Annotated in this window: 40 protein-coding genes and 1 tRNA gene (1 of these 41 only partly in view); 16 read left to right on the top strand and 25 right to left on the bottom strand. The window is 67.8% G+C overall.

The genetic code is table 11. The annotated features are described in order from the left end of the window. The 6 genes from G1H10_RS18595 to G1H10_RS18620 form a co-directional block, all read left to right on the top strand. Positions 1-931: the 3' portion of an ABC transporter substrate-binding protein gene (locus G1H10_RS18595; protein WP_163740524.1), read on the top strand. 428 nt of this gene lie to the left of the window's left edge; only the last 931 of its 1,359 coding nucleotides appear in the window; the start codon falls outside the window, past its left edge; its stop codon occupies positions 929-931. 479 nt (positions 932-1,410) lie between these two features. Further along, entirely contained in the window at positions 1,411-2,337 is a 927-nt protein-coding gene (locus G1H10_RS18600; RefSeq protein ID WP_216853410.1) for a carbohydrate ABC transporter permease, read from the top strand. Positions 2,338-2,348: 11 nt separating this feature from the next. Then, complete coding sequence (locus G1H10_RS18605) at positions 2,349-3,254, top strand: carbohydrate ABC transporter permease (RefSeq protein WP_163740527.1); 906 nt, start codon at positions 2,349-2,351, stop codon at positions 3,252-3,254. Continuing rightward, a complete protein-coding gene (locus tag G1H10_RS18610; protein WP_163740529.1) occupies positions 3,251-4,738 on the top strand; it encodes a glycoside hydrolase family 1 protein in 1,488 nt (495 codons plus the stop codon). Before G1H10_RS18605 ends, G1H10_RS18610 begins: the two co-directional genes overlap by 4 nt. A 14-nt stretch (positions 4,739-4,752) precedes the next feature. Continuing rightward, positions 4,753-5,817, top strand: coding sequence for a LacI family DNA-binding transcriptional regulator (locus G1H10_RS18615; protein ID WP_163740531.1), 1,065 nt, complete (start codon positions 4,753-4,755; stop codon positions 5,815-5,817). Positions 5,818-6,199: 382 nt separating this feature from the next. Beyond that, positions 6,200-6,844 carry a mechanosensitive ion channel family protein gene (locus G1H10_RS18620; protein WP_163740533.1) on the top strand — a complete coding sequence of 215 codons (645 nt, stop codon included), beginning with the start codon at positions 6,200-6,202 and terminating at the stop codon, positions 6,842-6,844. A gap of 128 nt (positions 6,845-6,972) precedes the next feature. Here G1H10_RS18620 and uvrA read toward each other — a convergent pair whose 3' ends face one another. Then, positions 6,973-9,840, bottom strand: a complete 2,868-nt coding sequence (gene uvrA, locus G1H10_RS18625) for an excinuclease ABC subunit UvrA (RefSeq protein WP_163740535.1) — start codon at positions 9,838-9,840, stop codon at positions 6,973-6,975. A gap of 204 nt (positions 9,841-10,044) precedes the next feature. On the opposite strand from uvrA, the gene G1H10_RS18630 reads away from it, so the two are divergent. Together G1H10_RS18630 and G1H10_RS18635 are read left to right on the top strand one after the other, a co-directional pair. Further along, positions 10,045-10,758: a maleylpyruvate isomerase family mycothiol-dependent enzyme gene (locus G1H10_RS18630; protein ID WP_216853412.1), complete on the top strand. Its 714-nt coding sequence runs from the start codon at positions 10,045-10,047 to the stop codon at positions 10,756-10,758. Then, positions 10,759-11,415, top strand: a complete 657-nt coding sequence (locus tag G1H10_RS18635) for an MBL fold metallo-hydrolase (RefSeq protein WP_163740539.1) — start codon at positions 10,759-10,761, stop codon at positions 11,413-11,415. 135 nt (positions 11,416-11,550) lie between these two features. Here the strand turns inward: G1H10_RS18635 and G1H10_RS18640 are convergent, their stop codons facing one another. The 10 genes from G1H10_RS18640 to pdxR all read right to left on the bottom strand — a co-directional run bounded on the left by G1H10_RS18640 (position 11,551) and on the right by pdxR (position 29,420). After that, on the bottom strand, positions 11,551-13,425 hold the full coding sequence (locus G1H10_RS18640) for an HNH endonuclease signature motif containing protein (protein ID WP_163740541.1): 1,875 nt from the start codon (positions 13,423-13,425) through the stop codon (positions 11,551-11,553). 1,056 nt (positions 13,426-14,481) lie between these two features. Further along, a complete protein-coding gene (locus G1H10_RS18645; protein ID WP_163740543.1) occupies positions 14,482-17,622 on the bottom strand; it encodes an alpha-mannosidase in 3,141 nt (1,046 codons plus the stop codon). Between the two features lie 89 nt (positions 17,623-17,711). Beyond that, complete coding sequence (locus G1H10_RS18650) at positions 17,712-18,581, bottom strand: carbohydrate ABC transporter permease (protein ID WP_163740544.1); 870 nt, start codon at positions 18,579-18,581, stop codon at positions 17,712-17,714. Between the two features lies 1 nt (position 18,582). Further along, positions 18,583-19,521 (bottom strand): carbohydrate ABC transporter permease, encoded by a 939-nt coding sequence (locus G1H10_RS18655; RefSeq protein ID WP_163740546.1) that lies wholly within the window; start codon positions 19,519-19,521, stop codon positions 18,583-18,585. A 13-nt stretch (positions 19,522-19,534) separates the two neighbouring features. Continuing rightward, positions 19,535-20,896 (bottom strand): ABC transporter substrate-binding protein, encoded by a 1,362-nt coding sequence (locus tag G1H10_RS18660; RefSeq protein ID WP_163740547.1) that lies wholly within the window; start codon positions 20,894-20,896, stop codon positions 19,535-19,537. A 355-nt stretch (positions 20,897-21,251) separates the two neighbouring features. Next, on the bottom strand, positions 21,252-22,505 hold the full coding sequence (locus G1H10_RS18665) for an ROK family transcriptional regulator (RefSeq protein WP_163740550.1): 1,254 nt from the start codon (positions 22,503-22,505) through the stop codon (positions 21,252-21,254). A 136-nt stretch (positions 22,506-22,641) separates the two neighbouring features. Next, entirely contained in the window at positions 22,642-23,682 is a 1,041-nt protein-coding gene (locus G1H10_RS18670; protein WP_163740552.1) for a TerC family protein, read from the bottom strand. Positions 23,683-23,985: 303 nt separating this feature from the next. Further along, positions 23,986-26,094, bottom strand: a complete 2,109-nt coding sequence (gene uvrB, locus G1H10_RS18675) for an excinuclease ABC subunit UvrB (RefSeq protein ID WP_163740554.1) — start codon at positions 26,092-26,094, stop codon at positions 23,986-23,988. A 166-nt stretch (positions 26,095-26,260) separates the two neighbouring features. Next, the gene (locus tag G1H10_RS18680) at positions 26,261-27,802 is read right to left on the bottom strand and encodes a golvesin C-terminal-like domain-containing protein (RefSeq protein ID WP_163740556.1); all 1,542 of its coding nucleotides are present in this window, start codon (positions 27,800-27,802) and stop codon (positions 26,261-26,263) included. 76 nt (positions 27,803-27,878) lie between these two features. Then, the gene (gene pdxR, locus G1H10_RS18685; protein ID WP_163740558.1) at positions 27,879-29,420 is read right to left on the bottom strand and encodes a MocR-like pyridoxine biosynthesis transcription factor PdxR; all 1,542 of its coding nucleotides are present in this window, start codon (positions 29,418-29,420) and stop codon (positions 27,879-27,881) included. A gap of 71 nt (positions 29,421-29,491) precedes the next feature. On the opposite strand from pdxR, the gene G1H10_RS18690 reads away from it, so the two are divergent. After that, complete coding sequence (locus G1H10_RS18690) at positions 29,492-30,187, top strand: pyridoxamine 5'-phosphate oxidase family protein (RefSeq protein WP_216853414.1); 696 nt, start codon at positions 29,492-29,494, stop codon at positions 30,185-30,187. A 314-nt stretch (positions 30,188-30,501) separates the two neighbouring features. Here G1H10_RS18690 and coaE read toward each other — a convergent pair whose 3' ends face one another. The 5 genes from coaE to polA all read right to left on the bottom strand — a co-directional run bounded on the left by coaE (position 30,502) and on the right by polA (position 39,196). Beyond that, positions 30,502-31,716: a dephospho-CoA kinase gene (coaE, locus tag G1H10_RS18695; RefSeq protein WP_163740560.1), complete on the bottom strand. Its 1,215-nt coding sequence runs from the start codon at positions 31,714-31,716 to the stop codon at positions 30,502-30,504. 71 nt (positions 31,717-31,787) lie between these two features. Next, on the bottom strand, positions 31,788-32,471 hold the full coding sequence (locus tag G1H10_RS18700; RefSeq protein ID WP_163740561.1) for a hypothetical protein: 684 nt from the start codon (positions 32,469-32,471) through the stop codon (positions 31,788-31,790). A gap of 206 nt (positions 32,472-32,677) precedes the next feature. Continuing rightward, the gene (gene rpsA, locus G1H10_RS18705) at positions 32,678-34,189 is read right to left on the bottom strand and encodes a 30S ribosomal protein S1 (protein WP_163740563.1); all 1,512 of its coding nucleotides are present in this window, start codon (positions 34,187-34,189) and stop codon (positions 32,678-32,680) included. A gap of 397 nt (positions 34,190-34,586) precedes the next feature. Continuing rightward, on the bottom strand, positions 34,587-36,095 hold the full coding sequence (locus G1H10_RS18710) for a lytic murein transglycosylase (protein WP_163740565.1): 1,509 nt from the start codon (positions 36,093-36,095) through the stop codon (positions 34,587-34,589). A gap of 410 nt (positions 36,096-36,505) precedes the next feature. Then, complete coding sequence (gene polA / locus G1H10_RS18715; RefSeq protein WP_216853415.1) at positions 36,506-39,196, bottom strand: DNA polymerase I; 2,691 nt, start codon at positions 39,194-39,196, stop codon at positions 36,506-36,508. A gap of 141 nt (positions 39,197-39,337) precedes the next feature. On the opposite strand from polA, the gene G1H10_RS18720 reads away from it, so the two are divergent. The 4 genes from G1H10_RS18720 (at position 39,338) to G1H10_RS18735 (ending at position 43,271) form a co-directional block, all read left to right on the top strand. After that, the gene (locus G1H10_RS18720; protein WP_376778637.1) at positions 39,338-39,718 is read left to right on the top strand and encodes a PaaI family thioesterase; all 381 of its coding nucleotides are present in this window, start codon (positions 39,338-39,340) and stop codon (positions 39,716-39,718) included. A 180-nt stretch (positions 39,719-39,898) separates the two neighbouring features. After that, a complete protein-coding gene (locus G1H10_RS18725; RefSeq protein ID WP_163740569.1) occupies positions 39,899-41,017 on the top strand; it encodes an ABC transporter ATP-binding protein in 1,119 nt (372 codons plus the stop codon). Next, positions 41,014-41,790, top strand: coding sequence for an ABC transporter ATP-binding protein (locus tag G1H10_RS18730; protein ID WP_163740570.1), 777 nt, complete (start codon positions 41,014-41,016; stop codon positions 41,788-41,790). Before G1H10_RS18725 ends, G1H10_RS18730 begins: the two co-directional genes overlap by 4 nt. 131 nt (positions 41,791-41,921) lie before the next feature. Next, a complete protein-coding gene (locus G1H10_RS18735; RefSeq protein WP_163740572.1) occupies positions 41,922-43,271 on the top strand; it encodes an ABC transporter substrate-binding protein in 1,350 nt (449 codons plus the stop codon). A 690-nt stretch (positions 43,272-43,961) separates the two neighbouring features. Here the strand turns inward: G1H10_RS18735 and G1H10_RS18740 are convergent. The 5 genes from G1H10_RS18740 to G1H10_RS18760 form a co-directional block, all read right to left on the bottom strand. Further along, positions 43,962-44,954 (bottom strand): branched-chain amino acid ABC transporter permease, encoded by a 993-nt coding sequence (locus G1H10_RS18740; protein WP_163740574.1) that lies wholly within the window; start codon positions 44,952-44,954, stop codon positions 43,962-43,964. Positions 44,955-44,963: 9 nt separating this feature from the next. Next, positions 44,964-46,319: a branched-chain amino acid ABC transporter permease gene (locus tag G1H10_RS18745; RefSeq protein WP_216853416.1), complete on the bottom strand. Its 1,356-nt coding sequence runs from the start codon at positions 46,317-46,319 to the stop codon at positions 44,964-44,966. A gap of 166 nt (positions 46,320-46,485) precedes the next feature. Further along, positions 46,486-47,778: a type 1 periplasmic-binding domain-containing protein gene (locus G1H10_RS18750; RefSeq protein WP_163740578.1), complete on the bottom strand. Its 1,293-nt coding sequence runs from the start codon at positions 47,776-47,778 to the stop codon at positions 46,486-46,488. 3 nt (positions 47,779-47,781) lie between these two features. Beyond that, complete coding sequence (locus tag G1H10_RS18755; RefSeq protein WP_312856609.1) at positions 47,782-48,426, bottom strand: ANTAR domain-containing response regulator; 645 nt, start codon at positions 48,424-48,426, stop codon at positions 47,782-47,784. Positions 48,427-48,489: 63 nt separating this feature from the next. Then, positions 48,490-49,260 (bottom strand): transcriptional regulator, encoded by a 771-nt coding sequence (locus G1H10_RS18760; RefSeq protein ID WP_163740580.1) that lies wholly within the window; start codon positions 49,258-49,260, stop codon positions 48,490-48,492. A 77-nt stretch (positions 49,261-49,337) separates the two neighbouring features. Here G1H10_RS18760 and G1H10_RS18765 point away from each other — a divergent pair. Both G1H10_RS18765 and G1H10_RS18770 read left to right on the top strand, forming a co-directional pair. Then, positions 49,338-49,412, top strand: a tRNA-Leu gene (locus G1H10_RS18765). A gap of 723 nt (positions 49,413-50,135) precedes the next feature. Continuing rightward, positions 50,136-50,996: a sugar phosphate isomerase/epimerase family protein gene (locus G1H10_RS18770; protein ID WP_163740582.1), complete on the top strand. Its 861-nt coding sequence runs from the start codon at positions 50,136-50,138 to the stop codon at positions 50,994-50,996. Between the two features lie 132 nt (positions 50,997-51,128). Here the strand turns inward: G1H10_RS18770 and G1H10_RS18775 are convergent, their stop codons facing one another. Together G1H10_RS18775 and G1H10_RS34030 are read right to left on the bottom strand one after the other, a co-directional pair. Continuing rightward, positions 51,129-52,166 (bottom strand): alpha/beta hydrolase family protein, encoded by a 1,038-nt coding sequence (locus G1H10_RS18775; protein WP_163740583.1) that lies wholly within the window; start codon positions 52,164-52,166, stop codon positions 51,129-51,131. Between the two features lie 75 nt (positions 52,167-52,241). Beyond that, entirely contained in the window at positions 52,242-54,095 is a 1,854-nt protein-coding gene (locus G1H10_RS34030) for an acyltransferase (protein WP_163740585.1), read from the bottom strand. A 324-nt stretch (positions 54,096-54,419) separates the two neighbouring features. Between G1H10_RS34030 and G1H10_RS18785 the strand changes: the two genes are divergently transcribed. Beyond that, positions 54,420-55,430 (top strand): hydroxyacid dehydrogenase, encoded by a 1,011-nt coding sequence (locus G1H10_RS18785; RefSeq protein ID WP_216853417.1) that lies wholly within the window; start codon positions 54,420-54,422, stop codon positions 55,428-55,430. A 12-nt stretch (positions 55,431-55,442) separates the two neighbouring features. Here the strand turns inward: G1H10_RS18785 and G1H10_RS18790 are convergent, their stop codons facing one another. Together G1H10_RS18790 and G1H10_RS18795 are read right to left on the bottom strand one after the other, a co-directional pair. Next, the gene (locus tag G1H10_RS18790; protein ID WP_163740587.1) at positions 55,443-56,477 is read right to left on the bottom strand and encodes an SGNH/GDSL hydrolase family protein; all 1,035 of its coding nucleotides are present in this window, start codon (positions 56,475-56,477) and stop codon (positions 55,443-55,445) included. A gap of 169 nt (positions 56,478-56,646) precedes the next feature. Further along, the gene (locus G1H10_RS18795; RefSeq protein WP_163740589.1) at positions 56,647-57,639 is read right to left on the bottom strand and encodes a Gfo/Idh/MocA family protein; all 993 of its coding nucleotides are present in this window, start codon (positions 57,637-57,639) and stop codon (positions 56,647-56,649) included. Between the last annotated feature and the right edge of the window lie 32 nt (positions 57,640-57,671).

The raw sequence follows: 57,671 nt of genomic DNA on the forward strand, positions 1-57,671 counted from the left end.
ACTCGAAGGCAACTACCTGCCCTGGAAGTGGGAGCAGGGCACTCAGGACGGCTTCATCCTCGGGCTCGGCACCGACGTGGGCTCGATGGCCATGTGCTACCGCCGCGACCTGTTCGACGAGGCCGGCCTGCCCACCGACCGGGACGAGGTATCCGCGCTCTGGCCCACCTGGGAGGAGTTCACCGCTGTGGGGCAGGACTTCGTCGCAGCCGGCACCGATGCCTACTTCCTGGACGGCGCCACCAACGTCTACAACAGCATCCTCATGCAGGAAGCCGGCAACAACACCGGTTACACGTACTACAACACGAGCAATGAGCTCGACCTCGACAACCCCGACATCCGGACGGCGTGGGACCTCACCGTCGACATGATCAATGCCGACCTCTCCGCCGGATACCAGTCGTTCTCCGAGGAGTGGAACGCCGGGTTCGCCTCCGCGAGCTTCGCCACGATCGCCTGTCCGGCGTGGATGACCGGCGTGATCGCAGGTGCGGCCGGTGAGGAAGCCTCCGGTCAGTGGGACATCGCTGACGCGCCCGGAGACGGTGGCAACTGGGGCGGTTCCTTCCTCGCCGTGCCCGCCGAGAGCGAGCACCCGGAGGAGGCGGCTCGCCTCGCCCAGTACCTGACCTCACCTGACGCGCACATCGAGGCGTTCGAGCAGCTCGGCAACCTCCCGTCCTCGCCGCAGGCACTCGAGGACGAAGGGGTGCTGGCCGCCACCAACGAGTACTTCAACGACGCACCCATCGGCCAGATCTTCGCCCAGGGTGCCCAAGATCTGCGACCCGTCCATCTCGGCCCGCAGAACAACGCGATCCGCACGGAGTACGAGAACTCGCTCCGCGCGATCGACCAGGGCGAGCTGACACCCGACGAGGCGTGGGAGCAGGCCCGTAACAACGCCTCCGGCATCGGCGGAGGCTGAGCCGACCGCCCTCGGCCACAAGCGCCGGTCAGGTATTCGCATCGGCTCCTACCCACGGCCGGCCGGATGCGGGTCCTGACCGGCCCGGGCCGCGGGCTCGGCATTCGCCCATCCGAGCGCGTGTCGAGCCCGCAGCCGACGGCGACGGCGCCCGCCCAAGAACCCTCGTTGCGACTGTCACTACCGTCCCACGCGGAGGATCCACACCGATGAGCCAAGAGCCCGTTCCCGAGTCGCTGCCGGAGCACCGAGCACCACGGCCGCGTCCTCCAGGTGGACCACCGCCTCCTCCTGACACGCCGTACTCCCCCGGCGGGGTGGGGAGTCACGGCCCGGATCCATCCGCTGACGACACCAGAACGGATACCGACACCCATACCGTTACCAAGACCGAGACCGACACGGGCGCGGGCGCACCGGGTGGGCGGCACGGGAACGCAGCCGTGCGCACGCGCCCAGGTCCTCGGTCGAAACGCGCCATGCAGGGAGCCGGACGGCGCCGCCGCGCCCGCCTGGCGCGGCTGGACCTTAAGGTCTCGCCGTACGCCTACGTGGCGCCATTCTTCATCCTCTTCGCGATCTTCGGCCTGTACCCGTTCCTCTATACGATCTGGATCTCGCTCACGAACGAGTCACCGATCAATCCGGAGACCGACTTCGTCGGGGTGGACAACTACACCCGGCTGTTCGGAGACGACCGGTTCTGGGCCGCGGTGGTCAACACCTTCGGCATGTTCGTGCTCGCCACCGTCCCGCAGCTGTTGATGGCTCTGGTGCTGGCCAGCTGGCTGAATCGGAGGCTGCGAGGCCTCACGTTCTTCCGGATGTCCATCGCGATGCCGATCGTGACCTCCACTGCGGTCGTCGCGCTCGTCTTCGGCATGTTCTTCGCCCGCGACTACGGGCTGATCAACGGGATCCTGGGGAATTTCGGCGTAGACCCGATCAACTGGCGGGCGAGTCAGTGGACATCCTGGCTGGCGATCTCGGCCATGGTGGACTGGCGCTGGACCGGCTACAACGCACTGATCTATCTCGCCGCGATGCAGGCGATCCCGCGCGACATCTATGAAGCCGCCGAGATCGACGGCGCGTCCAGGGTGCGGCAGTTCTGGCGGATCACGATCCCACTTCTCACCCCGACGATCATCTTCACCGTCATCATCTCCACTATCGGCGGGCTGCAGCTGTTCACCGAGCCGCTGATGTTCACCAGCGGGTCCGGAGCGCTCAGCGGCGGCACCACCGGCCAGTACCAGACCATCACCATGTACCTGGTTCAGACCATGCGCACGTTCAACCAGTGGGGTTACGCCGGTGCGATCTCGCTGGTCCTGTTCCTGATGATCGTGCTCGTCTCCGCCATCAACTTCCTCCTCGTCCGCAGGCTCGGATCGGACAGGTAAGGGGATCTGACATGACTGTGACCATGTCCACTCGACCGTCGCAAACCTCCCGCAGGCGACGGCCAAAAGGCGGGCACGAGGCGGGGGCTACGGTCCGACGGGCCAGCCCATTGACCATCGGCGGCCTGATCATCGCGGCAGCGCTGTCGATCGCACCGCTGTACTGGATGCTGGTGGTGGCCTCCCGGACGAGCAACTCGGCGTACCAATGGCCTCCGGCGTTGCTGCCCGGTGGGAACCTCGGAGAGAACATCCAGCGGGTGCTGGACAACCCGGACGCCGCGATTTTCCGCGGCATCGTGAACTCGTTCATCGTCTCCGGCACGATCACCGTCTCGACCGTGTTCTTCGGCGCCCTGGCCGGCTTCGCCTTCGCCAAGCTTCGCTTCCGCGGGAAGAACGCCCTGCTGCTCGCGGTCCTGGTGACGATGATGGTGCCGATCCAGCTGAGCATCGTTCCGCTGTACCAGATGATGGGTGAATTCGGCTGGCTCAACGACATCCGGGCCGTCATCGCTCCATTCCTGATCAGCGGGTTCGGGATCTTCCTCATGCGCCAGTACAGCATCCAGGCGATTCCGGACGAGCTGATCGAGGCGGCTCGCATCGATGGCTGCTCGGTCTGGGGCACGTTCCGGCACGTCGCGGTGCCGGCATTGCGCCCGGCCGCAGGGGTCCTCGGCTTGCTGACGTTCATGCAGCAGTGGAACGAGTTCTTCTGGCCCTTCATCGTGCTGGCCGACCCAGGTAACCCGACCGTGCAGATATCGCTGCGGACGCTGAACTCGGCCTACCACCAGGACCTCTCCCAGATCTTCGCCGGCATGGTCATCGCGACCGTGCCGCTGCTGCTGATCTTCGTGTTCTTCTTCCGGCAAATCATCAGCGGAATCATGGAAGGTGCTACCAAGGGATGACCGCCGAACAGCAGGCCAACGTTTCGACGACGAGCGCCGACGCCGAGCCGCTGACGTTCCCGGCCGGATTCCGGTGGGGCACCGCCACGGCCGCATACCAGGTCGAAGGGGCAGTCGCCGAGGACGGGCGCCGGCCGTCGATCTGGGACACGTTCGCCCACACGCCCGGCAAGATCACCGGGGCGGATACCGGCGACGTCGCGTGTGATCACTATCGCCGGTTCTCCGACGACGTCCGGCTGATGGCCGAACTCGGGCTCAACTCGTATCGGTTCTCCGTTTCGTGGCCACGCGTCCAACCGGACGGTGCCGGCGCGGCTAACCAGGCCGGCCTCGATTTCTACCGGCGCCTGGTGGACGAGCTCTTGGAGAACGAGATCGAGCCCTGGCCGACTCTGTACCACTGGGACCTTCCGCAGCCGCTGGAGGACGCGGGCGGATGGCCGGACCGGGAGACCGCGGAACGGTTCGCCGACTATGCCGCGCTGGTGCAGCAGGCGCTGGGCGACCGCGTTCCACGGTGGACCACGCTGAACGAACCGTGGTGCTCGGCCTTTCTCGGTTACGGATCGGGGGAACACGCGCCTGGACGGCGTGACGGCAGGTCCGCCGTCCAGGCAGCACATCACCTGATGCTCGGGCACGGCATGGCCGCGCAGGCACTGCGGGCCGCGGACCCGGCGGCCGATGTGGGGATCACCTTGAACCTGTACGCGATCGCAGCGGCCGGTCCCCACCCCGAGGACGCCGACGCCGCTCGCCGGATCGACGGCCTGGCCAACCGGATCTTCCTCGATCCGATTCTGCGCGGCGAATACCCGGCCGATGTGGTGGAGGACCTGCGAGACCTGACCGGTTTCGAGCACGTGCACGACGGCGACCTGGCGGCCACCGCTACGCCGCTGACGTACATGGGCGTGAACTACTACAGCCGGTATGTCGTCGCGGCACCGCGGCCCGCCTCCACCGCCGTCTCGCCGGACGGGGATGGCCGACGGCTCGACGGGGAGCACGCTGCCGCATCGTCGTTCCAGCTGGCGTGGCCAGGCAGCGAGCATGTCCGATTCGTCGACGCGGAGGGCCCAGTCACCGCGATGGGCTGGGAGGTGCATCCGGAAGGGCTGGCCGAGACCCTGCTTCGAGTGCATCGCGAGTACACGCCGCTCCCGTTGTACGTGATGGAGAACGGGGCCGCGTTTCCGGACGTCGTCGACGGCGACGGATCGATCGACGACACCGATCGCATCGGCTATCTCGACGGACACCTGGCGGCCTGTCGCAGCGCGATCCAGGCGGGCGTTCCACTGCGCGGATACTTCGCATGGTCGCTGCTGGACAACTTCGAGTGGGCCCACGGCTACTCGAAGCGGTTCGGCCTCGTCCACGTGGATTTCGCCACCCAGCGCCGCACACCGAAGGCCAGCGCTCGCTGGTACGCCGATGTCATCCGTCGGAACGGACTGCCGGGCGAACGCCGACCGTGACGCATAATGACCCGGTGACCAGCAACCGACGAGACCGCGACGGCCAACGACCGACGTTGGACAAGGTGGCAGCGCACGCCGGAGTCGGGCGCGGCACCGTGTCCCGCGTCATCAACGGGTCGGCGCATGTTAGCCCGAAGGCTCGCGAAGCCGTTGAACGGGCCATCGCCGAACTCGGCTACGTGCCGAATCTCGCCGCCCGTTCGCTGGTCACCAGACGCACGGACGCGGTGGCTCTGGTCGTCTCCGAATCGGAGGCGCGGGTGTTCGGCGAGCCGTTCTTCGCCGGCATCGTCCGCGGGATCAGCTCCACTCTCGTCGACACCCAGCTTCAACTGTGGCTGGCCATGGCGCAATCAGCAGCGGAGCGGGAGCGCGTGGAACACCACCTCACCCCGCAGCACGTGGACGGTGTCATGTTGCTGTCCTTGCACGACGACGATCCGCTTCCCGCGCTCGTCGGGCGTCGTGGGCTGCCGTTGGTGCTGGGTGGCCGGCCGACCCACCTGTTACGACAGCACACGGCCTCCGACGCGGACGCCCGAGACTGGTTCGTGGACGTCGACAACGCCGGCGGCGCGCAGCAGGCGGTCCAGCACCTGCTCGCGTCCGGACGACGCACAATCGCGACGATCACCGGCCCACAGGACATGGGTGCCGGTGCCGCCCGGCTTGCCGGCTACCGGGAGGCACATCGTGCGCAAGGGCTGCCCGTTGACGAGGCGCTGATCGAGCACGGCGACTTCAGCTACGACAGCGGGGTGGCCGCCATGCGTCAGCTGTTGTCCCGCCGGCCGGATCTGGACGCGGTGTTCGCCGCAGCCGACCTGATGGCGGCGGGTGCGTTGCGCACGTTGCGGGAAAGCGGCCGACGCGTGCCCGACGACGTCGCCGTGGTGGGATTCGACGACTCCGGGGTCGCCCGGCAGACTGACCCTACTCTGACCACCGTCCGGCAGCCGATCGAAGAGATGGGCCGTGAGATGGCGCACCTCCTGGTCACCCGCATCTCTGGCGCGCCGGCGGAGCGGACCGCGCTTGTCCTGGATACGAGCCTGGTGATCCGAGAGTCCGCCTGAACCGGCGATCCATTTCCACTCCGCAGCCGGCTGGGGCCGGATGCACGGCGGCATGCTCGATGCGCAACCGCCGCACCGGACCGATACATGAGTTCGGCGGGTGCCATATCCAGTTGCGGGGAACATCGCCATTCGCCCAGATACGGATGTATGGGATCCGCCGAAATGGGCGTATGCAATCCAACGACCATGGCCGACACGCCTCGACGATTTTTCTTGTTCAGCGTGCCATGACCTCAAATGATCGGTACCTTAACTGGAGGTGATCACAAAGTCACGACACATGGAGGACGAAACGATGCTACCGGTGGCGAACGCGAACTTCATCGATGAGCTTGGTGACTCGTTCACAGAGCTCGGCCGCGACGTGGGCGATGGTGCCGTGCGACTGGTCGCCGCACTGGTCATACTCATCATCGGACATTGGATCGCAAAACTCATTCAACGACTTGTCACGACTGTTCTGGACAAAGTCGGCGCCGGTCGGCTCACCGAAGCCGCAGGGTTGGAGTCAGCGCTTCAACAAGCCGGCACTTCCGGCGTTCGACTCATCGGTCAAGTCATCTATTTCCTCGTATTCCTGATATTTGTTCAGCTTGCCGCGGAAGCACTCGGTATCGACCAACTGACGGTGCTTCTCAGCGATCTGATCGCCTACCTGCCGCTCGTTGTCATCGCACTGCTCGTGCTGTTCGTCGCAGCCGCCATCGCCGAATGGGCGGCCAACTTCGTCCGGCCGTTCGCGGAAAGCCGGAACGTCGGCTGGGTTGCCACGGTGGTGCGTGTCGGCATTCTGATCATCGGGATCCTGGCGGCCATGGACACGTTGAACTTCGCGCCGTCGGTCACCTCGAAGGTCGAGAACACGCTGCTGCAGTACCTGCCGCTGTCCATCCTGGTGGCCGGCGCGATCGCGTTCGGCGTGGGTGGCATCAAGACCGCGCAGCAGTGGTGGGCCAAGTTGGCGCCGCGGCCCAACGGAGGCGACGAGACCACGTCGACCACCCCAGGCTCGTACACCGAGTGAGCCTGCGACCGGCATGATGCCGGCGGAGAGTTGCCACCATCACCATTCAAGATCACCGATCTCACGTGGCTGCGGCCGTCCACACGGGTGGGCGGCCGCAGCCGCGTCCGTAGGTCGTAGGAGCCCCTTCAGTCGAGGCCGAGGATCGGACGGAGGAACCGGCCGGTGTGCGACTCGTCGTTCTTCGCCACCTGCTCCGGTGTCCCGGTCGCGACGACCGTGCCGCCGCCGGTGCCGCCTTCCGGACCCATGTCGATGAGCCAGTCCGCCGTCTTGATCACGTCCAGGTTGTGCTCGATGACCACCACGGTGTTGCCCTTCTCGACCAACCCCTGCAGGACGCCGATCAGCTTGCGGATGTCCTCGAAGTGCAGTCCGGTGGTCGGCTCGTCGAGCACGTAAATGGTCCGCCCGGTGGAACGTTTCTGCAGCTCGGCAGCGAGCTTCACCCGCTGTGCCTCTCCACCGGACAACGTCGGCGCCGGCTGCCCGAGCCGGACATAGCCGAGCCCCACGTCCACCAGTGTGCGCAGGTGCCGCGCGATCCGCTGCACCGGCTCGAAGAACTCGACCGCCTCCTCGATCGGCATCTCCAGCACTTCGGAGATGGTCTTGCCCTTGTAGTGCACCTCGAGCGTCTCCCGGTTGTACCGGGCGCCGTGGCAGACCTCGCACGGCACATAGACGTCGGGCAGGAAGTTCATCTCGATCTTGATCGTGCCGTCCCCGGAACACGCCTCACACCGGCCGCCCTTGACGTTGAACGAGAAGCGGCCCGGCTGGTATCCGCGGATCTTCGCTTCCTGAGTCTCGGCGAACAGCTTGCGGATCACGTCGAATACGCCGGTGTAGGTGGCCGGATTGCTCCGAGGGGTACGGCCGATCGGCGACTGGTCGACGTGCACCACCTTGTCCACCAGGGCCATCCCGTCGATGCGACGGTGCCGGCCCGGGACCGCCTTCGCGCTGTAGAGCTCCTTGGCCAGCGACGTGTACAGGATGTCGTTGACGAGCGTCGACTTGCCGGAGCCGCTGACGCCGGTGACCGTGACGAAGCAACCGAGCGGGAACGACACGTCCACGCCCTTCAGGTTGTGCTCGCGCGCGCCGACGACGGTGAGCGCGCGGTCATTGGTGGGTGGACGCCGCACGGCGGGGATGGGGATGCTCCGCTTACCGGCGAGATACTCCCCGGTGATCGAGTCCTCGCTCTTCTCCAGTTCCTCCACCGGTCCGCTGACGACGATCTGTCCGCCGTGTTCGCCGGCGCCCGGACCGATATCCACTACCCAGTCCGCGGTGCGGATGGTGTCCTCATCGTGCTCGACGACGATCAGCGTGTTGCCCAGGTCGCGCAGCCGCACCAGGGTGTCGATCAGGCGGTGATTGTCCCGCTGGTGCAGCCCGATCGACGGCTCGTCCAACACGTACAGCACGCCGACCAGGCCGGAACCGATCTGCGTGGCCAACCGGATCCGTTGCGCCTCACCACCGGCCAGCGTCGCGGCCGGCCGGTCCAGGCTCAGGTAGTGCAGGCCGACGTCCACCAGGAACTGCAGCCGTTCGTTGACCTCCTTCAGCACCCGGGAAGCGATCTGCTGCTCCCGCTCGGTGAGGGTCAGATCTCGCAGGAAGTCCGCGCACTCGCCGATCGGCATCGCGGCGACCTCGGCGATGCTCTTACCGTTGAGCGTCACCGCGAGCACGACCGGCTTCAGCCGCGCACCGTTACACGCGTGGCACGGCACCTCGCGCATGAAACCCTCGAACCGCTCCCGGCTGGTGTCGGACTCAGCCTCCGCGTAGCGGCGGCGGACCCACGGAATCACGCCTTCGTAGGAGGTGTAGTACGAGCGCTCCCGGCCGTAGCGGTTGCGGTACCGGACGTGGATCTGGTCGCCGTACCCGTTCAGGACGGCGTTCCGGGCCTTTTTCGGCAGCGACTCGAACGGCGCGTCGGTACGGAATCCGATGGTCTCCGCCAGGGCTGTCACCAGTCGCTTGAAGTAGTCCGAGGTCTGTGCGGGTGCCCACGGTGCCAGCGCCCCGTCGTCCAGGCTGGCGGACGGATCCGGAACCACGAGCTCCTCGTCCACCTCCATCCGCGTGCCCAGCCCGGAACACTCCGGGCAGGCGCCGAACGGCGAGTTGAACGAGAAGGTCCTCGGCTCCAGCTCCTCGAAGGACAGGTCATCGTACGGGCAGTACAGGTGCTCGGAGTAGACCCGTTCGCGGTTCTCGTCGTCCTCCGGAAGGTCGACGAAGTCGAGGTTGACCAGGCCGCCGGACAGCCGGAGCGCGGTCTCGACCGAGTCGGTCAGCCGACGCACCGCCGACGGCTTGACGGTGAGCCGGTCCACCACCACCTCGATGGTGTGCTTCTCCTGCTTTTTCAGCTTGGGGACATCGGTGAGCTGATAGACGGTCCCGTCGACGCGAGCCCGGCTGTAGCCCTGCGATTGCAAGGTGCGGAACAGGTCGACGTACTCGCCCTTGCGCTCCCGGACCACCGGCGCGAGCACCTGGAAGCGGGTTCCCTCCTCCAGCTCCACTACCCGGTCGACGATCGATTGCGGCGTCTGCCGCCCGATCGGCCGCCGACACTGGGGACAGTGCGGCCGACCGGCCCGGGCATAGAGCAGGCGCAGGTAGTCATAGACCTCGGTGATGGTGCCGACCGTGGAGCGCGGGTTGCGCGACGTCGATTTCTGGTCGATGGAGACCGCAGGCGACAGTCCTTCGATGAAGTCGACGTCCGGCTTGTCCATCTGCCCCAGGAACTGCCGGGCATATGCGGACAGCGACTCGACGTACCTGCGCTGCCCCTCGGCGAAGATGGTGTCGAAGGCCAGGCTCGATTTCCCAGAACCGGACAGACCGGTGAACACGATCAGGGAGTCCCGTGGCAGGTCCAGCGAGACGTCCTTCAGGTTGTGCTCACGCGCCCCCCGTACGACGAGGCGGTCACCCGTGTAAGTGGTGGTCCGTTCGGTCATCAGCCGGCTCTCTCCGATATCGTCATATTCTCCTCATGCACATCAGTGTGCATGTCGGCACGCAGGTCAGGCGTACCCATCGCATGGTATGTGCCCTCACCGACAAAGTTGGCGCTCGTGCGCCGTCTCGTTGGCCGACGCGACGTCGGTCACGGTAGGTTAGCGAACGTGGCTGCCACGTCTTCCAGGTCTTTTCCGAACACCGTGAGCGATAGCGACGAATCGGCCGGCCCTATCACGGCCGCGACCGACCGGCTGATCATCACCGCGGGCACGCTCAACGCTGAAACGCTGACCGGTCCTAGCTTATGCCCCGGGTGGAGCCGCGCCCACGTGCTGACGCATGTCGCTCGCAGTGCGGATGCGTTGACCAATCTCCTGACGTGGGCCCGAACCGGCAAGGAGACACCCGCGTATCCGAGCCGGGAAGCCCGCCAGGCCGACATCGAAGCCGGCGCCGACCGGTCCCTCGACGACCTGATCGAGGACGTCAAGATCGCCTCGGACAGGTTCGCGTCCGCCGTGACCGAACTGCCGGCGGACGCCTGGCAGCATGAAGTCCGGATCGGCACCGGCACCGGCGGCAAGACCATTCCGGCTCGTCGCACGTTGTGGCTCCGGTTGCAGGAGCTTGAGGTACACCACGTCGATCTCGACGCGGGATACACCTGGAACGACTGGCCGGAGATGTTCGTCAAGCGGGCACTGGCGGAAGCGGTCCGCAACCTCGGCCAGCGCGATGACGCGCCGCAGCTCACCCTGGTGATCGATGGCGGCGCCGCACGCATCGGGCCGAGCGGCGGAACCACCGTCTCCGGCTCGGCGCGTCCCATGCTGGCCTGGTTGCTCGGCCGCTCGTCGGGTCAGGAGCTGACCACGCCCGACGGTCCGCTACCCGCACTACCGGCGCTGCTGTAGATGTACTCCGGCCACGTCTCCCCCGGCGGACCACCCGCGGTCCGAGAGCTGGCAGAGCTCATCGTCAACAAGGTCTCGGTCGGCGGAAGCGGCTGGGACAACAACGCCTACGTGCTGCGTTGCCGGGACACCGGCGAGGAGTTGCTGATCGACGCGGCCGACGAACCGGAGCGGATCCTCACCACTTGCGGCGAAGGACCTCTCGTTCGGATCGTCACCACGCACCGACACCGCGACCACTGGCGCGCGTTGGCCGAAGTGGTCGAGCGGACGGAAGCGATCACGGTGGCGCACGCAGATGACGCGCCGGCAATCTCGGTACCGACCGCCGAAGAGGTCCGCGACGGCGACCGGGTCCGGTTCGGTCGGATTGAGCTAGAGGTCATCCATCTGGTCGGGCATACTCCAGGGAGCATCGCGCTGCTCTACGACGACCCGACCGGCTCACCGCACCTATGGACCGGAGACTCGCTCTTTCCGGGCGGTGTCGGAAAGACGACGTCGCCGGAGAACTTCGCGTCCTTGATCGGCGACGTGGAGCGCAAGCTCTTCGGCCGGCTGCCCGATGAGACCTGGGTCTACCCCGGCCACGGCGACGACACGACACTCGGCCACGAGCGCCCGCATCTCGCAGAGTGGCGAAGCCGCGGCTGGTGACGCACCCCGCCTTGAGGCGGGACGTACCCCGTCTTGAAGTGTGTGGGCAGCACGAGGCCCCGGCGCAGGCGTTTCTGTGCCGGGGACCGTGGCTCGTGCAGGGGCGAGCTTCTGCTTGCTGACATACGGGCGTTGTCAGGTTTCGGGTGGGGGTTGGTGGTCGTGTCGGGGTCGGGTGTTGCGTCTGGGTGTGCGGTCCGGGTCCACCCACGGGGGCGGGAGGAATTCGGGGTGCCCGTCGGTGCCGAGGCGGACTTCCCAGCCGCCGTGGTGGATGACGCGGTGGTGGTGCGTGCAGACCAGGACGAGGTTCTCCAGGTCGGTGGGGCCACCGTCGGCCCAATGGACGATGTGGTGTGCTTGGGTCCAGGCCGGGGGTCGGGTGCAGCCGGGGAAGGCGCAGCCGCGGTCGCGGGCGATGAGGGCGGTGTAGATGCCGGGAGTGACCAGTCGTTCGGTGCGTCCGACGCGCAGGGGGACGCCGTGCTGGTCGACCAGGACGGTGGTGATGTCGGCGTCGCAGGCCAGGCGGCGTAGTGATTCCGAGGAGATGGGTCCGCCGTGGGTGAGTTCGGCCGGGGCGACACCGAAGCGTCGGGCCCAGGTGTCCTGGAGCCACCGCGGGGGTGTGTCGGGGTGCGTACAGCCACCCGCGGTGAACACCCCACCCTCCCTACCAACGCCAGCGCCACCAGCGCCACCAGCGCCGTCGTCACGGCCGTCGCCGGCGTCACTGTGGGCGCTGCCCACATGGGCGTCCGCGCCGGAGCCGTCCGCGTCAGCGTTGTCGACGTGGGCGCTGTCACTGCCGTCGCCGTCGCTGCCGTGGTTGTTCTGGCTCGTGGTGTGGTCGAGCAGGGTGTTCAGGTTGGCGAGCAGGAGGAGTTGGGTGGGGTGGCCGTGGCGGGTGGGTAGGGTGTCGGTGGCCAGGGCACGGCGGGCGAGTTCGGTCAACGCATCGGCCAGGCGCTGGTCCGCGGCGCGCTGGTCTTTCTCGCCGTCCTTGCCCGGTTCGGGCGCGGCCAGCGGGTCCAGTGCGCTGCGCACGATCGCCGCGGCCTCGGTGCCCAGCAGCCCGGTGATGCGCACGGTGCCGTCCCCCCGATCACAGATACGCAGCGACCGTTTACGCTGGGCGCGCTCGTCGCGGTCTTCCAGACTGTCACTGGTGAGCACATGCAGCAGGTGATCGGCCAGGCGCTGCAGCGTGGCCGGGTCGTACTCGCGGGCGAACGCGGCCAGGTCGTCCTCCGCGCGGGCGGCGTCGTCGGCGGGGATGTCGGTGGGGATCTTCGCCATGGTCTTGGCGATCACCACGGCATGCTCATACGAGATCGCTCCCTCGACCATGCCGGCCAGGGTGGCCGGCATACCGCGTGCGTTTTTCACCGCGGTCACGCTGGCGCCCCAGTCCTGCACCGGCGCCGGGGGTGTGAGCCGATGCCCGAGATCCACACACGCCTTCGCCACACCGGGGCGCAGATTCAACACCTCACGCAGCCACGCCGTACACGAGGACGCACCCATCCGCCGCCCAAGATCCCGCGTGTCGGACTCGGCGACCAGCCGGGTGAACAACTCCGCCTGCCGAGCCGCCACCGCATGCACCCGCCGGATCGCCACCGCCAGATCGTCGTCGTTCAACCCCGCCGCATCCACCTCACGACCCTGGGCGAACCCGGCATCCAAGGCGTCGAGCACATCGAACACCAGATGCCCACCACCACCGCCACCGCGCTCGCCGGCCAGGTCCGCATCCTCGGCGACGCCGTGATCGCCCTGGCCGGAACCGCCGTGGTCGGCGCCGTGCTCATCCCGGGCGTCGCCGCCGTCACCCTGGCCGCGGCCGCCCCGGCGGCCCCGGTCGCCCCGGCCACGGTCGCTCTGGCCGGAGGTTTCCGCGGCCGTGCCCGCGAACCCGTCGGCGCTGCCGGATGCGCGCGAGGCGGACCCGGCTCCGGCGGCCTCGCCGGAGCCATCGGGGCTGCTGTAGTGACTGGAGTCGAACATGTGTCTCATTGTAGGCGATCTTACCGCCTACATCCACAGGTGTTCGTACGCTAACCGCGTAATAAGGGAATCAAACCGTGCCACACAGAGGATGTCGCTGTAATGCGTACCGAACCGAGCGCACCTGCCGCGACTATGACGATGAGTTCAGTGGTAAGGCACCTGGTTGGGAGGCTCGACTAGAAGGCCGCCACTCCTGACTTCCCACCGGCGCCAGCGGCCGCCGCCACTGGCACAGGAACCGATAACGGCCCATTGATCGACATCATCCCTACGATGCGCGGGTGAAACGCACCAAACGCGACCGCTGCAACTCGCCGCCAGACGCCTCATCCCGGTGCCGTCTCAGTCGCTCGGGTGCCAGGCCGACGTGCTCCGCCAGGATCCCCGCCGCCTATCGGCGGTGACCCGGGAACAAGGCCACGGAGCCGCGTAGCCCTCCGCGTAGCCTGCTCACCGACACTACGCCGGACAGCTTGCCGAGGCGCTGGACCTTCAGACTGGCAAGGCGGTCATTGTCCACGCATCTGCCCTTGCCGATGCACGCAAGGCCATGAGGGCACTGCTCTTGAGCAACCAACGACGGCTCCACTTCAATGACGAGGGCACCGCGCCGCCGAAGATCATCAGTACCGTCCGGGATCTGAGACCTGCCGGCCGCATCTATGCGAGCAGCGGCGGACGAGACGCACGCGACGAGTGCCTCCGAGCCATGGTCCCAGGGCTGGCCGCGTCCGTTGTCGACTGCGTCCGGTGTCGACCGCGTTGCCATCGAGTGTGACGAGTCAATAGCCAAGCTCGATCGACAAGTCCTGTACCAGGCGACAAAAGCCCTATGCACCTCTCGGCCACCCGAGTATGTGCACCTGAGAGCTCACGAAGAGTTTCTTCTCTGTCTCCCGGACGCGATCGCATGGTGCTGGGCCAAAGGTGGCGTATGGCGCCGCGGTCGTCCGGTCCGCCACATGCCCACGTCACTCCGACCGTCGTCGTGTGATGTGCCGTGTTGCCTCGGCCCGCCCCACAGGACAACCCATGCCGACCCCGCAGGCACGGTCAAGAACGTGCGAATCGGACAGTCACGATCTGGAACGGTCGCATCTCCAGATCGATGCTGCCATCGTCGCGCGTTGAACGGGCCTCGTCGCTACCTGACCGGCCCAGCGGGCGCTCGAGGAGGTCGGTGCGGTACGCCCGCCACGCATCGAAGGACGGGGTGACGCGTGCTGTCGCGCGTCCGCCGAGTGACTCGTACAGCCGCACGACGACGTCGCCGGACCGGTCCTCGGCCAGCTTGACCGCCTCCACCACCACCGCCGGATTGTCCACAGTGATCAGCGGCTCGACCGCACCGCTCCCCCGGACCTCGCGCACCGGCAGGTTCAGCCGGTAGCCCTCGCGCACGGCGTCGCCGATCGAGGCACCCACCCGCAGCGAGCATCGCAGGACGTGCTCCCCCTGGTCCGCGTCCGGGTCTGGGAACAGCGGCGCACGCAGCAGCGACAGCCGCACCGTCGTCGTCGTGCCACCGTCGCCGCCGTCGTCGTCGCGCCGTGTCGTCCGGGCGACGTCGTGCCCGTACGTCGAGTCGTTCGCCACCGCCACGCCGTAGCCGGACTCGCCGACGTGCACCCACCGGTGTGCGCAGATCTCGAACTTGGCCGCATCCCAGGAGGTGTTCGCGTGCGTCGGCCGGAAGACGTGACCGAACTGGGTCTCCGACGCCGAGCGGTCCGCATGCACATCCAGCGGGAACGCCAGCTTCAGCAACTTCTGCCGCTCGTGCCAGTCGATCGTCGTCTCGATGTCCACGGTCGGTTCGTCGCCGTCGAGGGTGATCACCTGCGTCACCGACGACGAGGCGAAGGTCCGCCGCACGCGCACGCCACGCCTGCCGCCGTCCAGCTCCACCACATCCACCTCGTCGGCATCGACCAGCGCGGTCGCGGCGTGCCGGTCCAGCTGGTCGACGTCCCACGCGTCCCACTGCGTCGGCGTGTCGCGGAAGAGCTGCAGCATATTCGCCGGCGTGCCCGATGGGATCACCTCGCGCCCGGCGGCAAGGTCACGCACCGACGTGATCAGCCCACGCTCGTCGACGACGACCCGCACCGCGGCGTTCTCCAACACGAAGTCCGACCCGGAGACGGCCGTCGACGCCACGACGTCCTCGACACCACCGGTGGCGCTGGTGGCACCAATAGCGCTGCTGGTGGTACTCGCAGCGCCCATGCCGTCGCCGTCGGCAGGGACGCGAGGGCTGCGGCCGGCACCGAGCGCGGGCGCCCCGCCGGCCGGGAACGGGCCCGCGTTGAACATGATCCGGTCGTCGCCGTCGTCCGCCAGCGCCCGCAGCGACGCGTCGATCAACTCCTCCACGTCGGCGCCCACCTGCGCGTAGTTCCGTTCGGCCTCGCGGTGCACCCAGGCGATCGACGAACCGGGCAGGATGTCGTGGAACTGTTGCAACAGCACCAGCTGCCAGAGCCGCTCCAGCTCGTCGTACGGGTACTCGCGACCCTGCCGGACGGCCGCCGTCGTCGCCCAGAGTTCAGCTTCCCGCAACAGATGCTCGCTGCGCCGGTTGCCACGTTTGGTCCGCGCCTGCGAGGTGTAGGTGCCGCGGTGAAACTCCAGATACAACTCGCCCGACCACACCGGCGGGTCGGCGTACTCGGCTTCGGTGGCGGAGAAGAAGTCGGCCGGGCCGGCCAGCTCGACCGTCGGCGAACCTTCCAGTGACCTCAGCCGCGCCGCGGCGGCCAGCATCTCCCGGGTCGGTCCACCACCGCCGTCGCCGTACCCGAACGGAACCAGCGACGTGCGAGCCCGCCCCTTCTCCGCGAACTGCCGCTGCGCGCGGGCCAGCTCCGCAGCGCTCAGCTCCGAGTTGTACGTGTCCACCGGTGGGAAATGGGTGAACAGCCGGGTGCCGTCGATGCCCTCCCACAGGAACGTGTGGTGCGGCATCGTGTTGGTCTCGTTCCAGGAGATCTTCTGGGTCAGGAACCACCGGCTGCCGGCGGCGCGCACAATCTGCGGCATCGCCGCCGAATACCCGAACGAGTCCGGCAGCCAGACCTCTTGCGGTTCCACTCCGAACTCCTCGGCGAAGAACCGCTTGCCGGCGACGAACTGCCGCGCCATCGCCTCGCCGCCAGGCATGTTGGTGTCCGACTCCACCCACATGCCGCCGACCGGAACGAACCGGCCCTCCCGCACCCGGGCACGGATCCGTTCGAACAATTGCGGGTAGTGATCCCGTATCCACGCGTACTGCTGCGCCGACGACGCCGCGAACACCAGCCCGGGCTCCTCGTCCATCAGGGTGAGCACGTTCGAGAAGGTCCGCGCACATTTGCGCACCGTCTCGCGGACCGGCCACAACCAGGCCGAGTCGATGTGCGCATGCCCGACCGCCACGACCCGGTGCGCACTGGCGTAGGCCGGCTGCGCCAGCACGTCGCGCAGGGCTGCGCGCCCGTCCGCCGCCGTGCCGGCCACGTCGTCCGGATCGACGGCGCGCATCATTTCCTCCAGCGCGCGCAGGATCTCCGCTCGTCGCGGAAGGTCGGCCGGCAATTCTCGCATCAAGCCGGCCAGTGTCCACACGTCCCGCTCGAGCTCCCACACCTGCACATCCAGCTCGGCCACATCCAGCTGCCGCAGCCGGTACAGCGTCTCGTCGCCGGCGGTCTCCGGATCACCCAGCGGCGTCGGCCGAAAGGAAAACCCGTCGGCGACGTCGGGGTTCGCCGCCGCCTCCACGTACACGTCGATCTCCGCTCCCGGCGCGGCGTCGGCCAGCGGCACGTACCGGTTGCGCGGTTCGACGGCCTTGATGACGCCACCGTCGGGCGCGTAGACCGTCGCCTCGGCTTGGAACCCCGGTTGCGTCTCACTGAACCCGAGATCGAGCAGCAGTTCGACCCGCGCGCCGTCGGCGTCGCCACCCCAGCCGTCCGGCACCCTTCCGGCCAGACGGAACCACACCGTCTCCCACGGCCGGCCCCAGCGCTGTCCGATCGCGGCCGGCTCGAACGGCTGGGTGACGGCCTTCTCGAACGGTACCGGCTCTCCGGGCACGGCCCACGCCTGCACCGCCAGCGGCGACGTCCGGCGGTAGACGGCCGGCCGGATCCGCTCCCGGACGAACCGGTCCAGCCGGGCCTCCACCAAGCGCGAGTTGTCATGCATACACGAACTCCTTCTCTGCGCCCATGACCATCAACCCCCAGACCGGAGACGGCCTGGACGAGGAATCGGTGATCTCTGGGCGATACGGGTCAGCCTTTGACGGCGCCGGCCATGGTGAACGATCCGCCCAATACTCGGGACACCAGCACGTACAGCACCAGCACCGGCAGCGAGTACAGCAGCGAGAACGCGGCCAGCTGCCCGTACGCGACGGACCCGTACTGGCCGAAGAACGTGAAGATGCTGACCGCCGCCGGCTGCTTCTCCGGGCTCAGCAGCAGCACGAACGGGACGAAGAAGTTCCCCCACGCCTGGATGAACACGAAGATGAACACCACCGCGATACCCGGACGCATCAACGGCACGACGACGGTGCGCAACGCCCGCATCGCCGACGCCCCGTCCACCCACGCGGCCTCCTCAAGGCTGACCGGGACCGAATCCATGAAGTTCTTCATCATCCAGATCGCCATCGGTAGCGACGTCGCCGCCAGGAAGAAGATCGCACCCGGAAGCGAATCGAGCAGGTTGAGCCGGACGAACAGCGCGTAGACCGGCACCATCATGGCGGTGATCGGCAGCCCCGTGCCGAACAACACCCCGTACATGAACGGCTTGTTGAACCGCATCCGGTACCGCGACAGCGGGTACGCGGCCAGCACCGCGGCCACCACGGTGATCAGCGCGCAGCCGGCGGAGAGCACGAAACTGTTCCACAGTGGCCGGAAGGTCTGATCGGCACTGAGCACGGCGTCGAAGTTCGCCGCCGACACGCTTCCCGGCACGCTGACCACCAGCGACGCCGACTCGTCGATCGACGCCAGCACCAGCCACCCCAGCGGCAGCAGAAAGCACAACCCGATGACGAGGAGAATCGTGTTGGAGATGGCGCGCACCGACAACCGGCGCGGCGCGGCCACCGACAGCGGACGGGCGGCCGGGCGAGTGGATACCGCCATGTCAGTCCACCTCCGGTCGTAGCATCCGGATGTAGACCACCGAGAACACCGCCCCGATCAGCAGCATGATGGTGGCGATCGCGGTACCGTAGCCGATCCGGCCGAAGCTGAACGCCTCCTGGTAGGCCAGCAGCGGCAACGTCGAGCTGTCCGTGCCAGGGCCGCCCGCGGTCATCACGTAGATCAGCGTGAACACCTGCAACGTCATCAGCGTCGTCAGCATGAAGTTGGTGGAGATGCTGCGCCGGATCATCGGCAGCGTCACGTACAGCAGCCGCTTCGGCCCGCTGGCGCCGTCCACCGTGGCCGCCTCCGTCACGTCCGGCGGCAGGTTGGCCAGCGCGGCCGCGTACACCATCATGGAGAACGCCGCGCCCCGCCAGACGTTCGCGATGATGACCGCCAGCATCGGGAAGTCGTAGAGCCAGTTCGATTCGCCCAGCCCCACCGCGCCCAGAAGCGCGTTGAGCGTGCCGTCGGCGTGGAAGAACGCGTACGCGGCGAAAGCGGCCACGATCTCCGGCAGTACCCAGGCGGTCACCACCAGCGTCCCGACCGCGGCACGTACCACCCCCGTCGCCTGCCGCATCAGCATCGCCAGCGTCAGCCCCAGCACGTTCTGGCCGATGATCGCCGAGGTCAGGACGAAGATGACGGTCAGCCAGACCGACTTGGGGAAGTTCGGGTCGGCGAACAGACCGGTGTAGTTGTCCAGTCCGACCCACGAGGTGTTCTGCGCGGCGGCCCCGGTCAGCGCGGCGTCGGTGAACGAGCCGTAGAAGGACCACACCACCGGGCCGGCCATGAAGATCGCCAGCAGAACAAGTGCGGGTCCCATCGGGAGCAGCCGGCCGGCGGTGCGGCCGGCTCTCCGTGCACGATCGGATCGCGGAGCGGCGCTCCGGCTGACGTCCGGTCCGGTGTCGAGCGTCGTCGTCATGCGATGGGCGCGCTCAGCCGGCGGAGACGACGCCGTCGGGGCCGACGATGCGTTCCACCGCGCTGTCGTACGCGGCGGCGGCCTCCTCGGGCGACTGCTGGCCGGTCATCACCGACTCCATGGCCACCTGGATCTCGTTGGAGATCTGCGGGTAGTCCGACGTCGCCGGGCGGAAGTGGGTGAACTCGACGATCTCGGAGAAGAACTCGAACGACGGGTTCGCCTCGGTGTACTCCGGGTCCTCGGCCACGTCCTGGCGGACGGCGATCTGGCTGGCCTCGACGTCGTAGCTGAGCGAGTTCTCCTTGTTCAGCGCCATGGTGATGAACTCGAAAGCCAGATCCGGCGCCTTCGACCCGGCGCCGACGGCCAGCGTCCACCCGCCGGACATGCTCACCGCGCCCGGGTCCTGTCCGTTCTGCGTGGGCATCGCTGCGTTCGCCATCACGTCGTTCCATCCCGGCCACGGCGCCTCGCCGGACTCCAGCCAGTTGCCCGCCTGCCACGACCCGTCGAGGGCGATGGCGAGTTCGCCGTTCGGCAGCCACTGGCTCGTGACCGTGGCGCCCAGGTTCGGGTCCAGTGCCTGCTGCGGCGTCGGGGCGAGCCCCTCGTCGTAGATGGTCCGGATGAACTCCAGCGAATCGATGAATCCCTGCGATCCGACCACCCACTTCTGCGACTCCTCGTCGTAGAGCCGGTCTTCGGTGCCGTACAGCAGCATCTCGAAGCCCTGCATCGACGACGCCTCGCCCATCGCCTTGCCGGAGTAGACGTTCAGCGGGATGACGTCGGGCAGCTCCTGCTTCAGCGTCCGCGCGGTCTCCAGCACGTCGTCCCAGCTCGTCGGCTCCCACGGGACGGGGATGCCGGCCTGCTCGAACAGCTCGGTGTTGTACCAGAGGGCACGGGTGTCGGTGCCCATCGGGACGCCGTAGGTGCTGCCGTCGTCGCCGAGACCGGCGTTCTTGGCGTTGTCGTAGAACTGGTCCCAGTCCTCCCACTCGGCGAGGTAGTCGTCGAGCGGCAGCAGGTAGCCGGCATCGACGTCGGACTTGATCATGAACGTGTCCTCGTACATCACGTCCGGCGCGGTGGACTCGGAGCCGTGCATGAGCGCCAGCTTGGTGAAATAGTCGTTCTGAGACGCCTCGATCGGCACCAGCTCCACGGTGATGCCGTCGTGCTCGGCCTCGAAGTCCTGCTTCACCTGTGTGAAGTGCTCGTCCGCCTGGGTGAAGTTACCGAACTTCTGATACACGACACGCAAAGTGTCGCTGCCGCCGCCCTCCGCCTCGCCGGAGTCGGAGCCACACCCTGCCATGATCACCATCGACGCCGCGATACTTGCGGCCAAGCCCGCTCTCAGACGCATGGATACTCCTTTGGTCCACGTCTCGTCCGCCGCCCCGATCCGGAAAGCGGCGGACACCGCGTGCGACGCGGGTCACGTCCGCGCCCATCGCACGTGGCACAGACGTCGCGCACGTTCGGCGCCAGCACGATTGGCACCGATTCATTGCGCCTGTCCGCGCCACCACGTCGTCGTCCATCGCCTTGACCGTCGAGCCGACTCCAGGTGGAGTAAATAAATCAAGTGGATAAACCCTTGTCAAGAGGTACCCGGCCGCGTCCACCCCGTCGACGCGGCGCGGCTATATGCACAGAGCCGTGAACCCCGTCTCGGCCGGCACACCCGGTGCCGCCGTCGGCCCGACGCGCGGACCCGCCTACCCGGCGATCAACAGCGACGACGGCCGCGGCGAGAAGCTGTGATCCAGCACGAGACACGCGGCACCGACGGCGCCGACGTCCTCGCCCACATTGGTACCGACCACGTCCACCCCGTGCACGTTGCGGACCGTCGTCGCCGCGTCCAGCACGGGCGGGATCACCCGCAGATACCGGTCCCGCAGCCGGCTCCAGAACGGTCCGCCGAACACCACCCGCTCCAGATCGAGCAGGTTCACGATGTCGGAGACGGCCTTCGCCACCCGGACAGCGGAGCGGTCGAGCACCTGTTCCGCCCGCTCGTCGCCGGAATCCGCGCACTCGCACAGCACCGTGAACCAGCGATCAACCGCCCGAGCGTCGTTATCGGTGGGGACGGACTCCAGCACACCGAGCCCCACGGCCTCTCTGACCAGCGCCATCGGCTCGCACGACGCGCCGATGCATCCGCGCAGGCCGCATGCGCACATCGGTCCGTCCGGATCCACGACGAAGTGGCCGATCTCGCCGGCGTTGTCCGACCTGCCGCGAACGACGCTGTCCCGCACCGCCATGCCCGCTCCGACACCCGTACCCAGGTAAAAGAAGACGAAGCTGCCGGCTCCGGTCGGGCCGCCCGCCCACATCTCCGCCACCACGGCCGCCGTCACATCCTTATCGATCAGAACGGGCAACCCGGTCGCCTCGGACAGCGCCGCGCGCAACGGTACGTTGCGCCAGCCCACGAGGTGCGGCGGATCCACCACCTCACCGCGCTGCGAGTCGATCGGCCCCGGTGAGGCGATCCCGATGCCGAGAATCCGCTCGCGCGCCAGTCCGGATTGATCGATCAGCGCACCGATCGCCTCGGCCATGCCGACGACGATCTTGTCCGGGTCGGTGACCGGTGGGGTCGGCTGTTGGCTGCGCACCACGACCTGGCCGGCGAGATCGAGCACGACGAAGGTCATCACGGCCGGATCCAGATGTACCCCGACCGCGTAGCGGCCGGACGGCTCGAGCCGGAGTATGGTCCGAGGTTTGCCCGGACCCGAGCTCTGCTTGCCGGCCTCCGCGATCAGGCCCAGGTCAAGCAGCCTGCGGCAGATGTTCGTCACCGTCTGGGCGGACAGCCCCGTCGCACTGACCAGCTCTACCCGGCTCAAGCCGTCGTCCGACCTCCTGATGGTGTCCAGGATGACCGCCTGATTGAAGTCTCCCACCCGCGGAAGATTGGTACCCCGACGCATCGAGGCCCCCCAACCCTGTGTCATTCCTGCCACACTTCACCATCGCGCATGGTTCAACGATATTGCCACACCGCGATGCCGGCGCGGCGAAACCTGATGCGGCATCCGGGTCCGAGCACGGATCGCGCCCAGACTTGGCCCAGCCGCGCACAGGGCTCGGTCAGGGCCGTTCCCCGTCGTGCCCCGACCCGGCGGCGACCTCCACCTTGTCGATCTGACGGCGACCGTCCCGGCGTGTCTTGAGCAGGCTCGCCACCGTGGTGATGAGCAACGTCCCCACGATCACCGCGAGCGAGAGCGCGATCGACACCTCCGGGACGTCGTGCAGCGGCTCGCCGCCGTTGATGAATGGCAGGTTGTTCTCGTGCAGCGCGTGCAATACGAGCTTCACGCCGATGAAGGCGAGGATCACGGACAGGCCGGCCGAGAGGTACACCAAGCGCTCGAGCAGACCTCCGATCAGGAAGTAGAGCTGGCGCAGACCCATCAGCGCGAAGACGTTCGCGGTGAAGACAAGGAACATCTCCTGCGTGATCCCGAAGATGGCCGGAATCGAGTCGACGGCGAAGAGCAGGTCAGCCGACGCGATCGCCAAGAACACGATCAGCATCGGCGTGAACAGCCGCCGACCGTCCACGCGCGTCCGCAGCTTGATGCCGTCGTACTCCTGGCTCAACGGCACCCGCGTGCTCAGCCGGCGGATCAGCGCGTTGTCGTAGCTCTCCTCGTGCTCCTCGTGAGTGACCTGCTGTTGAGCCAGCTTGACCGCGGTGTAGACGAGGAAGAGGCCGAAGATGTAGAAGACCCAGGCGAACTGGTTGATCGCCAGCGCACCGAGCAGAATGAAGATGCCGCGCATCACGATGGCCACCAGGATGCCGAACATCAGCACCGACTGCTGGTACTGCCGGGGCACCTTGAACTGGCTCATGATGATGACGAAGATGAACAGGTTGTCGACGCTCAGGCTGTACTCGGTGAGCCAGCCCGTGAAGAATTCGCCCGACGCCTGCCCACCGCTGACGACGGCCAAGCACACGCCGAACACGATGGCGAGTCCGACGTAGAAGGACACCCACCCGGCGGCCTCCTTCATCGACGGCGCGTGCGGGCGACGGGTGACGATGAGCAGATCGGCGATCAGGAGGGCGGTCAGGACGACGAAGGTTCCAACCTCGAACCACACAGGCAGGTCAAGCACGAACGTAGAGTTCCTCTCCGGTCAGCTGATACGCGCGGCGTGCGCCGGGCGCTTTCCGGAGGTCTCTTCCGCCCGGCGGTGGCCGGACCGGAGGCACCGGGTGTGTCCGCTGTGGGACTCATCCGAGATGACGACGCCTCCGCGTAGGGATTACTCCCCTCCACGTCTCCCGCCGAGTATTTCACACGGCTGGTGGCAACTGAGAACGATGTCCAGCATTCGGCGCCGGGACGTGCAACGTCGGCGCGTCCGACGCTGGGACGTGCAACGGCGGGGCGTCCGACGCCGGGACGTCCGACGCCGTCATTTCACCCCGGCCTCGTGCATACCGCGCAGTTCCCGCTTCAGCTCGGCGATCTCGTCCCGCAGCCGCGCCGCCAGCTCGAACTGAAGCTCGGCCGCCGCGTTGTGCATCTGCTCGGACAACTGCTGGATCAGCTCCGCGAGATCGCTGCTCGGCATGCCCGCCAGATCCGCCGCATGTCGGCCGACGTCCGAGACGCTGTGCATCCCCGGCACCGGCGCCTTGCCCCGGCTGGCCGTGCGGCCCGAGCCCTGGATCAGCTCATCGGTGTCCGCGTCTTCGCGGGCGAGCATCTCGGTGATGTCGCCGATCCGCTTCCGCAGTGGCGTCGGGTCGATCCCGCGTTCGGTGTTGTACGCGATCTGCTTCTGCCGCCGACGGTTGGTCTCGTCGATCGCGTTCTGCATCGACGGGGTCATGGTGTCCGCGTACATGTGCACCTGGCCGGAGACGTTCCGTGCGGCACGCCCGATGGTCTGGATCAACGACGTTCCCGAACGGAGGAAACCTTCCTTGTCCGCGTCGAGGATGCTGACCAGGGAGACCTCGGGTAGGTCCAGGCCCTCACGGAGCAGGTTGATGCCGACCAGGACGTCGTACTCCCCCATCCGCAGCTCGCGCAACAGCTCGACCCGGCGCAGCGTGTCCACCTCGCTGTGCAGGTAGCGGACGCGGACCCCGTTCTCCATCAGGTAGTCGGTGAGGTCCTCGGCCATCTTCTTGGTCAGGGTGGTCACCAATACCCGTTCGTTCTTCTCCGCGCGCCGGTTGATCTCGTGCATGAGATCGTCGATCTGTCCCTTGGTCGGTTTCACCACGACCTCCGGGTCGACCAGACCGGTCGGACGGATGATCTGCTCGGTGACGCCCTTGCCCTTGTCCAGTTCGTACGGACCGGGCGTGGCCGACAGGTACACCGTCTGCCCGATCCGGTCCAGGAACTCGTCCCACTTCAGCGGGCGGTTGTCCATCGCGCTCGGGAGCCGGAAGCCATGCTCGACGAGCGTCCGTTTCCGGCTCATGTCGCCTTCGTACATCCCGCCGATCTGCGGCACCGTGACGTGTGACTCGTCGATCACCAGTAGGAAGTCCTCAGGGAAATAGTCGAGGAGGCAGTTCGGCGGCGATCCTGGTTCACGCCCGTCGAAGTGCCTCGAGTAGTTCTCGATACCGGAAGTGAAGCCGACCTCGCGGATCATCTCGAGGTCGTACGTCGTGCGCATCCGCAGCCGCTGCGCCTCCAGAAGCTTGTTCTGCTTCTCCAGTTCGGCCAGCCGCTCGGCCAGTTCCGCCTCGATGCCTTGCAGGGCGCGCTCCTGGGTCTCCGGAGCGGCCACGTAGTGCGACGCCGGGAACACGTACATCAGGTCCTCGTCGCTGATGACCTCGCCGGTCAGCGGATGGAGCGTGGTGATCCGCTCGATCTCGTCGCCGAAGAACTCCACCCGGACGGCGAGCTCGCCATACTGCGGGATGATCTCCAGCGTGTCGCCGCGGACCCGGAACGTCCCACGGGTGAAGTTCTGGTCATTGCGGGTGTACTGGATCTCCACCAGCCGGCGGAGCAGCGCCTCCCGGTCGCGTTCCTCGCCGACCCGTAGCCACACCATCCGATCGGCGTACTCCTGCGGGTTACCCAGGCCATAGATGCAGGACACCGTGGCGACCACCACCACGTCGCGCCGTGTCATGAGCGCGCCCGTCGCCGAGTGCCGCAACCGCTCGACCTCGTCGTTGATCGACGAGTCCTTCTCGATGTAGGTGTCGGTCTGCGGGACGTACGCCTCGGGCTGGTAGTAGTCGTAGTACGAGACGAAGTACTCGACGGCGTTGTGCGGCAGCAGGTCGCGGAACTCGTTCGCCAGCTGGGCGGCCAGCGTCTTGTTCGGCGCCAGCACAAGCGTCGGTCGTTGCACACGCTCGATCAGCCAGGCCGTGGTGGCGCTCTTTCCGGTGCCTGTGGCGCCGAGCAGGACCACGTCCTTCTCACCCGCGCGGATCCGCTGCTCAAGCTCGTCGATCGCCTGCGGCTGGTCGCCCGACGGCTCCCACTCGCTGACGACCTTGAACGGTGCTTCGCGACGGACGATCTCGGTGGTAGGACGCATACCACCAACGGTATGTCGTCCCACCGACAACGTCACCGCCGCCGCCACCCACACGCCCCCTCCAAATGATCATGTGAAGTGGGTTTTCTCGCGCCGTACCATGTCTGCAGGCATGGTAGTGCACGTAGAAACCTACTTCACATGATCATTTAGGGTCGGGTCAGGGTTACTTGAGGAGGGAGAGGCGGACGGCGTCGGCGATGAGGTAGCCGGAGCCGGACGTCCAGCGGCTGACGCCGACGACGTCGCGGGCGCCCCCGGACATGGTGAACGTGCCGATGGCCCGCCACCCGCCACCGCCGGCCCGCTGGTTGACCCGCACGGTCTGGTTTCCACTGGACGTCACGACGACGTACGGCGTGGAGTCGTTGTAGCCCGTGTCGGACGGATACCAGACCTCCACCCGGTACGTTCCGGACTCGGGCAGGTCGGCGCGGTACCAGACCGGATCGGAGATCGGCTCCGGCGTGTTGAACAGGTACGCGTCACCGTACTTCTGGCCGGACCACGACGACTGCTCCCAGCTCGAGCCGGCCGTCACGTCACTCGACGGCGCATCGACGACGACGTCCCACACCGGGTCACCGCCGCCGGTGTCCTCGGTGACGTACCCCATGTACCGCGTCCAGTCCCAGATCTGTCCGGGGCACGGCGTGGAGGACGCCTCGTTGTGGCCGATGATGCGCTGCCGCGTCTTCGGGATCCCGTACGTGTCGCAGACGTGCCGGGTCAACGCCGCAGAGGAACGGTACATCGCCTCCGTGTACCACGAGGCCTGATCGAAGTAGCCCTCGTGCTCGATCCCGATCGACTGCCGGTTGATGCTCGAGTTGCCGGCGTGCCAGGCGTAGTCCTTGTGCCGCACCATCTGCGTCACCTGCCCGTCGGACGAGCGGATGCAGTAATGCGCGGAGACGTTCGCCGACGGGTTCTGGAACCACGAGATGGAACCGGCGTAGGTGCCCTGCATCATGTGGATGACGACGTAGTTGATCGGATAACTGCTCGGCCGGTTGGACGAGGTGTAGTTGCTGGAATGCGCGGCGACCCAGAGCGCCGGCGGATAGTCGTCGGTCATGACGCCGACGTCCCGCGTCGCGACGGAGCGGTCCGGCTCCACCGGATTGGCGTCCAGGGCCACGCCGGACGCGTTGACGCCGTTCCAGAGCGCCTCGTACACGCCGTCGGCATAGAGTCCGGCCACGTAGGAGTCGCCGGCGCCGGAGTAGCGGGCCACGATCGGGTACCAGGCGCCGAGGTCCTTGCGGGTGCCGGCGGACAGCCCGGCGTCGTCCGCGTACGCGCGCAGCACGGCGGCCGCACCGTCGATGTTCGCGGCCTCGTTGGTCCGCAGTTTCCGCGGCGAGTGCTTGGTCAGCTCGGCCGCCTCGACGAGCGTGTGGTGAAAAGAGTTGTCGACCAGGTGCATCAGGCCGTAACCCTTGGACTGGCTCGGACCGTCGTGGCTGGTCAGTCGCGTCTCCGCGTAGCCGACCGCGACGAGCAGGTCCCGCGGAACGCCGTGGCGCGACGCGGCCTGATCGAATGCCCGGTCGAGCGCGCTGGCCGTACGGGCCTGTGCCGGCAGCACACCCGATCCGGCGACGACGGCCCCGAGCAGGGCGCCGCCACCGAGCGCGAGCGCACGACGGCGCGAGAGGGTGGGAAACGTGGTGGCCGAAGGGGTGGACGGGGGGACAGCGGACATCTGAACTCCTTCGATCTGACGAAACGATCTCCGGTCGTCCCCGGAATATATTTCCAAACTTTGGGTGCGTCGACCCCTAGATGGGAAATTCTTTCATCGCTTCAGCGAACTCGGCGGAAGCGTGAAGTGTCTCGAGGACCAACTGGAGGCCCTGATCCAACTCGGCTTGATCACCAGGCGCCGCGAATCCCAGCGCGAGCCCGGCGAACGACGGCCGCCCGACGAAGTACCGGCCGATCCCCTCCAGCAAGACGCCCGCATCCGACGCCGCACGGACCAGCCTGTCCTCGTCCGTGCCCGGGCCGAGGATCGCGACCACGTGGGCACCGGCGCGATCGCCGACGACGGTGATGCCCGCGGCCGAGAGCGTCCGGGTCACCAGCTCGTACCGTGCGGCCAGCTCCCGCCGGACCCGTCGCAGATGCCGGGCGAGATCCCCGAGTTCCGCCATCGCCGCCAGCACACGCTGCCCGGCCGGCGACGGTCGGACACCGCGCGAGTCCCGGTACGCCACGACGGCCCGGGCCACCTCGTCCGGCGCCACCATCCAGCCGACGCCCAGCGACGGCGTCAGGATCTTGCTCGCGCTCCCCACGTGAATCACCACGTCCGGGCCGATCGCCGCCAGCAGCGGCAACGGGGCGACGTCGTAGCGCAGCTCGCCGTCGTAGTCGTCCTCGATGATCCATGCCCCGTGCTGCCGCGCCCACTCCACCAGCGCGACGCGGCGCGACGCCGGGAGCCGTGCGCCCAGCGGAAACTGGTGCGCGGGTGTGCAGTAGACGGCCCGCACGCCCGGCGGGATCGCGTCCACCAGCACGCCGTCGGCGTCCACCGGGACCGGCACGACGCGGCACCCGGCCGCTTTCAGCACGGCCGCCGCCCGCGCGTACCCCGGTTCCTCCATCGCGACCGTCTCCCCGGCCCCGAGCATGGCCGCCGCGAGCTCGGCGATCGCGGCGGTGGTGCCGCCGGTGGCCACTACCGCCGCGCCGTCCACCGACAGCCCGCGGTGCCGCAACAGGTGCTCCTCTACGGCGGCGCGATATGCCGGGACGCCGGTCCGCAGCGGCCGTCCGTCCGGTTCGACGTCGCCGGCGCGCCGCCACGCACGGCGCCACACCTCCGGCCGGACACCGGCCGCCCACGGCGAACCGGGCCGCAGGTCCACCACGCCCGGGACGCCGGCTCGGTCGTCGGCGCGGACATCGGCGCGAAGACCGGACGGGTCGTCGGCCGGGTCGTCGGCGTGGTCGTCGGTACGGTTCGCCGGTGTGCCCGCCGGGTGATCCCCCGGCTGATACGCCGGATGGTCGACCACGCCGCGCCGCGCCACCCCGGCGGCCTGTCTCGCGGCCAGCCTCGCAGCCGGTCTCGTGGCCAGGAAGGTACCTGATCCGCGGTGCGCGACCAGCCAGCCTTCCGCATACAGCTGCTCGTAAGCCGCCGCCGTCACGGTACGGCTGACCCGCAGTGACGTCGCCAGCGCCCGGGTCGACGGCAGCCGCTCCCCGACCCGGACCAGCCCGCGGGCGGCAGCGTCACGCAGTTGATCCGCCAGCTGGCGCGCCAACGGCTCAGCCGAGTCCCGGTTCACGATCAGCGGCAGCTCGATCACATCAGTGGCCTTTCAGAGTTTCGTCGAATTGGCCATTCAAGAATGCCACTCGCTTGGCGATCCTGGACGACGTGACCATCGACGACCAGCTCTCCCCCACGACCCGCAGCACCGTTCGGCGCGGCCGCAAGCGCGCGCAGACCGACCGCCACCAGCTGTACGATCTGCTCGACTCGTGCCTGATCTGCCACCTGGGTATCGTGCTGGACGGTGCTCCGGTGGTCCTGCCCACCGGCTACGGGCGCGACGGCGACACCCTGTACGTGCACGGCTCCACCGGATCGGCCAGCTTGGCCGCGGCGACCGCCGGCGCGCCGGTCAGCGTCGCCGTGACCCGCGTGGACGGGATCGTCTACGCCCGCTCGGTCTTTCACCACTCGATGAACTACTCCAGCGCCGTCGTCCACGGCACGGCCACCGCCGTCACCGACCCGGCGGTCAAGCTGCACGGGCTGCGGGTTCTCACCGAACACATCGTGCCGGGCTCGTGGGAGCACACCCGGCAGCCGAACCGCAAGGAGCTCGCCGCCACGCACGTCCTCGCGCTCTCCCTGCGCGAGGCGTCGGTGAAGCTGAGGTCCGGGCCACCGAACGACGAGGACGACGACGTGGCCGGCCATCGCGAGTGGGCCGGGGTGCTGCCGCTGCATCAGGTCTGGGGAACGCCCGAACCGTGCCCGCTCCTTCCGGCCGGACGGGCAGTACCGCCACGGATAGCCGAGCGCCCGGTTCTGGGTGCGCGCCCGGACCCCGAGATGGTGCGCTGAGTCTCTGCATGCGCGCTCAGTCTCTGCATGCGCCTGAGTATCTGCATGCGCCTGAGTCTGTCCAAGTGGGCTGAGTCCGCTTGCATGGTGCGCCGAGCGCATGTCCATGGTGCGCTGAGTTCACGCGAACTTGGCGTCGGAAAACGATTGCCAACGTGCAACCACCGCACCATGCACCCGCGCGCACACCTGGTATGCACGACGCGGAACGCGCCGTACCAGGATGCTCGGTTCCAGCCGCACTCAGGCTCCATCCGGTGCTCAGGCTCCATCCGGTGCTCAGGCTCCACCCGGTGCTCAAGCACCGGCAGCGCTCAGTCTCCGGTCCGTCGGCCGGCGGCCCAGGCGTCGGCGCGAGCCAGCGCCGCGTTGATCCACGGCGTCTTCAGCTCCGCGTACTCCTCGATGGAGTCGTATGTATGCTCCGCCAACTCGCGCTTCAGCCCGGCGTAGTCCGCAGCCTCGCCGGGCATGGCGCGCAGCCAGTCGCGCAGCAGCAACGCGTCTCGCCATGCCGGCGAATCCTCCGGCCGCACGTGCACATTCACCGCGCGTGCGGGATCCGCGTTGCAGGCCATCGCCTTGTCCCGTTCGGATCCATCGCGGAGCACGTCGTACCAGCGCTCCGGCATCCGCACGAAACCGACCTCGTGCAACTCGTCCGCGACCGAGCCGGCGGTCGGCAGATCCGCCACGACGACCTGCACATCGAGGACGTCCTTGGCGGGCAGGCCCGGTACCGCGGTGGAACCGATGTGGTCGATCCGGTGCGCCCGTCGACCGGTCACGTGCCGGATCCGTTCGATCAGCCGCCCGGCCTGCGACTCCCACGTCGGGTCCGCGTGCACGATCGCCGGCCGGACCCCGGGTACCCCCGTGACCTGCGGATCGTGCTGGACCGGTGCGCGGGAGGCCGCACGTCGCTCGCGGAGATTGCGCTCGTACGGCACCAGCCGACCGTGCCAGAGGACGTCGACGCAGTCCAGCAGCCGCTGCGGCGGGCCACTGTTGTCCAGCCACACGTCCGCCGCCGCACGCCGGGCGTCGTCGTCGGCCTGCGCGCGGATGCGGGAGCGAGCGTCGTCGGCGTCCATCCCCCGCCCGGTCAGCCGGCGGACCCGCTCCTCGTCCGGTGCGTGCACCACGATCACCAGCGGGTACGACGACGCCAGTCCGTTCTCCACCAGCAGCGGGATGTCCTCCACGACGACCGCCTCCGCCGGTGCTTGCGCGACGAGTTCGGAGCGGCGCCGATACACCAGCGGATGGATGATGCCGTTCAGCGCGGCCCGCCGCTCGTCGCTGCCGAAGACGAGGCGGCCGAGCTCGGCCCGATCGAGGGTGCCGTCCGCCGCCACAACTCCGGCGCCGAACTCGCTGACGACGGCCTCCAGGCCAGGCGTACCCGGTGCCACGACCTCGCGCGCCAGCTCATCCGCGTCGATCACCACCGCGCCCAGCTCGCCGAGCCGACCCGCGACAGTCGACTTCCCGGCGCCGATGCCCCCGGTGAGTCCCACACGCAACATGCCTGTGACTCTATCCCGCACGGCCCTTGACAACTCGTCAGGGAGCAACGATCGCCGACGGCTGGCGCGTGTTATGACTCTGGTGTGGGCGAATCGAGGCCCAGCATCTCCGCGGCGAGGTCGAGCATGACGACCACCTCGGCCTTCTCCGGCACCACCCCGCGCCGCAACGCGATCACATAGGTCCGCACGCCGTCGGCCAGAATGAAGGTGATCTCGCCGTCGCCGGTGAGCAGGTAACCTTCCTTGCCGCCGATCGTCTGCGGTTCGACGTCACGCGAGGTCGAACCCAGCGTGGTGTCGATCCGGCCGGTCGCCGTCTCCTCGTCGACATACGAGCTGACCGCGATCTCCACAGCGGCCTTCTCCGGCTCTGCGTCGGGTGACGGCGACGGCGACGCGGTCCGACCGCTCACAGGTGCCCCGTACCGACAGGTGAGGCGGCCGGTACGACCCGAGTCCTCCAGGAAGTCTTCGTTATAGACGCGTTGCGTCTCGCCGTCCAGGGAAGTCTGCAGGATCTGAACCACCCGGCCCGCGGTCATCAACTCGCTGCACTCGAACGGGACGTCGAGCGTCGAGGTGGGTTCGGGCGTCGCGTCGCTCGCCTCGGTCGCTTCGGCGTCGCCGGTGGGCTCTTCCGTCCCTCGGGGAACCTCGGGAACCTCGGGCTCCTCGTTCTCGGTGCAGCCGCTCAGGAGCAGGATCACCGGGAGGACGAGAACAGCAAGACACTTCCGTAGCACTCGACTCACGCGCAATACCGTACCTGCTCGATGAGCACAGATTTCATGATCACCTGTCACGATTCCCACACATCCCGGCCACCGGTCGGTCGCTACGGCCCGCTCGGAGTCACACACCGTGGGCGCATCCGACGGCTCTGCGCACGCGAAAGGGCTGGAGAGAGCCTCGCCTGTGGCGAGACCTCCCCAGCCCTGTTCGACCGTGGTTGACCGGGTCAGTTACCGGTCAACTTCTCCCGCAGCGCCTGCAGCGCCTCGTCCGAGGCGAGCGTTCCGCCCTCGTCAGGCTTCGGCTCGGCCGGCGAAGCACCCGACGACGAGTACTCCGACGGGTTCTCCGCACGAGCCTCCGCGTCCGCGGACTGGGCGCTCTCGATCTGCGCCTTGTGCGCCTCCCACCGGGCGTGCGCCTCGGCGTACTGGCGCTCCCACTCGGCGCGCTGCTCCTCGTAGCCCGGCAACCAGTCGTTGGTCTCGGGGTCGAAGCCCTCGGGGTACTTGTAGTTGCCTTCCTCGTCGTAGTCGGCCGCCATGCCGTACAACGTGGGGTCGAAGTGCTCGGAGACGTGCTCGGCGGTGTCGCCCTCGTTCGCCTGCTTCAGCGAGAGAGAGATCCGGCGACGCTCCAGGTCTATGTCGATGACCTTGACCATCGTGTCCGCACCGACCTCGACCACCTGCTCCGGCACCTCCACGTGGCGCTCGGCCAGCTCGGAGATGTGCACCAGGCCCTCGATACCGTCATCGACCCGGACGAACGCACCGAACGGCACCAGCTTGGTGACCTTACCCGGAACGATCTGGCCGATCTGGTGCGTGCGAGCGAACTGCTGCCACGGGTCTTCCAGCGTGGCCTTCAGCGACAGCGACACCCGCTCCCGGTCCATGTCGACGTCGAGCACCTCGACGGTGACCTCCTGGCCCACCTCGACGACCTCGGACGGGTGGTCGATGTGCTTCCAGGACAGCTCCGAGACGTGCACCAGGCCGTCGACGCCGCCCAGGTCCACGAAGGCACCGAAGTTGACGATCGAGGAGACGACACCGGAACGGATCTGGCCCTTCTGCAGCGTCTGCAGGAAGGTGGACCGCACCTCGGACTGCGTCTGCTCGAGCCAGGCCCGGCGGGACAGGACCACGTTGTTGCGATTCTTGTCCAGCTCGATGATCTTGGCCTCGATCTCCTTGCCGACGTACGGCTGGAGATCGCGGACGCGGCGCATCTCCACCAGCGACGCCGGCAGGAAGCCGCGCAGGCCGATGTCGAGGATGAGGCCGCCCTTGACGACCTCGATGACCGAACCGGAGACCACGCCGTCGGCTTCCTTGATCTCCTCGATCTTGCCCCACGCGCGCTCGTACTGCGCACGCTTCTTGGACAGGATCAGGCGGCCTTCCTTGTCCTCTTTCTGCAGGACCAGAGCTTCGACCTCGTCACCGACGGCAACAACCTCGTGCGGATCGACGTCGTGTTTGATCGACAGCTCACGCGAGGGGATGACGCCCTCGGTCTTGTAGCCGATGTCGAGCAGGACCTCGTCCCGGTCGACCTTGACGACGGTACCGGCCACGATATCGCCGTCGTTGAAGTACTTGATGGTCTCGTCGATCGCGGCGAGAAAGGCCTCCGCAGACCCGATATCATTGACCGCGACCTGCGGCGATGCAGGTGCCCCGGCGGCGGGTGCTTGTGCGGTGGGTGTTTCGGCCTCGATGCTGCTCGTCATGTGGAAGCGGGCTCCGGACAGTTGTTGTTCTCACGGTTACGCCACAGGCCCTTTGATCGCCGTGCCGAGGGACGGAGGGTCTTGGAGAACACCGGCCGACCGACATGAACGAGCGCGAGCCTGCTCCGTCCGAGGTCGCGCAGACCCACAGCGCACAGGAAAGATTACCCGCACGCTTGCTCTACGGTCAATTGAACGCGCATCGCGATCAGATTACGGACCACGATCCACGTCTCATCCATGTCATCTGTTGTGGCCGGGCCGAAGACGGACCCACAACCGCCCCGGCACGGTAGGTGTGGCGGCACAGCGCGGCGTCCATGGTAGCCGCTCGTGTCGCACCATACCGCGCCGCCTACCGTCGCCGGTGACCGACCGACGGCCAGGCGACTGAGGCTCAGTCTTCGTCTGCCGGGTCTAACGTCCGAGAGGGCCGCGGAGTTTCCGGTACGTCCGGTGACGGCGACTCGTGGCGATCCTCATCATCGTCCGGTTGCCCGTCGCCCTCGTCCTCGGAGCACTCGGACGGCGTGTCGGAGTCTGGGTCGCCCGCCTCGTCGTCGCTGCTTGTGCCGGACTCGCTCGAGTCCGCGGCGTCCGAATCCTCGGCCGCATCCGCATCAGGGGCCTCGCGATCCGATTCTTCGTCCTCAAGCGGAGCCACCGTCCGGTCTGGGCACTCCGGCTCGCTCGGATCCGGGTCGGGCGTCTCGGTCGGCTCAGGCGTCTCGGTCGGCTCAGGCGTCTCGGTCGGCTCCGGCGTCTTAGTCGGCTCCGGCGTCTTAGTCGGCTCGGGCGACGTGGTCGGCTCAGGCGTCTCGGTCGGCTCAGGCGTCTTAGTCGGCTCCGGCGACGTGGTGGGCTCGGGCGACTTGGTCGGCTCAGGCGACGTGGTGGGCTCCGGCTCCGGGTCCGGCGTCTTGGTCTTGGTCGGCTCCGGATCGGGCTTCTTGGTCGGCTCGGGGGACTTCGTCGACGTTGGCGGCTTGGTCGGCTCCGGCCCCGGTGACTTCGTCGGGTCGGGCTCCTTCGTCGACTCTGGCTCCTTGGTCGGCTTCCCGCTGGGGTCGCGGTCCGTGCCGTCGTCGCCACCGGGCTTGTCTGTGGGCGACGGCTTCCGGCTCGGGCCGGGCGACGTCTCGTCGGAGGAACCGGGCTCGTCGGCACCGCCCTGCGCCACGGTGACGTCCGGCCCCGGACCGGCGTCGTCCACCGGCGCCACGTCACCCTCGTCATACGCCGCGATCCAGCCCATCACCGTGCGCACGTAAGCGGCGGAGTTGTTGTACCGGCGAAGCGCCGAACTCAGGCCATGATGCGTGGACAGGTCCCCGCCGCCGTAACACAGGTAGTTGGCGGCGCTCAGGGTCGCGTCGAACACATTGTGCGGGTCCGCGACGCCGTCGTCGTTGCCGTCCACACCGAACGCCTTCCAGGTGCCCGGTATGAACTGCATGGCCCCCACGGCACGGTCCCACCGCGTATCACTGTCCCAGCGCCCGCCGTCGGTGTCCGGGATCGCCGCGATACCGGGGCCGCCGTTCAGCACCGGTCCGAGGATGCGCGGCTGAGTGTCGCCCCGATCGTTCGCCTGGCCACCGCGAGCGTGGCTGGACTCGACCTTCCCGATGCCGGCCAGAATCTGCCACCGAATGTTGCACGCGGGCTGCTGCTCGCCCCACGCCGACGCCGCGCGGTTGTACGCGTCGAGCAGGAGACCCGGGATCCCCATCTCAGCGGCGAGTGGTATCCCCGATCCGGATGGGGAACCCAGATCGAAGTATGGCGAGCCGTGCTGGCTGGTGGTCTCGCTGTCGGACTCGTCGACCCGCGTCACCGACGCGGTCGCCGACTCGAGCTCTGCCAGTTCCGGGGCCTGGTCGACGTTTCGCACCTGCGAGTTCATCGACGGAACGTCGCTGAGCGCAGAACCGTTCGCCACGGACGCGGTCGCGTCCCAGCCCGGCTCCGGTAACGCGTCCCCCCTACCCAGACAGAAGATGCTGACAACCGCAACTAGACCCAACGTCACTCGTGGTGCACGCCGCACGCAGACCTCCGCGTTCGCCCGCCGCCGTACGCCCCCTGGCACAGCCTGTTCCGACCCTTAAGTCACGAGCTTGTCACGATTGATTGGACTTCGCTACCCATGCGGCAGATGAACTACTTGAACTTCTTGCGAACGACACGCCCCAGTCGTCCCTTCCCGGCCTGATGTCCGGTCCGGGCGCCGCGCGTCGTCGCGATCATGTACCGCTTTGGGCCCCATCGGGCCTCAACCGGCGCATGATCACGGCACGGATGGTTCGCGCAGGCTCAGTGTGCCGCTTCCTGCCATGTCCGGCCGGAGCCGACCGACACCTCGAGCGGTACCCGGAGCTCGTAGGCGGCGCCCATCTCGCGCCGGACCAGCTCCTCAACGGCGTCCCTCTCCCCCGACGCCACCTCGAGCACCAGCTCGTCATGGACCTGAAGCAACATCCGGGACTGCAGCTTCTCCGTGCGCAGCGCCCGGTCCACACCCAGCATGGCGACCTTGATGATGTCCGCGGCGGAGCCCTGGATCGGCGCGTTCAACGCCATCCGCTCGGCCATCTCTCGCCGCTGCCGGTTGTCACTGGTGAGATCGGGCAGGTAACGGCGTCGGCCCAGCATCGTCTCGGTCCAGCCCTCGCCGGCCGCACGTTTCACCACTTCGCGCAGGTAGTCGCGGACGCCACCGAACCGCTCGAAGTACTCGTCCATCAGGGTCTGCGCCTCCGCGACCTCGATGGTGAGCTGCTTGGACAGGCCGTACGCGGACAACCCGTATGCCAGGCCGTAGTTCATCGCCTTGATCTTGGCCCGCATCTCCGGCGTGACGTCGGCGGCGTCCACCGTGAACACGCGTGCCGCCGTCTCGGAGTGGAAGTCCGCGCCTGAGGTGAAGGCGTCGATCAGCCCTTCGTCTTCGGACAGGTGAGCCATGATGCGCATCTCGATCTGGCTGTAGTCCGCGGTCAGCAGGCTCTCGTAGCGCTCGCCGACGATGAACGCCTCCCGGATGCGCCGGCCCTCGGCGGTCCTGATCGGGATGTTCTGCAGGTTGGGGTCGGTGGACGACAGCCGGCCCGTGGCGGCGATGGTCTGGTGGAAGGTGGTGTGGATACGGCCGTCGTCGGCGGTCGACTTCAGCAGACCTTCGACCGTGACCCGCAGCTTCGACGCGTCGCGGTGCCGCAACAGCGCCTCCAGGAACGGATGCTCGGTCTTCGCGTACAGATCCGCCAGCGCCTCCGCGTCCGTGGTGTATCCCGTCTTCGTCCGCTTCGTCTTCGGCATATTGAGCTCTTCGAAGAGGACGACCTGCAGCTGTTTCGGCGAACCCAGGTTCACCTCGTGCCCGATCGCGTCGTACGCATCGGACGCCGCGCGCGCCACGGCGCCGGCGAACGACGACTCCAGCTCCTCCAGGTAGCCCACGTCGACGGCGATACCACGCCGTTCCATGCCGGCGAGCACGCTCACCAGCGGCAGCTCCACCTCGTCCAGGAGCTTGCGCCCACCACGTTTCTCCAGCTCGGCGTCGAGGGCGTCGGCGAGGTCCAGCACCGCGCGCGCCCGGATCGCCTCGTCCAGGCCGAGTTGCTCCTCGTCGCCCCCGTCCAGGGAGAGCTGCACGTCCGCACCTGCGCCGCCCTCCGTGCGAAGCTCCCGGCCGACGAATCGAAGCACCAGGTCGGCCAGGTCATACGAGCGCTGCCCCGGCAGGGCGATGAAGGCGGACAGCGCGGTGTCCGCGGCCAGCCCTTCCACCTCCCAGCCGCGCGCCGTCAGCGCGTGGATCGGGCCCTTCGCCTCGTGCATCACCTTCGGCCGGGCCGGATCGGCCAGCCATGCCGCAAGCGCGGCGTCGTCGTCGGGGCTGAGCTTGGCGGTCTCGAACCATGCGCCCGCGCCGTCCGCGGCCGCCAGCGCGATCTCGGTGACGTCGCCGGACGCGCGCATCCAGGTGCCGCGCACCGAGACGCCGGTGCGCCCGGTCGCCGCGTGGTCCGCCAACCACGTCGCCACCTGGCCGGGTTCGAGCCGCCCGGCCTCGATCTCGTACCCGCCACCCGCGGCTTCCGGCTCCTCGGTCCCCAGGTACTCGTACAGCCGGTCGCGCAGCACCCTGAACTGCAAGGTGTCGAACAGCTGGTGGACCGCCTCCCGATCCCACGGCTGACGCACCAGGTCATCCGTGTGTACCTCCAGCGGAACGTCCCGGACGAGTTCGGTGACCTGCCGGTTGGTCATGATCTGGCCCAGGTGAGCCCGCAATGCGTCCCCGGCCTTGCCCTTCACCTCGTCGGCGCGCGCTACCAGCTGGTCCAGGGAGCCGTACTGCACGACCCATTTCGCCGCGGTCTTCTCACCCACGCCGGGGATGTTCGGCAGGTTGTCCGACGGGTCACCGCGTAGCGCGGCGAAGTCTGGGTACTGCACGGGGCTCAAGCCGTATCGCTCCTGCACCGCGTCCGGTGTCATGCGGGACAGGTCAGAGACGCCACGCTTCGGATACAGGACAGTCACATGGTCATTCACCAGCTGGAACGTGTCCCGGTCTCCGGTGCAGATCAACACGTCCACGCCGTCGGCCTCGGCCCGCGTGGCGAGGGTGGCGATGACGTCGTCGGCCTCGAATCCGTCCTTCTCGATCGCGGGGATGCGCAGCGTGCCCAGCACCTCCTTGATCAGCTCCACCTGGCCTTTGAACTCGTCCGGCGAGGTGGTGCGGTTCGCCTTGTACTCCGGGAACATCTCGGTGCGGAACGTCTGCCGGGAGACGTCGAAGGCCACCGCGACGTGCGTCGGCGCCTCGTCTCGCAACACGTTGATCAGCATCGAGGTGAACCCGTACACGCCCTCGGTGTGCTGACCGGTGGTGGTGACGAGGTTCGCATCCTTCAATGCGTAAAACGCCCGGTACGCGAGCGAATGACCATCGAGCAGGAGCAACCGCGGAGTCTCAACAACATCAGCCACGGCGCCACCTTAGTCCCCAGCCATGACAATGTCGCCCGGCAGTGCGAACCTGCGCATGCGGCAGGATCGTCTGTCATGAACCATGCACAGCACGGCGAGCGGCCCACCGATCCCACCCTGGACGACTTCCCACGCTCGGCGATGGACGAGCGGATGGGCATCATGTATCTGGAAGGCACGCCGGAGCGGGTCGTCGCTCGCATGCCGGTGGACGGCAACACGCAGCCGATCGGGTTGCTGCACGGCGGCGCATCGTGCGTGCTCGCCGAGAGTGTCGGCTCGATGGCTGCCTGGTTGCACGCCATGCCGGCCGACCGGGTACCCGTCGGCGTCGACATCAACGCCACCCACCATCGAGGCGTACGCGCAGGTCACGTCACCGCGGTCGCCACGCCGGCGCATCGGGGCCAGACGTTCGCCACGTACAACGTCGCCATCGACGACGACGCCGGTCGCCGCGTCTGCACGGCCCGCATCACCTGCTACCTGCGGCCGGCCCAGGACATCGCGCCTGGCCAGTAACCGTGACATATCGGTCTGGAAACATCCGTATCCGCACCTGCACCGTGCGGCGATACTCCTGGCCGTGCCGGGTATGCTCTGCCGAACCGTCGTTCGTACCCGTGGTGTACCGGACGCCAATAGGCGGATACTTGAACCAGTCACGAGCAACCCTCAGTGACGGAAGGGAGCTGGCATCCCATGACAACATCGGCCGCGGCCAACAGCCTGTTCTCCGATGTGCCTCACACACCCGGCGCTCCGAAGCGGGACCCGATCCTCATCGCCGACGACGTCGTGCGGCGTTTCGGCGGGCTCACCGCGGTCGACGTCGAGCATCTGGAGATTCAGCGCGGCGCGATCACTGCTTTGATCGGCCCGAACGGCGCGGGGAAGACGACCTTCTTCAATCTGCTCACGGGTTTCGACCGACCGGATGCCGGGCGCTGGACGTTTCACGGCCATCAGGTGTCCGGCCAGCCGCCGTTCCGTATCGCCCGAGCCGGTCTGGTCCGTACCTTTCAGCTGACCAAAGCGCTGACGCGACTGTCCGTCATCGAGAACATGCGGCTCGGCGCCACCGACCAGACCGGTGAGCGGGCCTGGCGGGCCGTCCTCCCCTGGCTGTGGAACAAGCAGGAGCGAGCCCTCACCGAACGTGCCGACGAGCTGCTCGCCCGCTTCAAGCTCGACCACATGCGGGACGAATATGCCGGCGAGCTATCCGGCGGACAGCGAAAGCTGCTGGAGATGGCCCGCGCGCTGATGGCCGAACCGACCATGGTCATGCTCGACGAGCCGATGGCCGGGGTGAACCCGGCGCTGACACAGTCACTGCTGGAGCACGTCAAAGACCTGCGCAACCTGGGCATGACGGTGCTGTTCGTCGAGCACGACATGGACATGGTGCGAGACATCTCCGACTGGGTGGTGGTCATGGCCGAGGGACGGGTCGTCTCCGAAGGGCCTCCCGATGCGGTCATGTCCGACCCAGCCGTCATCGACGCCTACCTCGGCACGCACCACGACGCACCGCTCACCGAAGCCGAAGAGGAACGTCAGCTGGCCGAGATCGAGTCCAGCCTGTACCCGGACGAGCCCACACCCGAGTCCTCCTCCCAGGGCTCCGGCGACGCGGCCGGCTCGGACGACGTGGATCATTCCGACGAAGCGGATGCCGCGGCCAGCGCCGGTGACGCCGACAACGCGGATGACGCCGAGGAAGCAGACGACTCCGACCACGCACAGCAGCAAACTGACAGCACCAGGACGCAAGAGATGAAGGCAAGCGAGGCATCCACTCGTGGGGAGGCGCGATGAGCAGCACCGAATCCGTCACGCCGGACCGGAGTGAGCATCTCAAGGGGGCAGAGGACGCGCTGATCCGCGCCGACGAACTGGTGGCCGGGTACTTCTCCGGGGTGAACATCCTCCAGGGCACGGACCTGTATCTGAAAGAAGGCGAACTGGTCGGCATCATCGGCCCCAACGGCGCCGGCAAGTCCACCCTGTTGAAGGCCCTGTTCGGGCTGCTGAAGATCTCATCCGGATCCATCACCTTCCGCGGCGAGGACATCGTGGGCCTTAAGGCGAACGAGCTGGTCTCCCGCGGTATCGGTTTCGTCCCGCAGACCAACAACATCTTCCCCTCGCTCACCATCAGCGAGAACCTGGAGATGGGGCTGTTCCTGGACCCGAAGAAGTTCGCCGAACGGTTCGAATTCGTGGAGTCCCTGTTCCCCGCTCTCGCATCGCGTCGCAACCAGCGCGCCGGCTCGCTCTCCGGGGGCGAGCGGCAGATGGTCGCGATGGCTCGCGCCCTGATGGCCGAACCGGCTGTGCTGTTGCTCGACGAGCCGTCGGCGGGGTTGTCGCCCGCGCTGCAGGACGAGGTGTTCATCCGGACGCGCCGCATCAACCGCGCCGGAGTGTCGGTCATCATGGTGGAGCAGAACGCCCGCCGCTGCCTGCAGATATGCGACCGCGGCTACGTCCTCGATCAGGGCCGGAACGCCTACACGGGCACCGGCGCGGCGCTGCTGCACGATCCCAAGGTGATCGAGCTCTACCTGGGCACGCTGGCGCGAGCCTGAGTTCGGCGAGGCGAACTTCGAGATCACCGCTCGATCACATCTGCATGTCGCCCGGCCCAGAGTGCTGGCATCAGCATAATCCCAGGTGTAGCGTCCCGTTCACGAATCCATGTACGGAGGGGAAGGAAGAGATGAGACGCACTCGATTGATCCGAGGTGCCGCAGCGGCCGCTGCGCTCATGCTCACGCTCGCCGCCTGTGGCGACGACGACGGCGACGAGCCCGAAGCGGAGGACACGGCAGAGGAGACTCCGGAGGAGGAAGAGCCGGAACCGGAGGACGAGACCGATGAGGACGGCGAGGAAGCCGAGGTTCCGGAAGTCGACCGGCCCGGTCGCGACGAGGTCCTGGACATCGGCTACGTCCTGCCCGAGTCCGGCCCGCTGGCGTTCCTCGGCGCCCCGATGATCACTGGCGTCCAGATGGCCGTCGAGGAGATCAACGAGGCCGGCGGCGTCAACGGCAACGACGTGACGCTGGCCAGCGGCGACGAGGCGGGCGACGCGCCCATCGCGCAGCAGAACGCCGCACGGATGATCAACGGCGGCGCAGACGCCATCATCGGTGCGGCGGCGTCCGGGATGTCGCAAGAGATCATCCAGATGCTCTTCGACAACCAGATCGTGCAGTGCTCGGGGTCGAACACGTCCCCGGCGTTCAGCGACCAGGACAACAACGGCTTCTACCACCGGACCGTGCCGCCGGACGAGGCCGTCACGCCGGTCATCGTCGATGAGCTGTTCAACGACGGGCACCAGAACATCGCCATCGCCGCTCGTGCCGACGACTACGGCGTCGCCCTGGCCGATCTGATCCAGCAGGGCGTCGAAGACGGCGGTGGCACCGTCGTGTCGCGCAACGACTACGACCCGAACACCACCGACTTCTCGGCTGAGGTGTCCGACATCACCGGCGCTAACCCGGACGCCGTCGTCCTGGTCTCCTTCGGTGAGGCCGCGACGCTGATCCGGCAGCTGATCGAGGCCGGGGTCACCGGCGACCAGCTGTACGGCAGCGACGGTCTGTTCGGCCCGACCCTGACCGACGATGTGAACCCGGACGACGCCGGCTTCATCTCGGGCATGAAGGTGATCGGTGCCGCCGGTGGCGCGGAGTTCAACGAGCGCCTCGAGGAGGCCTTGCCCGACGCCGAGTCCGGTAACTACATCTACGGCGGCCAAACGTATGACTGCGTCATCACGATCGCTCTCGCCTCGATAGCGGCGGACTCGACTGATCCGGTGGACTTCAACGACGAGATCGTCAATGTCACCAAGGACGGCACCGAGTGCTCGAGCTTCGAGGAGTGCAGCGCCCTCCTCGAAGACGGCGAGGACATCGACTACAACGGCGCCAGCGGCCCGCTGCAGATGGAGGGGACCGACCCGACGGTCGGCCGTTACGCCATCGCACAGTTCCAGGACGATGGGTCACTCGAGGTGGTGCGTGACCAGGACATCGACCTGGCCGAGCTCAGCTGACCATCGGACGGCGATGATCTGACGCCTGACTGATCCGCACACAGTGGGCCGGGGCCTTATTCAAGGTCCCGGCCCACGCACGTGTGGGTCCCTCGGCCGCGCCGGGCGACAACGGGACCAACCAAACTCCCGGCCCACGCACGCGTGAGCGGCACCAGCGGGCGACCTGGGGCGCGCACCAGCGAACGTCGAGAGCCGCACCGGCGAGCGACCGGGTGGCACCTGCGGGCGACCGGAGCGCACCAGCGGGCTACGACGGTCGCGTCGGCGAAGGCGTGTCGTCCTTCGCCCCCCCCAATCACCTTGCCAAGCAGCAACCGTGTGAACTGTCGTGTGAGTTCCTACCGGTTCACGGAACCGTGTGCTGCGCCGTGGGACTTCTCGCCGCTATACGCGGTCTGGATGCGCACGACGGCCCGCACGACCGGCAACATCCTGAATCCGGCGGTCAAGGCTCACACAGCCGCGCACACGACCGTGTCTCGAGCGGTCGGGCTCACCACGACCGTTCGCACGATTCGGTTGTGGGCCGCATCGTGTGAGTTACGACGGTTATCCGGCCGACAGTGCAGTCTGTCGTGTGCCGGTCAGGAGGTCGACACCAGACCGTGCAGTCTGTCGTGCGACAAGACGGGCGCTCGGACGGGTCTCGTGCCGGCCTTGTGGTGTCGGGCCGGTGTTCCGGCATCGCTACCGGGCGCCGAGGACCATCTCCTTCTTGCTACCGAGGATGCCTTGCGGGCGGAAGATCATCAACGCCATCAAGGCGAAGCCGACCAGGGTCAGCACGGTCGCTCCGATCGAACCTCCGGCGGACATGAAGTCCGGCAGCAGGTCGGCGCGCGCCGCCTGCCGCAGTGCTGTGCTGATAGCGGCGAACAGGAACCAGAACAGGACCGCCCCGAGCAGCGGACCGAACCGGGACGCCGCGCCGCCCAGAATCAGGATCACGTACGCGTAGAACGTCACCTGGGGCTGGTACGTGTCCGCGTTGACCGTCTGGCTGCCCATCGAGAAGAGGATGCCGCCGGCCGCGCCGATCGCTCCACCCAGCATCAGGCTCTGCAGCTTGTAGCTGAACACGTTCTTGCCGAGCGAGCGCGGGACCTCCTCGTCCTCGCGGATCGACTTCACCACCCTCCCCCACGGGCTGCGCATCAGCAGTATCACGACGAGCGTGGCCAGCAGGGCCACCGCCCACGTGACGAGGAGCGTCCACAGCTGGCCGTGCGGATACGAGACCCGGCCGATGCCGTACGACCCGACCGGGATGGGATTGATCCGCTGGAACTCGGGGGCGATCGACTGCAGGCCGAACGGACCGCCGGTGATGTCCTGGACAGAACTGGACCGCACGATCAACCGGAGCACCTCGGCGACGGCGATCGTCGTGATCGCGAAATAGTCGGCGCGAAGCCGGAGCGTCGGAATGCCGACGATCAGCGCGAGAACCAGCGACGCCGCGAGGCCCACCAGGATGCCCAGCCATAGCGGTCCACCGTAGGTCACCGTGGTGATGCCGACCCCGTAGGCTCCGACCAGCATGAAGCCGACCTGACCGAAGTTGAGCATGCCGGTGAAGCCGAAATGCACGTTCAGGCCTATCGCCAGCAACGCGTAAGCGGCCGCCTGCGGCCCGAGCGCGGTGCGCAGGCCGTCGCTGAGGACTACAACCCAATCCACGTCCCGCTCCTATCCGACCCGCTCGCGTCTGCCGAGGATGCCCTGCGGACGCACCAGCAGAACCACGATCAACGCCAGCAGCGCCCACATGTACTTCAGCTCCGACGGGAACCACAGCACCGACAGCTCCGTGACCAGTCCGATGACGATGCCACCGGCCATCGCGCCGTAGTACGTACCGATTCCGCCCAGAATGACCGCCGCGAACATCAGCAGCAGCAGCCGGAAGCCCATGAACCAGTCGACCGAGACGGCCGAGCCGAAGAAGATGCCGCCGGTCGCCGCCAGCCCCGCACCGGTGATCCAGACGGTCAGGATCACCCGGTCCACGTCGATGCCTGAGGCCGAAGCCAGTGCCGGATTGTCGGCCACAGCCCGGATCGCCTTGCCCGTCCGGGTGCGCTGCAGCATCGTCGCCACAGCTGCCAGGATCAGCGCGGAGGCGGCCATGATGACCATGTCGCGCGGCGTCAGCGAGATCGGCCCGATCGAGACCGCTGACTGGCCGACGAAGTCCCGGTAGGTCCGCGGCGAACCACCGAATACGAGCAGGAGCACGTGGCGGATGGCCAGGCCGAGCCCGATGGTGATGATGAGCAGCTGAAAGATTCCGAGCCGCCGTCTTCGCAACGGCCGGAAAAGCCATCGTTCGAGGCCGCCGCCGAACAGGCCCACGGCGAGAATCACGATGGCTCCGGCGAGAATAAGTGGGATATAGGGCCCACCGTCGCCGGCGAGCCCCACGTTGAGGTACCAGGTGAGCATGGCGCCCAGCGCCACGAGCTCGCCGTGGGCGAAGTTGATCAGCCCTGTGGTGCTGAAGATGAGCGAGAGGCCGACCGCGGCCATGGCGATGATCAGCCCGAACTTGAGGCCGTTCGCCGTCGCGCGGGCGATGGACTCGAGCTGTTGCCGTCCGGTGTCGCCCTCTCCCACCTGGAAGACGGCGGGAACGGTCCGGCCGCTGGTGACCCGGACCTCCAACGGGTTCCGTTCCGCGTCCCGCAGCTCGACGTCCTCCGGCAGCGTGGCCTCGTCCAGCAGGACGGAGTACGTGCCGGGACCCGGAACGCCGACCTCCCACTGACCGTTCTCGTCGGTGGTCGCTTCGCCCACCTCGTTGCCGTCGCTGTCGCTGACGATCAGCACCACGTCCGGCACAGGTTCGCCCTCGCCGTCGCGGATGGCACCGCGTATGCCCTCGTCCGACTCTTGCTGTGCCGGCAGAATGCGACCCGGTGGCGCCAGGGACGTGTCGGCTGCGTGGGCGGGTGCCGTCGCGGCAGCAGCAGCCGGAACACCTACCAAGACGGTGACCAGCCACATGGCGCCCATCGCCGCAGCGACGAGGCGAGTCCGTAACAAGCGCGTCTCCTCCCGGTATGTCTGCATACTCCGGCTTGTCCGAAGGGTGGACGGCCAGTGGCAGGCACATTACGTCCCCAGCGCGCCGCAGCGCACCTGCCAACACGGGCTGACCACGTGTTGTTAGGACACTGTGACCGTGACTTCCGGGAATGGTACCGGTCCGTTACGGACCCTCGACTCTCGCCCAAGCTCCATCCCGGATCCGCATGATCGCGGGTGCGGCGCCAACCCTGCCGCCGTAGTCGTCGAAGGCGAACTCGCCGGTCACCCCTTCGAACCGCACCTCCGCGAACTCGCCCACGCAGCCCTCGCGTGCGCCGGACGCGGAGGGCGCCGACGGCAGGCACCGCTCGAGCACCGTACCCAGCGCCACGCCGGTGTCATAGGCTGCGGCGCCGTACGGGCCGGGATCCGCCCCCGCGTCAGCCATCCGGGCGGCGAAGCCGTCGTCCTGACCGGATCCACCCTGCGCAGAGAGTTCACTCTCCACGGCCGTCAACGCGCCCTCGGCGGACGAACCTGCCTCGGCCATGAAGGCGTCACTCATCAGCACCGAACCACCCAACAGTTGCATGTCCACGCCGCGTCGAGCGATCTCATCCGACACGGCGGCCGCCACGTCAGCCGCCCCGGAGACGAAGACGGCGCCGGCCTCATTGGAGCGCGCCTCGTCGATCATGGCTCCCACATCGTCCACGGTGACCTCGCGCTGCCGGGCGGGACCGTCCTGAGTTCCGTCGCCGTCGGCCGCGTCGTCGTCGGCTGCGTCGTCGTCGGCTGCGTCGTCGTCGGCTGCGTCGTCGTCGGCTGCGTCGTCGTTCTGCTGAGCGTCGCGCTCGTCAACGCGCAGCACCTCGCCCTCGGCGTCGCGGAAGGCGCCGGCGAAGGCATCAGCTTCATGCTCTCCCCCGGCGTCGATCACGGCCACCGTGCTCACATCGAGCGAGTCGACAACGTGCCGGGCCAGTTCCTCGAGCGGATCGTCGTCTCCGACGGATGTCTGGAAGTAGCTCTCGTACGGGCGCAGCGGCGCGTCGGGGTCGGCGCCACGGGTGTGCTCGCGAGCCGTGTCGGCAGGCGAAGCGAACAGCAACGACGCGGCGTCGAAGACCGGTTGTACGGCGCGGACGGTCTCGGTCGACAGTCCGCCTACCACGGCCACCGCGTCGTCGTCGACGATCTCGGACGCGCGCTCATCCAGGGTCACATCCTCGGACTGATCATCGACGACCTCGACCTCCACCGTCCAGCCGCTGATCTCATCCGTGGATTCGTCCAGCCCGAGCCGGAGGGCAGCCGCGACGCCGTCACCGCTCGCCGTGCCTTGCGGAACCAGCACAACCACTTTGGCGATCTTGGCCGTATCCTCGTCGTCCGCGCGGCCGAGCATGCCGCACGACGTCATCGATGCGGCTCCGGCGAGAGCGGCCAGGGCCGCCACCAGCGGCCGACGCACAGGTCAGCTGTCCTGCGTTTCCGACGAGTCTCCAGGCACCTCGGCATCGCTCTCGGACAGGATCACCTGAGCCACGCTCCGCATCGAGGTGCGCTTGTCCATGGCGGCCTTCTGAATCCAGCGGAACGCGTCCGGCTCACTCAAGCCGTAACGCGTCTGCAGGATGCCCTTGGCCCGGTCCACGAGCTTGCGCGTCTCGAGCCGCTCGCCGAGATCGGCGACCTCCTGCTCGAGCTGGGTGATCTCCTCGTGCCGGGACAGCGCCATCTCGATGGCCGGGACGAGATCGGACTTGGAGAACGGCTTGACGAGGTAGGCCATCGCACCCGCCTCACGCGCGCGCTCGACGAGGTCGCGCTGTGAGAAGGCGGTCAGGAACAACACCGGAGCGATCCGCTGCCCGGCGATGCGCTCCGCGGCCGAGATGCCGTCGAGAACCGGCATCTTGACATCCATGACGACGAGGTCAGGCCGGTGCTCCTCGGTGAGCCGCACCGCGGTTTCGCCGTCAGCCGCCTCCGCGACGACGTCGTATCCCTCCTCCTTGAGCATCTCGATCAGGTCGAGACGGATGAGGGACTCGTCCTCCGCCACCAGAACGCGTCGGGCAGGACTGGCCTGGGTCTCGGGAGTTGGCGTTTCGGTCACGGCGGAAGCCTACCTGCCACGCAAGGAGATGTGCAGCACCGGGCTCGTGCCGACGCCGGCGCGTCAGCTCTTCGGCTCGATGAACGAGTCGAGGATGGCCACGCTCGCACGTTTGGCTACCGAGATGTTGCGGGCGTTGTTGTACCGCCACTCGACACCGATCGCGTCGCACGCGCGGGTGAAGATCTCCCGGATGTCGGCCGAGGCATTGGTGAAGTGGTACCGCGGATAGGGCGGGTAGTCGGTGCCGACGGCCCGGTTGAGTACACGTGTTCCGTCCGAGTGGATCAGCCCACGGATGAGCGGCCTCGGGTCGGCGTCCACCAGCTCCTGCTGCCACGGAACCAACTCGATCTTCCGCTCATGCTTCCGCCCTGACCCATGCTGCGGAAACAGACAGCCCCAATGCTTGGAGTCCGAATAGAGCTCCGTACAACCGACGTGATGAATCCGGCCTACCTTGGTAGGAAGCACCGCGCTCATGGCTTCCTCGCACCAGTCCATCAACTGTGGATAGGCGTCACAACACGCGATGCGCAGCCGGTACACCCCTTTCTTACTGACCGACAGACAGCCATCGCCAAGGTACAGACCAAGCAGATAGACGTACTCCTCGCGCGGAAGCAACGACTCCAGATGGTCCGTGCAGACGGGACAGGCGTACCTCGCGTGTCCGACCGCACCGACCCGATGACCATCGAAGTCCGGAGTGCGCCCCTCCAGCCACTCTCGTATCGTAAAGCGAGAAATCCCGGTAGCCCTGGAGATCTCTGACTTGTTCTTGCCCTCCGCCCAGAGCTTGTTGACCAGGGCGACTTCGTGCGCCGAGTACATCCGCGCTATCCTTTCCGGAGTCGTGATGCCACCTCGGCTAGGTCGGGCGGCGCACAGTTTCACAACTTGAAATGCATGGCCCGGTAGGCAAATCTGGCAAAGCCGCGGTACTCAAAATGCCGTGTTTGTGGGTTCGAGTCCCACCCGGGCTACATGAAGTGGGCCTCCGGTCGCCCGTCGAAGAGTCCCCGAGTAGGCCTGCAGAGCCCGCTCGACATAGGCGACCAGGAGCCGTCTCATCTACGGCGCCCCGGCCACGCGAATTTGCAGGCCTGCCACGTGCCACGCTCCTATCTCTGCGCCTGCCCCGACGCCCCTCATCGATCCAGAGCACAGAGAAGCTAGGAGTACTGAACCTGACTCGTTACGCGCCGACCAGACTTACACGCCGGCGGGCTACGACAACTGCTGTAATCGATCATAAAGAGGTTCTATCGAACACGTGATCGATCCTCCAGTGTCATAAGAAGCAGTTGGGAGATGTTCACTCCTAGCGAAGCTCGGCGGAGGCGCTTATAACCTTCATTGTTATTCACTAAACAATCGAAGGCTAACGGCATCCCGGTGCACTCGATACCCTGGTTCGCGCACGTCGCAGCGCATTAATTGATGGTTTCATCAGGATTTGCCGCATTCCATGGAGCTCTGGGCTCCTACCATCCCGACCCGCCGTGGTGCCCATGCCTGCTACGTCGTGATTGCGAGGCTATTTAGCGGCAACTGTTGGCAAGCGCTTGCCGCAGATGCGTCGCGGCCGGAACTCTGATTCATGGACAATCGGGCGACCGGCGCCCGCCCAACCGTCGGCAAGGTTGCTGCCAAGTCCCGTTGGCCACGTGACGATGCGCCGACGCCGATCGCATGCGAGGAGTGTCATGAAGTTCGCCGTATTCACGGTCAGCGTCCCGGAGTGGGCGCCCGCCGAGGCGGTGCAGCGCATCGCCGAGGCCGGCTACGACGGCGTCGAATGGCGGGTGACGGACCAGCAGGATTCGCCGACCGGCATGCCGAGTTTCTGGGCGGGTAACCGGTGCACCTGGCCGGCGTCGTCGTTCCCCGACGATGTGCCGGCGATCAAAGAGCTGACCGACGACGCGGGACTCGAGATGCCGGCGCTCGGCACGTACCTTCAGCCCGGCCAGTTCGAACAGATCGACACGACGATGCGTGCAGCCGCGCAGCTCGGCGTACGCCAGTTGCGCGTGAGCTCGGGCGGGTACGAGGCCGATCGCAACGTCACCGGTCAGTGGAATGAGCGGCGCAAGCAGTACGCCGAGGTCGCCCGGCTCGCCGCGCAGCATGGTGTCCGGGCGAACATCGAGATCCACCACCAGCAGCTCACCCCGAGCCCGCATGCCGCCGCCGCGTTCCTGGACGGGCTCGATCCCGAGCATGCCGGCGCGATCTTCGACATCGGCAACATGGTCTGGGAGGGCTGGACCGAGTACCGGTTCGGCCTGGAGGCGCTCGGCCCATATCTGGCGCACGTGCAGGTCAAGAACGGCGCCGTCGTCACGTCCGGTGTGACGCGCGACGACGGCACGGTCGAGTGGAGCAACGCCCAGCTCTCTCTCCGCGAGGGCTTCGCCGACATACCCGCTTTCCTCACGGCACTCACACAGGTCGGTTACGACGGCTGGGTCTCCGTCGAGGACTTCTCCGACCTCGGTGGGCAGACACGCGCCGAGCGCATCGCCGACAACCTCGCATACCTGAAGCAGGCGTCCGCCGACTGATGCGGCGCTCCTGCGGCTGCTTCTTGAACGTGAGTTGCGTATGCCGCCGGTTTTCGGGGCGTCATGCAACACGCACAGTCAAGAAGGAGGGACGCCGGAGGACGACCGGGCACGAAGTCGCGACGTCCCGCCTCAGCTGTCGCGCCAGCCGGTGATCCGGTCGAAGACCGGCCACGCATCGGCGGCGAAGAACCGATGATCGCCGTCTCCGACGACCAACTCGGCCCGGTCCGGCGCGCCGAACGCGGCGTAGATCGCACGGATGCCGTCCATCGCCTCGTGCACGCCGTCGATCGGGAAGATCGGATCGTCACGCCCGGTGCTGACGACGAGCGGCCGCGGTGCGATCAGCCCGGCCAGATCGGGAAGGTCGAAGTAGCGCAGCGCTCCCGGCAGGTAATTGTCGCTGCAGTGGTCGATGGTGCCGATGCTGGCCCGATACGTGCACACCGACGACGACGGCATCAGCGCACCGATCCGCGGGTCCACACACGCCGCGTACCATGCCACGGTCCCCCCGCCGCTGTGTCCCAGGCACGCGATCCGGCCGGTGTCCACCTCGGGGAACTCCGCCAGCACGTCGATGGCCCGGCACACGTCCCACACGCGCTCGCCGATCATGGTGCGGCCGAGCAATGCTGCGACGTGCACGGCGTGGTGGCACGTGCCCAGAGCCGCGACCCGTCGTTCCTCCGGCCGCTTGTCTACCCGCTCGCCGAAGCAACGCTGCTCGAGCGTGAGCGCGGCGTAGCCCTGCGCGACCGCCTGCATCGCGAAGTCGCGATCGCCGTCCGGCACGCTCGGCGTGGCATCGTGCACGCCCGCCCGGGCCAGCGAGTTGTGCATCCCCGTGGAATGTCCCTGCAGACAGACGATGACCGGCACGGGACGGTCGGCGTCCGGAACCAGCAGGTGACACGGCACGTCGGCGCCGAGTTCCGCGGTGAAGACGAACCGCGTCTCGGTGTAGCCGTCCCGCTCGGCCCGCCATTCGATCCACGGCGCGGGATCCACCGGCTCCGGCCAGAGGCCGATGACGTCCCCGAGGCGCACGGCCAGCTGTGCCCGCCACGCCTCCAGGTCGACGCCGGGACTGTACGCGAGCTCAGGTTTCGCGGTCGCGAGCAACCGCTCGTGTACGTTCTCCGGTGCCAGACTCAACTCGCTCATGTTCCCTCCCGGTACTCTGCGTGCCCCGGCGCCGAGCCGAGCGCGGCCCAGTCCACCGACCATGATCCGGACATCTCACCCACTCTGGTCCCGTCGCGGTTCGCGCGGCTCGGGGCAGTGCACGCCGCGTGGACGGTAGCCGAGCGCACCGGACGCCCCGAGGACGTCCGCCAGATACCAGGTGATGGCCAGCCACATCTCGGTCCCCTGCAGCCCTGCCTCGCCGTCGAAGCCGGGACCCGGCACCAGGGCGAAACTGAATCCGGCGCCCGGCCGCCAATACCGGAGCACTCGATCGAGCTGCGCTGCCGCCCACGCCTGCACCTCACTCCGGCGGTAATCCGTCTGAGCGCCGGCCAGCCACAGCGGATGCACCACGTCCAGCACATCGCATGCGGTGCCTCGGTCGTCGCCGAACCAGCGCCCGTCACGGGAGTGTGCCAGCACCGTGTCGATGACCTGTTCCGGATACGGCACGCCCAGCCCGAACTGCGCGAACGTGCCGCGTGTGAGCCGGTAGTAGCCGTTGACCAGCTGGCGCCGTCCCTGCGCCGCCGTGATCCCGCCCCACATGCCGGTGGCCACGTCGACGTGTGTGTGCAGCCAGCCCACCAACGTCTCCAGCGTGCCGCGCCGCCCGAACAGGTGCCGGTTCCAGTACAGGCCGGTGCCGAAGCAGTCGATCCAATCCCCCGCGTGCCAGGCCCGTTCCTCCCACGGCAACCGCTCCAGCGTCGCGATCAGCTCGTCGGCCGTGATCTCGTCGACGGCCGCGATCGGGTGAGCGAGGGAGGCGTCGAGCAGGTCGAGCGCATACCCGACGGACAGGATGTGGTAGCGCGCCTCGCCGCCGCCGAGGTCATGCCCGGCGCGATGCAGCCGTCCCGGCTTGACCTCGCCGTCGTCGGCCGAGACGGCGAGCTGCGGCACCAGCCCGGTCTGCGGATCCTGCCAACCGCGCAGACGCTGCACGATCGTCTCGGAGGGCAGTTGGAGCGGTGCCCGGCCGTGGAGCAGGTCGGCGATCTCGACGGCGTCACATAGCGCCCGCACCGTCGGCGGCCGGCCCGGACGGTCCACGAACCACCCGTCACCGCCTTGTGCGGATCCGGCCGGCGCAGCTCCGTCGCGGTCGTTCTCCTCCCGCCGCCAGCAGCGAGCGAGCACGTCGTCGGCCTGTTCTCGGACCATCCGGGCGAACGTCCCCAGCCGGTCCAGCCACGATCCGGCGGCCTCGGCACCCGCCGAGCCACTCTTCTTCGTTGCCGGTGCCGGTCCGCCTCGTGGCTCCCGCCGGTCGCGCAGCCGGCGCGCCGGATTGCCCGCCATCACCGACCACGGCGGCACGTCTTTCGTCACCACCGCACCCGCACCGATCACGCTGTGCTCGCCGATGGTCACGCCGTCGACGACCACCACGTTGGAGCCGATCCACACGTCGTCGCCGACGCTGATGCCGGCGCTGGTCAGCGGCTGCCGGTGCACCGGTCGATCCGGTTCCATCGAGTGGTTGAACCCCAGCAACGACGCGTGCGCTCCGATACGGACGCCGTCGCCGAGCCGGATATCGCCCCGGACCACCGCGTACGGGTTGATCGTCGAGTCCGCGCCCATCTGTACGTCGCCGGTCACGTAGGCGAACGCCGCGATGTAGGACCGGTCGCCCATCTCCAGCCGGTCGACGTAGCAGGCGGCATGTGGCGAGACGAAGCACCGTTCCCCCAGCCGGGCACGGCCGCCGGCCAGCGTCTGCTGGTGTTCGAGTTGTTCGCGTTGCTGGACGGCGCCGGCGGACGACCAGAACGCCCACGCATTGAAGTCGAACTCGGTGGGCGCCGCCCCTCCATCCGTCGTCTCCCGGTCTGCCGGCGCCCGGTCTGCCGGCTCCCGGTCTGTGGCGGCGCCGGCGATCCGATCCGGTCCAGTCATCGGTACCGTCCTGCATGCGGCGCAGCCGCGCCGTGCGTCGTGCCACCCGGATGACCTCGTCGGCCGTCAGCGTACGCAGCGTGATGGAACAGCAGGATGGCGTGCCCTTCTCCCCGGCACCGCGAGCAAGTGCGGTGCAGACGTCAGCTGGTAAACTCACTCTACGGGAATGCGTTTTCCATTGCATGCCCCCGTCCGCGTGCCGGATCGTCCATGTGCCGGCGGCCGACACCGGCCCCACCCCGACAGCGCGATGCAGCCGGCCGCCGTGCGCCCGCACGTCGTCGCACGGCGCACCGGACTCGACCGGAATAAGGAGTGCCCGTGAGCAGCGACCACCGGCCATCCGTCCTGCTCGTCATGGGCGACCACGCGTACCGCACCGGCTTCGACGACGAGCGGCTCGCCCGGCTGCGGACGATCGCCGATGTCGGCACACCGCTGCGCGCCGCCGCACTCGACACCGCCGACGAGCGGGTCCGGTTAGCCGAGGTCGACGTGCTGATCACCGGGTGGGGCGCGCCGGTCGTGGACGAAACAGTGCTGGATGCGGCGCCCCGGCTACGCGCGATCCTGCACACCGCCGGCACCGTCAAGCACCTGGTGACCCCGGCCTGCTACGAACGCGGGATCCTCGTCACCACCGCCGCCGAGGCGAACGCGATCCCGGTGGCCGAGTACACGCTCGCCGCCGTGTTGTTCGCGGGCAAGCGCGTCCTGCAGTCGGCCGCGCTGTTCCGGCACGACCGCACCGAGAAGGTGCGCCCGGACGGCGACAAGTCGAACTATCGCCGCACGGTCGGCATCATCGGGTACTCCCGTATCGGCCGGCGCGTCGTCGACCTGCTGCGGCCGTTCGACCTTGACGTGCTGGTCGCCGACCCGTTCGCCGACGCCGACCGGGTCGAGGCGTCCGGCGCGCGCCTCGTCGAGCTGGATGACCTGCTCCGGCGCAGCGAGATCGTCAGTGTCCACGCCCCCGCGCTGCCGAGCACCCGGCACATGCTGGACAAGGAGCGCCTCGCCCTGATCCCCGACGGCGGCACGGTCATCAACACGGCGCGCGGCGTGATCATCGACACCGCCGCGCTGGAGCACGAATGCTCGTCGGGCAGGCTGTCGGCGATCCTGGACGTCACCGAGCCTGAACCGCTTCCGGCCGGCTCCCCGCTCTGGGAGTTGCCCAACGTCCTGATCACACCGCACGTCGCCGGTGCGCAAGACACCGAGATCCACCGGCTGGTCGACACCGCGCTGGACGAGCTGGAACGCTACGCGACGGGTCTGCCGCCGCTGCACACCGTCACCGCCGACGAGCTGCCGCACATCGCCTGACCCGCGTCAGCGTCAACCGACGAGCTTGCGGACCGCGGGCGCGATCGCCGCGGCCATGTGCGCGTAGCCGGTCGTGTCCGGATGCAGCCCGTCGAAGAGCAGGTCGGCGTGGTCCGGTCCCAGCACATCGAGCCCGTGCATGAGGTGGAGGTTGTCGTCGCCGTGCTCGCGCAGGCGTCGCACGCCCTCCTCGACGTTGCCCCTGATCTGCGTCAGCGTCATACCAGCCGCGCTCGGCTCGTTCTCCCGGGACGGCGAGACGATCGGCGAGATCACCAGGATGGGAACCCCCGGATGTCCGTCCCGGATGGTGCTGAGCATGCCGAGCACGGCCGGCAGGAACGACCGCTCGTTGAAGGTGCCCTGGTTGTGCACGTTGATCCCCAGGCAGGCGACGATCACGTCGGCCGGCATGTCGCGGATCATCCGCCCGACCATCGGGTCCAGGTGGCACTGGCCGCCGTATCCCAGGCAGGTCAGGTCCATACCCAACTCACGCGCGACCAGGGCCGGCCAGGTGCGGGTCGGCGACGCGGCCGCGCGGCACTGCGTGATCGAGCTGCCGTACGTGATCAGCTTCGGACGTTCCGGGCGCGGGGCCCGCCACGTCCGTGCGTCGTCGTCGATCTCCAGCGCTGCCAGCCGGAAGTCGCCGAACTGCGGTAACCACAGCTCGACCGTCTTCTCCCCCGCCGGCACCTCGAATCCGAACGTCCCGTCCGGCCGGACCGGCGACGAGTCCACGTCACGCCCGTCCACCACCAGATCCACCGGTGGCAGGTCCTGCACAGGCGCCATACCGTCCAGGTCGCTCACGACGGCACGGCCGCGGACGGACGTCGCGTCGGTGCCGAACACGACCCGGACGCCGGCCTGCATCAGCGCCCGCAGGCGCAGTTGCTCGGAGAAGAGGTCCCGCCGGCTGTGCTGCAGCCGCCACCCGCGCGACCAGTCCGGAGTGTGCTCGACCTCGACCGCACCCTCCCAGGTCAACGTCTCGTCGTCGGCGCGAAGCTGCCGCGTGGTTCCGGTCGGGGTGATCGGCATGCCGCCTCTTCTCGTCGTCGTGGTCTTGCCTGGCACACTCGTGCCGCGGACACTCACACTCGGGCCATTCTTTCGCGCCACTCGCGCGAGCGGTGACATGGGACCGGACGATCGACAGCACCGCAGGCCGCCGGGGCCGTGGGAGGGTGGGGCGGCCGCTGGGTCGTCGTCAGATCTTCCAGGCCTCGACGGTTCCCCCGCTGTCCGCGCTGTGCTGAGCCAGCAGCGCGATCCTGGTGGCGTCGATCGACTCGGCGGTGCCGACCTCCGGCTGTGTGCCGTCGAGCAACGCGCCGACGAAGTCCTCGGCCGGCCGGCGTCCCGGCGGCAACGGCTCGAGCCAGGTGTCCTGGTCGTGCGTCGCGACCTCCAGCTGCCGTTCCGTCCAGCGCATCTCCGCGGTGCCGCGGGTGCCGACGAGCCGCATCTGGTAACGGCCGTTGCCGTTGCCCGCCTCCGGAGCCAGCCAATGCGCGTCGATCGTGGCCGTCACCGGCCCCGCGCGCAGCAGCATCGACGCGTGGTCGTGGAAATCCGGATACTGCGGATAGGCGCGCTTGCCGGTGGCGCCGACGACGTAGCCGTCCCGCGCACCGGTCAGCGCCAGCACCATGTCGACGTCGTGCGCCGCCAGATCGGCGAGGACGCCACCGTATGCCGGGGTGAAGAACCAGGGCGGGCGGTTGCCGTGTCTCAGTGCGTGCGGCCCGGTGCTCGCGATCAGGGCCAGCTCACCGAGCGTCCCGGCGTCGAGCAGCCGGCGCGCGGCCAGCGTGACCGGGTATCCGCGCTTCTCGAACATCACCGACACGATCCGCCCGCTGTCGGCCGCGGCGTCCTCGATCGCGGACAGCTGGTCGAGCGACGTGCACAACGGCTTGTCCGCCAGCACGTGCGCCCCCGCGCGCAGTGCATCGACGACGACGCCGGCCCGGTCCACGTAGACGCCGTTCACCGCCACCACGTCGACGTCGTGCTGGTCCAGCAGCTCCCGGTGGTCCGCGTACGTCGGCACGTCGCCGAGACTGTCGGCATACCGGGCGAGGTTGGCCGGGTCGGGGTCGGAAGCGGCGACCAGCCGCACCTGCGGGCGGTGCGGCAACTCCGAGAACACGTAACTGACGTGCGGGTGGGCCATGCCGGCCACGGCTAGCTGGATCACGAGAGCTCCTTCATGGCGACAATCACCGCCGC

The organism is Phytoactinopolyspora halotolerans, from assembly GCF_010550675.1.
GTDB classification, from domain to species: domain Bacteria; phylum Actinomycetota; class Actinomycetes; order Jiangellales; family Jiangellaceae; genus Phytoactinopolyspora; species Phytoactinopolyspora halotolerans.

Excerpts from the sequence above, each read along its gene's own strand:
- G1H10_RS18645 (WP_163740543.1), bottom strand. The coding sequence starts at position 17,622 with ATGCATGACAACTCGCGCTTGGTGGAGGCCCGGCTGGACCGGTTCGTC.
- coaE (WP_163740560.1), bottom strand. The coding sequence starts at position 31,716 with ATGTTGCGTGTGGGACTCACCGGGGGCATCGGCGCCGGGAAGTCGACT.
- G1H10_RS18775 (WP_163740583.1), bottom strand. The coding sequence starts at position 52,166 with ATGAGCGAGTTGAGTCTGGCACCGGAGAACGTACACGAGCGGTTGCTC.
- G1H10_RS18610 (WP_163740529.1), top strand. The coding sequence starts at position 3,251 with ATGACCGCCGAACAGCAGGCCAACGTTTCGACGACGAGCGCCGACGCC.
- G1H10_RS18605 (WP_163740527.1), top strand. The coding sequence starts at position 2,349 with ATGACTGTGACCATGTCCACTCGACCGTCGCAAACCTCCCGCAGGCGA.
- G1H10_RS18730 (WP_163740570.1), top strand. The coding sequence starts at position 41,014 with ATGAGCAGCACCGAATCCGTCACGCCGGACCGGAGTGAGCATCTCAAG.
- G1H10_RS18790 (WP_163740587.1), bottom strand. The coding sequence starts at position 56,477 with ATGCCGATCACCCCGACCGGAACCACGCGGCAGCTTCGCGCCGACGAC.
- G1H10_RS18720 (WP_376778637.1), top strand. The coding sequence starts at position 39,338 with ATGGACGAGCGGATGGGCATCATGTATCTGGAAGGCACGCCGGAGCGG.
- rpsA (WP_163740563.1), bottom strand. The coding sequence starts at position 34,189 with ATGACGAGCAGCATCGAGGCCGAAACACCCACCGCACAAGCACCCGCC.
- G1H10_RS18655 (WP_163740546.1), bottom strand. The coding sequence starts at position 19,521 with ATGACGACGACGCTCGACACCGGACCGGACGTCAGCCGGAGCGCCGCT.
- G1H10_RS18600 (WP_216853410.1), top strand. The coding sequence starts at position 1,411 with ATGCAGGGAGCCGGACGGCGCCGCCGCGCCCGCCTGGCGCGGCTGGAC.
- uvrB (WP_163740554.1), bottom strand. The coding sequence starts at position 26,094 with ATGCGTCCTACCACCGAGATCGTCCGTCGCGAAGCACCGTTCAAGGTC.
- G1H10_RS18660 (WP_163740547.1), bottom strand. The coding sequence starts at position 20,896 with ATGCGTCTGAGAGCGGGCTTGGCCGCAAGTATCGCGGCGTCGATGGTG.
- G1H10_RS18770 (WP_163740582.1), top strand. The coding sequence starts at position 50,136 with ATGAAGTTCGCCGTATTCACGGTCAGCGTCCCGGAGTGGGCGCCCGCC.
- G1H10_RS18710 (WP_163740565.1), bottom strand. The coding sequence starts at position 36,095 with ATGAACTCGCAGGTGCGAAACGTCGACCAGGCCCCGGAACTGGCAGAG.
- G1H10_RS18725 (WP_163740569.1), top strand. The coding sequence starts at position 39,899 with ATGACAACATCGGCCGCGGCCAACAGCCTGTTCTCCGATGTGCCTCAC.
- G1H10_RS18640 (WP_163740541.1), bottom strand. The coding sequence starts at position 13,425 with ATGTTCGACTCCAGTCACTACAGCAGCCCCGATGGCTCCGGCGAGGCC.
- G1H10_RS18665 (WP_163740550.1), bottom strand. The coding sequence starts at position 22,505 with ATGACACAGGGTTGGGGGGCCTCGATGCGTCGGGGTACCAATCTTCCG.
- G1H10_RS18635 (WP_163740539.1), top strand. The coding sequence starts at position 10,759 with ATGTACTCCGGCCACGTCTCCCCCGGCGGACCACCCGCGGTCCGAGAG.
- G1H10_RS18650 (WP_163740544.1), bottom strand. The coding sequence starts at position 18,581 with ATGGCGGTATCCACTCGCCCGGCCGCCCGTCCGCTGTCGGTGGCCGCG.
- G1H10_RS18680 (WP_163740556.1), bottom strand. The coding sequence starts at position 27,802 with ATGTCCGCTGTCCCCCCGTCCACCCCTTCGGCCACCACGTTTCCCACC.
- G1H10_RS34030 (WP_163740585.1), bottom strand. The coding sequence starts at position 54,095 with ATGACTGGACCGGATCGGATCGCCGGCGCCGCCACAGACCGGGAGCCG.
- uvrA (WP_163740535.1), bottom strand. The coding sequence starts at position 9,840 with ATGACCGAACGGACCACCACTTACACGGGTGACCGCCTCGTCGTACGG.
- G1H10_RS18760 (WP_163740580.1), bottom strand. The coding sequence starts at position 49,260 with ATGTACTCGGCGCACGAAGTCGCCCTGGTCAACAAGCTCTGGGCGGAG.
- G1H10_RS18735 (WP_163740572.1), top strand. The coding sequence starts at position 41,922 with ATGAGACGCACTCGATTGATCCGAGGTGCCGCAGCGGCCGCTGCGCTC.